The sequence below is a fragment of the Akkermansia muciniphila genome, assembly GCF_002884975.1.
In the GTDB taxonomy this organism is placed as follows: Bacteria; Verrucomicrobiota; Verrucomicrobiia; order Verrucomicrobiales; family Akkermansiaceae; genus Akkermansia; species Akkermansia muciniphila_C.
In genome coordinates this window covers 921028-978698 of record NZ_PJKB01000001.1, presented here as the reverse complement: position 1 = coordinate 978698, position 57671 = coordinate 921028, and the positions used below count along the sequence as shown (strand labels likewise).

Here is a 57671-nt window from a genome sequence, read left to right as displayed (position 1 = left end):
GCCAGCCCTGTTCCGAGACGCACCAGGGGCCGCGCCAGCGTCACCACCTTCGGATAGACGAATACGGTGATGAGGGGGATGAACACCATCACGAAAATGGGATTGGCCGCCTGGATTTGCGCCGGTCCGATAGTCCAGGCGCCGCCGCCTGGGAGCGGGATGGAAAGGGGGATCATCCTGCTGCCCTGGGCCACCCAGGAGGAGGCCGTCTGCTCAAAGATGGACCAGAAGGGGATGATGAAGACAAAGATGGAGAGGATTTTCAGGATGTGCCGCGCGTCCTCCACGGCGGAAGCTCCGCAGCGTTGTTCCGCATTCTTCCAGCCTCCGTGGAACAGGACGATGAAGAGCACTTTCCAGAAGCCGGCGCGGCCGTTGTTGCGTTCAGGCGGCGTTCTGTGGTACTTCTTGCGGCCCAGCCAGAAGACGAAGGTGGCGATGCCCATGAAAATGCCCGGAACGGCAAACGCCCAGCTGTACCCGTAATGCTGTTCCATGGCCGGAATGACCAGGAAGGAGAAGAAGGAGCCCAGGTTGATGGCCCAGTAAAAGGCATTAAAGGCCTTGGTCATCAACTGCGGGGATTTGTTCGGAATCTGGTCCCCCATGAAGGCGGAGACGCAGGGCTTGATGCCTCCCGCGCCCAGCGCGATGATGAACAGGCCCGTCATCAGGATGTAGCGGCGCGCTTCAATGGTATGGAAGAGGTCCGCCGTGGCCAGGACTCCGTGCCCTACGCAGTAAAGGAGGGAAATGTAAAGAATGGTCTTGTACCGGCCCCATACCTTGTCCGCCAGCCATGCGCCCGCCAGGGGAAGCAGGTAGACCATTCCCGCGAAGACGTGGAGGGTGGCGGTAGCCCAGTTTTCACTCATCAGCAGGTGGCCCGTCATGTACAGCATGAGGATGGACTTCATGCCGTAGAAGCTGAAGCGTTCGCAGGCTTCCGTTCCGATGATGTACCTGGACTGGGAGGGGAGGGCGCTCATGGATGATGAAAATGGAGGTGGTCAGGGATGGCGGAACAAGGGCAATAAAAATGATGGCCCCGGGGAGAGGCCATCATAGGAAGGCATTTTGGAGGCATTCCGCCCCTGTGCGGCGGGACACGGGCGGAATGACGGCTGCCATGAAAAGGAATGGGTGTTAGCGTTCCTGGTTCAGGATGGGGGCAATTTCCACCTTGTACTGGGTGATGCATGCTTTCAGCCAGTCCAGCATGATCATGGATTTGGCCTGGGCTGTCAGGGCCGGCGCAATCTGCTGGGTGGCCTTGATCTGGAACTCCGGGGTATCTTCCAGTTCGCGCTTGACGAGCTGGGTCAGCAGGATGCCGTCCCCCGTGTTGATGGGCCGGGCCATCTGGCCGGGGTTGATGACGGAAGCCGCCTGGAATACCTCTTCAGGAACCGGGAGTTCCTTGGGCGGAGCCAGGCGGGAATTCATGGCCCGGTCCAGCAGGGCCTGGAGTTCTTCCTGGCTTCTGGCGTTTTGCAGGTTGGCTGTGCTCAGGAGGGAGTTCGGATTGACAAAGGGACCGTAGGTAGCGGTTTTGGCTCCGGCTTTCCCGGCGATGGCATTGAATTGTTCCACGGGTTTCTCCGCCTTCTGCAGCTCCGTATTGAGATCTGCGGCAGCCTTGTTCATGGATTCCACAGTCATGCTTTCCAGCAGGTCGGCGCGTGCGCTGTTGCGGGCGGTTTCATAAGGAAGGGCCTTTACCGGGGTAATGCCTTCCAGGCGGACCAGGACCACCTGGCCGTTTTCCAGAACCTGCATGGTACTGATCTGTTCGGCTCCAGTCCTGGCGCGCGCTTCTTCAATGTCCTTGGCGCCCGCGTCCGCGTTCAGGGCCGGGGCGTCCGCCAGGGAAAAGGCCACGTCCAGCAGGGTGGCGCTGCGTCCGTCGGAGGCGGACTGGTTGATCGGCTGGTTGATTTCCTGGGGCGCGTTTTTGCGAGTCACGGCCGTGTAGGACTTCTTCTCCATCGAGCAGACGCCGGGAGTCTTGGCCAGGGCCTCACTGATGGCCTGGTCCATGTTCCTGCCGTTGGTGGCGTTCAGCGGTTCCCAGATGTCATTTTCCACCAGGTTCATGGTTTCCATGGTGGCGTTGGAAATGTCTCCGGACTTGGGCGCCTGCGTGTCGCCGGCGGGGGTGAAGGTATAAACGGTGAAGAAGCGGGCTTCCTCATTCTTGTAATTTTCCTTGTGCTTGTCCCAGAAGGTCTTGATTTCCTCTTCTCCCGGGTCCGTCTTGGGACGGAAGGCGCTCTTTTCCAGGAAGGCGGTGTTGACCGTGATCTGCTGGTTGTTGGACTCCGCCACGGCTTCGGAAAAACCGGCTTCCACGGAGATGCCCCCGGTCAGCACGTCCTTGATGCGCACCAGGCTGATGGTGTCTTCCATCAGGCCGCGCAGAAGTTCCTCCTGAATCTTCTTGCCCATATTGCCGCGCATGGAAATGAAATTGTCATACTTCCGGGGGTCAAAGACGCCTTTTTCATCCTGGAATTCCGGGATGTTGCAGATGGCGTCGTCAATTTCCGTAGTGTTGGGCGTCAGGCCCAGGCGGCTCGCCTCCCTGCGGATGATGCCGCGGTAGGCCAGGAAAGCGGCGTTGGGATTATTCGTTTTCAGCAGGTGGCAGAGTTCGCGCAGACTTTCTTCCGAGCTGAAATTGTCCTGAAGCAGCGGGCCGAAGGTGGAAGGGAAGGAAAAAGCCACGGACAGGCCGGTCTTGCCCATGTTGTTGTAATCCTTTTCTCCGTAAGACTTGCCGTCCACGGAAACGAAGGTTTGCTTGAACATGCCGGTCACGGAGCCGCCGCTTACGTCCCCGCCGATGAACATGAGGCCCACAAACACCAGGGCCATGGCTGCCATGATGACGATTGTATGTTTACGTAAGTAATCTAACATGGAATGGTATGTTGAAGATGCGCGTGTAGCCGGTCCCTGACTGACGGCAGCCTGGACAGCCCGGACCTTTTACACCTTTTCCCGCCGCTAGGCAAGAACGAAGCTTTACGCTTCCGGCGGCTTTTCCAAAACATTGCGGCATGCGCTTTCCTGTCATGAAGGGCGTTTCCAGCCGGGGCAGAACAGTTTTTGACCTCGACGGTGATGCAAATACGCCTTATGTTGCTCCTGCGCGGAAGATTCCGGATGCCGGGGGCGTACTGCTCCCCCCCGCTGCCGCTCCTTCCGGCGCGTGTCCGTAGCCAAATGCTCCTTTAATCACAAGGATTTATGCTGAACCAGGTAGTAGAACTCAAAAGAGAAGTGACGGCGGTGCAGATCCCCAGCGGGGATGTGCTCACGCTGCCGGAGGGGGAACGCGTGTACATCACCCAGATACTGGGCGGCTCCTATACCGTGGCTACGGACCATGGCCTGGCCCGCATCTCCAGGGAGAATGCGGATGCCCTGGGTGCGGAGGCGGCGGAAACCTCTCCGGAGACAGCCGAGCTGGATGAAAACGCCACCCTTGAAGAACGCGTCTGGGACACGCTGAAATGCGTGTACGATCCGGAAATTCCCGTGGACATCGTCAACCTGGGCCTGATTTACGACGTGACCGTGATTGAACTGGAAAACGGCCTGCATCACGTGGCGGTCAAAATGACCCTGACGGCTCCCGGCTGCGGCATGGGTCCGCATCTGGTGATGGAGGCCAAGGACCGCATTGAAGCGCTGGAAGGCGTGGAAGCCGCGGATGTGGAAATGGTGTGGGACCCACCCTGGAACCAGGAGATGGTCAGTGAGGAAGGCAGGATGAAACTCGGATTGATCTGATTCCATGCCGCTGACATTGAGATTCTCCGACGACGAGGCGCGCGATCTGGCGGAAATGCTTTCCATGGCCGCCGCCGTGGCCGCCGCCAACCAGCAGGACGGGGCGGAGGCGCGCCTGGCCGCATGGGGGAAGCTCATCTCCCGCCTGATGGAGGAACTTTCCTCCACGCCCAAATTGAAAGGCCGCATTGCCTATGCGGACGATCTGGGGGGCTATGCCTTCACCCGGCAATATGAGGAAAACGCCTTCTACCAGGATTGCCTGGACGAATACCGTGACAACATTTTCTGGGCTGACCTGGTGACGCGCATGGCGGACAAGGCCATCAGCGAACATCTGGGGCCGGAATATTTTGAGAACATGCCGGAGGAAGACCGCCGCCAGACCGCGGAAGCCCTGGAAAAATCCCTGTGGCAGGAATGCGCCAGGTACGGCATTGACCGCCTGGGATTCATCCTTCCTCCGACTGACGGGTAACAGGAAAAAAGCGGGCAGGGAAATTCCGGGCCTTTGGCAGGAATGCTCCGCCTGGGCGGATTGGGCGGTTCCGGAGGACTTCCGGTGACGGGAATTTTATTCTCCCTCCTCTTCCGGCATGGGCGGCGAGGGGCTGCCCAGGTGCTCCGTCTCCCTGGGGGTGGAGAGCACCTTGTAATACGCCCATGCGGCGACGGCCAGGACGCCGCCGATGGAAATGATCATGGTTAGCCAGCCGGTGAGGGACATGATTATTTGGTGTTTTCCTGAACGAGCCGGGTGACCTTTTCATCAGGCTGGACAGGCTTTGCATCCTGGGGCAGGGGGCGGTTCTGGAACAGTTTGAAATCCGTCATTTTCGTATCCCCTCCCGTTTGGAGCAGCACGGAGCCGTTGGGCTGGATGTCCGCCATGACGTTGGTGGAGGGGGTCGGGTCCCCCGTGAATGTGACGCTGGTGTTGGGGAACCATTTGCCGTCCTTGTACGCGAAGCTGGGGCCGAAGAAGGCGCCGCGGGCTTTTTTGGCGGATTCAAAGTTGCGCATGAAGTCTTCCACAAAGCCGACGGAGAAGGAGAGTTCCTTTTCCGAGGAATGGGTTTTCCATTTGGAGATGAGGTCCCAGGCCTTGTCCTTGTTGTTATAGTAAAAGCCGCTGATTTCCTTGAATTTCCCCATCTTTTTGACGCAGACGAGAAAGCGCATGTTCTCTCCGACGGTCCAGGGATAGTCCACGAAGCTCTGGCCTCCCGTTCCCTCTCCGCCAAAGCGGCCTGCGCGTGCGTTTTCACCCAGTTTCACCAGCTTGGTGCGTTCCTCTTCCGGCACGCTGTTGGGGTTGTCCCCATGGGCCACCGGGTCCCAGATGGAAAAGATGATCACTTTTTTGCCGTTGGACTGCTCCTGGAAGCCGATGTAGCCGTCGTCAAAGTTCATGGCGCAGAAGTAGGTGCCGGGAACGGACGTCTTGGCTTTTACTTCATTGTACAGGGCACTTGCCTGCGCGGGGTGGCCCTGCTGCATGACATGGACGGAACGGCACTGCCGTTTCATCAGAAGCTCCGGGTCCTGGGCATGCAGGAAGGAGGTGCCGGAGAACAGGGCGGCGCAGATGACGGCTGTTGCGGAGAAAAGGCGCATGGTTTTTGAATGGTCGTTTAATGGTTGGCCGTGCTCCGTCCGGTGGAAGGGGCAGGCGAATGATTAGTACGGACTAATTACGTCCCGGACGGAGGGAATCTCACATGGGAGCGGCATTTTTTTCAAGATTTTTTGGCAGGAATTCCCCGGGAACGGGATAAGACCAGAGGTGCGCACCGGAGCCCCGGGCTATTAAAATGGTCACGTCCGCAGGACTGCTCTTTTATCTTTTCATTTATTCGCTGCCATTCACTTTCTTTCAGCTGCCGTAAGGGTTTTCGCCGCTCCGGGATACGGAGGGGAAGAAGGAAGGCCGCCCCTGCGGGATGCGGGGACGGCCTTCGGGATGATGAACGGAAAGGAAGTTTTCTTTACCGGATGGGATTCATGAAAAGGGGCATCAGGCCGCCCAGCACGATGAAGATGGAGAAGGCGGCCAGCATGACGCCGGAAATGACGGGAACCTGTACGGGGTCCGCGTCTTCTGCGGGCTTGTCCCAGTACATGGAGCGGATGACCTTGAAGTAGTAATAGAAGCCGGAGGCCGCGCAGATGATCATGACGGGGAGCATCCAGCCCAGGTACAAGCCCGTGTTGATGACGTGCACGAAGGAGATCATTTTGGCGAAGAAGCCGGCCGTCAGCGGCACGCCCGCCAGGGAGGCGAACATGATGGTGATGGCCAGCGCCAGCCGGGGATTGGTCTTGCCCAGGCCACGGAAGGCGGAGATTTCCTCGCTCCCGCGCTGGATGCGGATCATGGCGAGGGCGAAGAAGGCGCCAAAGGTCATGACCAGGTACACGGCCAGGTAGAACGGGGCGTTCGGGGCAAGCCGGCCGTCCACAGTGCCGATGAAGAGGGGAAGGATGAACCCGGCCTGCGCGATGGAGGAATAACCCATCATACGCTTCAGGTTGGTCTGCGGAATGGCGCCCAGGTTGCCCACCAGCAGCGTAGCCGCAGCCATCAGGGCTATGACGAATTCAACGGGAGGCAGGGCGGCGAAGGGGGCCAGGATGATGCTGAGCAGGGCAAAGCCGGCCACCTTGGAGGCTACGGAAAGGAAAGCCGTCACCGGAGTGGGTGCGCCCTGGTATACGTCCGGAATCCACAATTGCATGGGAACCGCGCCGATTTTGAAGGCCGTGCCGAGCAGCAGCATGGCGAGGGCCAGGTACATGGCGGGGGCCGTCTGGCCCGCCAGCGCATGGCTGACGATGGCTTCGTCATAGATGAAGGTTCCCGTGACGCCGAAGTACCAGGCCAGGCCGAAGACGAGAAAGCCCGTGCTGACGGCGCCCAGAATCAGGTACTTGATGCCCGCTTCCGTAGAGCCCAGGTTCCGGCGGAAGTAGCCCACCATGATGAAGGAGCTCAGGGTAAGCACTTCCAGGGAGACGAACAGTTCCACCAGGTTGGAGGCCTTGCACAGGGAGGTGATGCCCACGCAGGCCAGCAGGGGAAGGATGTAGAATTCCCCCGTGCCGTCCTGGGACTTGGAGTCGTTGGAAGAGAGGTTGATGACGGCCCGGAAGTCCACGGACAGCAGCAGGGTGACTGCTGTGGCGACAAGCGCCAGGATGATGTAGACGTTGTCATAGAGCCCCCCCATGTAGAAGGGGAGCATCGCCAGGGCACCCGCCGCGCCAATCAGCCCGAAGACGAATTTGGGCGTCTTTTTGCAGAAGGTCTCGGCCAGGAGCATAAGCATCGCCAGGCCGGCCAGGATGAATTCCGGAATATACGCTTGCATGGGTAAAAGAAGATCGGGTTAAACTTGAATTGTATTCGGAAGGGAAATCAGGAGAAGAACTGGAGCACCAACGTGGGGAAGAAGCCGAAGACCGCCAGGGTGATCGTCAGGAAGTAGTTGGCCGCCCGTTCGGAAGGCAGCAGTTCCGTGGCGTAGTCTGCGGCCTTGGAGAGGTCCCCCTGGAAGATGTTGCGGTAGGCCCTCAGCATGTACACCGCGCCGATGACCAGGCCCCAGAGGCACAGGATGGTGGCGATCTGGACGGGGCCGAAGCCGTTGGTGAAACCGGCGAAGCCGGAGAAGAAGACCATGAATTCCCCCGGGAAGTTGGCAAGGCCGGGGAGGCCGATGGAGGCCATGCCCGCCAGGCCGAAGACGAAGGCCATGCGCGGCAGCCTGGTGCTCAGGCCGCCCAGGGAGTTGATTTCCAGCGTGCCGGTCTGCTTTTCAATTTGTCCGCAGAGCAGGAAGAGCAGGGCGATGGTCAGGCCGTGGGCCAGCATCAGCAGGGCGGCCCCTTTCAGTGCCCAGGGGTTGGCTTCCGCGGAACCGGAGGCCACCAGGGCGGCGAAGGCCAGGAAGATGTAGCCCATGTGCATCACGGAAGAGTTGCCCAGGAGCAGGTCCAGCCTCTTCTGGTTGACGGTTACGTAACCCACCCAGATGACGTTGCAGACGAGCAGGACAAGGAGGATGTTCGTCCAGGGAAGGAAGCCTGTTTCCATCAGCGGCTGGAACATGAAGAGGCCGTACAGGCCGAACTTCTTGAGCACGCCCGCATGCATCATCGCCACCGGAGCGGGGGCGGAGGCATACGCGGGGGCTGCCCAGGAGTGGAAGGGGAAGAGGGAAATCAGCGTGCCGAACCCGGCGATCAGCAGGGCGCCGATGAGCTCCGCGTGGGCGAGTTCACGTCCGCCGGCCATGAAGTCTTTCAATCCGGAGAAGGTGAAGCCCGCCTGCGTGCCGATCATCAGCAGGGCGGCCAGCAGCACCATGGAGGCAAGCCCCAGGTAAAGCGTGGCGCGCCAGGCCGTGGTGCGGCGGTCACCCCGTCCGTACAGGCCGATCATCACGAAGGTGGGGATGAGGGCCAGTTCATGGAAGGCGAAGAAGGAGATGATATTGTCGGACAGGAAGGCCCCGGTGGCGCCCGCGGAAATCAGCAGGGCGGAGTTGTACCAGGAGGCTTCCCCTCCCTTGGGCGGGTTGGTGCCCAGCACGGTGGCGAAGGTTACCAGGATGGTCAGCAGCAGCATCACTTTGGCCAGGGCCGGGGCCAGCGTGAGCTGGAGGTCCATCCCTTCAAAGCGGGACCAGCAGGAGGAGCAGCCGTCAAAGCTAACCAGGGCCCAGATGCCGAGGGCCAGCGTCAGCGTGGCGCTGAGCAGGGCTGTCGGGCGTGCGGGCGCCTTGCACAGACCGATGAGGGCCGTGGCAATCAGAGGAATGAGAACAAGCCAGATAAGCATGGTGTGTGATTGGTTGGTAGGTTAGCAGGAATAGAAGACGGTGAAGTAGATGACCAGGAGCAGGCCGATGCCGAAGAGGGCCGTGTAGGCGGCCATGCTGCCGGACTGAAGGCGGCGCAGCAGGGACCCAACGGCGGCGGTCAGCCGCGCCAGGCCGCCCACGATGAGGCCGGAGATGATGAACTGGTCCATGAAGTCGATGATGGCGGCCAGGGAGCTCTGGATGCCCCTGACCAGCACCTTGTCATAGAACCAGTCAATGTAGAGGCGGTTGGCAAGGGCGCGGGAGACGGCATTGCCGGAGAGCTTGTCGGAGGCCGGGGAGCCCGCATAGAAAACGGCCGCCAGCAGGATGCCGAGCACCAGAGCCCCCATGGAGACGTAGAAGGGCATGCCGATATGGAAGCTTTCGGAAACGAACCCGTTGAAGGGCACCAGCCTGTCAGCGATGAAGCCGTAGCCGGAGATGAGGGCCAGTACGGCCAGGATCAGCAGGGGAACCAGCATGAGGCCGCCCACTTCCGTGGCGTGTTCCGAGCTGTGGCTGCGGCTCTTGCCGAAGAAGACCACGAAGATCACGCGCATCATGTAGAAGGTGGTCAGCAGGGCCACGCCCGCGCCGATCCAGAAGAAGACCGGGTTTTTGTGCAGGGCGGCTTCCAGGATGGCTTCCTTGGAGAAGAAGCCGGACGTGAACGGAATGGCGACCAGCGCCATGGTGGCGATGATGAAGGTGAGGGAGGTCAGCTTCATGCGCTTCATGATGCCGCCCATTTTCCAGATGTCCTGTTCATGGTGGCAGGCGAAGATGATGGCGCCCGCGCCCAGGAAGAGCAGGGCCTTGAACCAGGCGTGGGTGAAGAGGTGGAACATGGCCGCTTCCCCGGCCAGCAGGCCCAGGGCCATGACCATGTAGCCCAGTTGGGAGAGGGTGGAGTAGGCCAGCACGCGCTTGATGTCATTCTGCTGGGTGGCCATGAAGGCGGCGATGACTGCCGTGACGGCGCCGATGACGGCAATGACGTTGCAGGCCAGGGCGGGGAAGGCTTCCACGCCGATGGAGTACTGCACGCGCACCATCATGTACACCCCGGCGGCCACCATGGTGGCGGCATGGATCAGGGCGGAGACGGGAGTGGGGCCTTCCATGGCGTCCGGCAGCCACACGTGCAGCGGGAACTGGGCGGATTTGCCCACCGCCCCGCAGAAGAGGCACAGCACCGTGATGTTCAGCAGGGTTTCACTGAGGCCCGCGGGCATTTCCATCAGGCTGAAGTCCAGCGTGTTGGTCAGCGCCCAGAGGGTCAGGATGCCGATCAGGAAGCCGAAGTCACCCACGCGGTTGCAAATGAAGGCTTTTTTGGCGGCGTTTGCGGCGGCGTCCCTGGTGTACCAGTGGCCGATGAGCAGGTAGGAGGAAAGGCCCACCAGCTCCCAGAAGATGAAGGTCATGGCGATGTTGTTCGCCAGGACGATGCCCGTCATGGAGAACATGAAGAGGCTCAGGCACGCGAAGTAGCGTGTTTTCGCCTTGTCCTCCGCCATGTAGCTCAGGGAGAAGATGTGGACCAGCAGGCCGATGCCCGTGACCACCAGCATCATGCGGGTGGAAAGGGGGTCCAGCACAAAGCCCAGGTCAACGGAAAAGACGTCGGAGATCGGAAGCCAGGAGAAGGAGGCAGAGCCGGTCTGGTCCAGCAGGCCCAGGGAAAGAACGAAGGTCGCCAGGCAGGAGAAGGTGGAGGTGAGCGCCGCGATGTTCGGGCGCCGGGTCAGCAGGAACCAGTCGAAGGCGGCTACGACCAGCGGCAGGAAGAGCAGGAGCCAGGTGTATTGAATATCAATATTAAACATGTTCGTGGAGTGGTATGTTGCTCTTAGTCTTTCAGCGTGTTGAGGTCCTGCGTGCTGGCCGTGCGCCTGGCCCGGTACAGGGAGACGATGAGGGCCAGCCCGATGGCTACTTCCGCCGCGGCGATGGTCAGGATGAAGATGGAGAGGGACTGTCCGTCATAGTTGGGCAGGCCCATGGTGCCCTGGGCGCGTGAAAACGCCACCAGGGACAGGTTGGCCGCGCTGAGCATCATTTCCAGGCACATGAAGATGACGATGATGTCACGCCGGACAATCACCCCCATCAGGCCGATGGCGAACAGGACGCCGGAGAGGATCAGGTAATGCGTAAGAGGTATCATGATGATGGCTGTGGTAAGGGGGTTCAGGTTATTTGCCGGAGGGGCGGCGGCTCAGCACGACGACGCCGATGGAGGCCACCAGCAGGGCCAGCCCGGCGATGACCAGGCTGCGGTTGTATTTGTCAAACAGGGTGCGCCCCAACAGGGCGGTGTCCGGGAATTCCCCGTTGTCTATTTCCGCGCGGATGGTGGTGCCTTCCGGATAGAGGTGTGCGGAACATTGGGGGGAGAGGGGGGGGAGGGTGATGGACGGTGCTATGCCGCAGGTGGAATGGAGCAATTGGTCAAGAGATGCCTTGGTGATGGCATAGTCCGATCCTCCCCTGCATCCGCCGGAAGCAACGCAGAGTTTCTGCGCGCATTCCCCGGAAAGGCCGTTGGTTCCCGTTTTCCCGGAATTGGCGCTGTCCTGGCCGATCTTCAGATCGTTCCACGCCTGTTCCGCGGTGGCCATCGGGCAGCGGTGCGTTTCCTTCGCGCCGGGCAGGGAGTAGATGATGCCGATGAGCTGGCCGAGGAAGAGTCCGGCTATGATGACGCCGATGGCGACGGAAACGGGACGCCGGAAGGGGGAGGTTTCCCGCTTCACGTTCAGCAGCATGATGATGAACGCGAAGAGCACCATGATGGCTCCGGCGTACACCAGAATCTGGAGAATGCCCAGGAAGTGGGCGCCCAGCCCGATCATGACGGCGGCCGTGGCTCCGAAGGAGAGGGCCATCATCATGGCGGAGGAAACGGGGTTGCGCATGAAGACGACCATCAGGGACAGGATCACGGCCAGGGCCCCGAAGATGTAAAAGAGTATGTCACTGGCAAAAATGTTCATAACGTACGGAAATTGGAGTGAGTGTTTCGGGGTAAGTTATTTGTATTGGTTCCACTTGTTGACCAGCCCCTTGCGGGTGCCGCCCATTTCGTAGAGCTTGGCCTTGTTGTGGATGGCCTGGGCCTTGTCCGTGGGGGTGAACAGGTAATCCTGGCTCATGAAAATGGCCTGTTCCGGGCAGGCTTCCTCGCACATGCCGCAGTAGATGCAGCGGAGCATGTCGATCTGGAATTCCCTGGGCGCTTTTTCCACCTTGCCCCAGGGGCCTTCCTTGATGGCGCCGGGGGTGATGGTGATGGCGCGGGCAGGGCAGATGAATTCGCAGAGCTGGCAGGACACGCAGCGTTCGCGGCCGTCTTCCCCCTTCACCAGGACGGGAGCCCCGCGGTAGTATTCCGGCAGGTGCTTGTCCCAGCGGAATTCCGGGTACTGCATCGTGACGCCTATGCCGGAGCCGGCCAGTTCCTTCTTGTTGCGGGATTTGCCCAGCAGAGCCAGAACGAGGTGCTTGATGGTGATCCAGAGACCGCCAAGGATGGATTGCAAGTAGAACCGCTCTCCGAGGGAAATCTTCGGGCGCTTGATCGTTTTGAAGGCCATAATAGTGATGTTGTCGGGATGAAGAAGGTTGATTACTTGACGAAGTACAGGATGGCGGCCGTGATGAAGATGTTGATGACGGCCAGTTCAAAGAAGACCATCCAACCGAGCTTCATCACCTGGTCGTAACGGAAGCGGGGGAGTGTCCAGCGCACCCAGACGAAGAAGAAGACGAAGAAGAGGAGCTTGAGCACGTACGCGATGAGCTGGCAGATGACCGCCACCCAGTTGGCTACGTGTTCATTGAGCCAGCCGTCCAGGCCGAAGCCGATGGACCAGCCTCCCAGGAACAGCGTGATGACCAGGGAGGAGCCCACCACCATGGCGGCGTATTCACCCATGAAGAACTGCGCGAATTTCATGGAGGAGTATTCCGTGTGGTAGCCGCCCACGAGGTCCGTTTCACATTCGGACATGTCAAAGGGCGTGCGGTTGGCTTCCGCGAAGATGGAGGTCAGGAAGATGATGAAGCTGATGGCGATGGGAACCAGCAGGATCCAGCGCTGCCAGCTCAGGCCCTCGCCCCACACGGGGAGCATGAGCCAGCCGTTGGCGGCCTGGTATTCCACGATGTTGGAGAGGTCCAGCGTGCTGTAAATCATCAGCACGGGGATGATGGACAGGCCCATGCTGATTTCATAGGAAATCATCTGGGCGGAGGAGCGCACGCCGCCCAGGAAGGGGAATTTGGAGTTGGAGGACCAGCCGGCCAGCACCAGGCCGTATACGGAGAGGGAGGAGATGGCGAACATCCAGAGGGGGCCAACGCTGAGGTTGGCCACCGCCATGTTTACGTTGCCGTAGGAGGTGTGAAGGTCTCCGGCAAAGGGGACCACGGCCGCCGTCATCAGCGGGGGGGCCAGCACCAGGATGGGGGCGATCCAGAAGTACACGCGGCGCACGAAGGGAGGCGTGAAGTCCTGCTTGAGGAACAGCTTGCCGCCGTCCACCATGGGCTGCACGAGGCCGAAGATCGGAATGTCGCGGTCCAGGCGGAAGAAGCGGCACAGGTTGGCGATTTTGCCGTCGTGGGGAAGGCCGAAGTAGTCCAGCGTCTTTTTGAACGGCAGGTCGGACTTAGCCCCGAAGCGGCGGAAGATGCTCAGCGGGATGCCGGCGCGGTTGGGCCCCACGCGGTCCTGAATCCAGGCGGCCACCCGGCGTTCAATGTACACGCAGACCGGAATGAACAGGATGGTGATGGCGAAGCAGATGACGATTTTGATCAGCAGGGTGATGATGTAGAACCACACAGGGTTGCTGAGCACTTCGTCGCAAAAGGTTAGAATCGAATCAATCATGGCGGATTAACAGGTTGTGTGCGTGTGAAGTGTGATTAGCGGCCCTGGCTTTTTTCGCGTTCCACCACGGGAATGGTGACGCCGGTTTCCAGGATGGGCTGGCCCCCGTCTCCGATGGAGCCCCAGGTGACGCCGTTAAGGGCGCCGTATTCCGTGCTCATGACGGTGAGGACGTCCAGGGCGGAGTTGAAGTCTTTCAGCGCGGGGTTGCCGCCCAGCAGGAGGGTGATGTCGCGGAGAATCTGCCAGTCGTCCCTGGCGTAGCCCACGGGCTGGATGGCGCGGTTCAGGCGCTGGATGCGTCCGGTGATGTTGATCATGGTGCCGAATTTCTCAGCAAAGGTGACGCCCGGCAGAACCAGGTCCGCGTGGCGCGCCGTTTCATTAGCACTGTGGGCGGTCATGAACAGGTAATCCAGCTTTTTCAGGTCTTCCGCGGTGAAGCCGGCTTCCGGAGCGGTGAGGTCTTCCCCCAGCGTGAGGATGCCCTTGATGGAGCCGTTGCGCACGCCCTCGCGGATGGCGGCCAGTTTGGAGCCGGGTTCAATGCCCAGCACCAGTCTGGCGCCGTTCGTGTTCGGGTTGCGGTCCGCGGCAATCAGCATGCCGTCGCTTTCACCCATGCGGGGGACGATGTCCACCTTGTCCGTGCCTATCTGGGCGGCCAGGTGGCGGGCCATGTAAAGTTCTTCGTTGGTCATGCGCCCGGAGGCGATGACGGCGACCTGGTCCGGCGAGATGCGCTTGACGGCTTCCGTGACGGAGGCCAGGGCGGGTTCCCAGGTGGCGGGGCGGTGGGGCGCTCCCGCGTCCGTGCGGATGACGGGCTGGGGAATGCGCGTTTCCGCGTTGATGTATTTGTAGTTCAGGCGGTGGGAGTCCGGCATCCAGCAGGAGTTCACGGCGTCGTTCGGGCGCGGGGTGATGCGGTACACCTTTTCTTCACGCGTCCAGAGGATGATGTTGGTGCCCGTGCCGCAGTCCACGTCAATGGTCTTGGTTTCCTTCAGGAACCAGACGCGCATTTTGAAACGGAAGTCCTTGGAGGTGAGGGCGCCCACCGGGCAGAGGTCCACGGTGTTCAGGGAGTAGTTGCTGTCCAGCTCGCGGCCGGGATAGACCGTGATGGCGTTATGGGTGCCGCGCTGGGCCATCGTGAGCACTTCATCATGCATGATGTCCCGCATGAAGCGCACGCAGCGGCCGCAGAGCACGCAGCGCTCCTGGTCCAGGTTCACGCGCGGGCCGATGCTGAGGTTCTTGCCCTTCTTGGTTTTCTTGCCGTCATAGCGGCCTTCCACCTGGCCGTAGTCATTGGAGAATTCCTGGAGCTTGCATTCCCCTGCCTGGTCGCAGATGGGGCAGTCCAGCGGGTGGCTGGTGAGCAGGAATTCCATCACGCCGCGGCGCGCCTCGCTGGCGAGGGGGCTGTCCGTACGGATGCCCATGTTTTCCGCCACCGTGTTCGCGCAGGAGATGATGGGGCGGGGCATCCACTGGATGTTCTGGTAGCCGCGTTCATCATAGGAAGGCGTCTGGCCGGGAGCCAGCCGGGGGGGCATCCCCTGTTCCACCAGGCACATGCGGCAGGAGCCGACGACGGCCAGCTTGGGGTGGTAGCAGAAGCACGGAATGGGTACGCCCACGGAACGGCAGGCATCAGCAATCCGCGTGCCGCGCGGGAACTGGTGCCACGTTCCGTTGATCTGGACGTTCACCTTGCCTTCCGCGGCGGCAATGTCTTTGGGGAGTTTGGAAGCTTCTTCACTCATGATGACGGATGGGAGGGAAATGGAATTGGAAACTGGTGTTGCGTTCTGCTGTTAGCGGGTGAGGTAGCGGTTCTGCTCCCTGCCTTCCTCGGAATGGGGGAGGCAGGCGTTGAAGGGATCCGTCAGGGCCACGAATTCCTCCTTGAACTTGGAGACCATGGCCTGGGTGGGCCAGGAGGCGGCTTCACCGAAGGCGCAGACCGTCTTTCCTTCAATCTGGTTGGCCACTTCAATCAGCAGGTCCACGTCTGACGGGGAGGCCTTGCCTTCCAGAATGCGGGTGCTGAGCTGGACCATCCACGGGCAGCCTTCCCGGCAGGGGGTGCACTGGCCGCAGGATTCATGGGCGTAAAAGCGGTTGATGTTGTTCATGGCCCAGGGCATGGAGCGGGAATCATCCATGACGATGATGGCGCCGGAGCCGGACATGGAGCCGTACTGGGCGATGCTGTCCAGGTCCAGCGGGATGTCAAAGAAGGAGATTTTGCGCATGGAGCCGTCCGGATTCTTCGTCTTGTATTCCACGTCCGTGCGCATCACCTTGGAGGAGGAGCCGCCGGGAATGACGGCCTTGAATTCACGTCCGTCGCGGGGGCCTCCGCAGACGTCGTAAAGCAGTTCGCCGAAGGTCATGGAACCGGAAATGATTTCATAGAATCCCGGGCGCTTCACGTCGCCGGAGACGCCGAGGATGCGGGTGCCGGGGGAGCGCTTGGCTCCTTCCTGGCTGTAGGCTTCTCCGCCCATGGCGATGACGTGTTTCACCTGGCAGAGGGATTCCACGTTGTTCACGATGGTGGGGCAGCCGTACAGGCCGATGGCGGCCGGGAAGTAGGGGGGCTTGATGCGCGGATAGGGGCGCTGGCCTTCCAGGGAGTTGATCAGGGAGGTTTCTTCACCGCAGATGTAGGCGCCGGCGCCGCGGTGCAGGTGGATTTCCAGGTCATAGCCGGAACCCAGGATGTTTTTACCCAGGAAGTTGTGTTCCCGGGCTTCCTGAAGGGCCTTGAGCATGGTTTCCGCGGCCAGGGGGAATTCCTCGCGCATGTAGATGTAGGCCAGATGGGCCCCCACGGCGTAGCAGGAGATGATCATCCCTTCCAGCAGCTGGTGGGGGTCCTGGTGGACGACGAAGCGGTCCTTGAAGGTGCCGGGTTCGGATTCGTCACAGTTGCAGATCAGGTAAACGGGCTTGGTGTTGTTCGGCGGAATGAAGGTCCACTTCACGCCGGTGGGGAAGCCCGCGCCGCCGCGGCCCCGCAGGCCGGATTTCTTCACCTCGTCAACGATGGCCTTCGGCTCCATGCCGAGCGCCTTTTTCAGTTCTTCATAGCCGCCGTCGGCCAGGTAGCAGTCAATGGAAGTGTTCCAGCCTTCGCGGTTGACGTTTTTCAGGATGCGGCGCGTTTCCCTGGGGTGGGGTTCTTTACCGGGAAGATAGGTGATGCTCATGGAGAAAATCTGGTGCGGGGTGGAAAGGGTTAGGCGTTCTGGTGCTTGGCGATCACTTCCTCCAGCAGTTCCGGAGTGACTTTTTCATACAGGAGGTCGTTGACCATCATGTTGGGGCCGAAGCCGCAGTTGGCCAGGCATTCCACGCCCTCCACGCTCCACAGGCCGTCCGGGCTGACGCCGATGGGGTGGTGGTGGTCAATGCCGCTCTTGTCAATGCCCAGGCGCGTGCAGATGGCGTCAAAGAGGCTGTCCGCTCCCGCCATGGCGCAGGAAAGGGTGCGGCATACGCGGAAATGGGTCCTGCCGGGGCACATCTGGCGCAGGCCGGGATAGAAGGTGACCACGCCCAGCACGTGGGCGGCGGAAATGTTCAGTTTTTCCCCTGTCCAGGTGATGGCGTCTCCGCAGATGAAGCCGAACTTTTTCTGGATTTCATGCAGGATGGGGAGCACGGCGGACTTCTGCTTGCCTTCCGGATAATGCGTGATGTATTCGCTTGCGGCGGCGTCAAGTTCCGGCGTTACTTCAAAAGGAGGGTAAAACCGTTCGCCCGGGCTGGGCTGGTGGGCGATAGTCGCGTCGATGGCGTTTTCAGCGTAATCGGACATGGGGAGGAAATTTGGTGTTTGAGTTGGAAAGGAAAAAGGGAGCGTATGTTTAGCGGTCGCATTCGCCCATCACGAAGTCGAAGGAGCCGAGAATGGCCGGAACGTCGGAAACCAGGTGGCCTTTCAGCAGTTCCGGCAGGATGGACAGGTTGCAGAAGGAGGGGGAGCGCATGCGCAGGCGGTTGGGAAGTCCGCCTCCCTTGGAATCCAGGAAGAAGCCCAGTTCTCCCTTCGGGTTTTCCGCGGCAAAGTAAACCTGCCCGGCGGGAGCGTTCACGCCCATGGTAGTGGCCATGAACTGGCGGATCAGGGATTCCATGTCCGTCATCACCTTCTTCTTTTCAGGCAGGGTGCCCTTGGTGTCCACCATGTTGATGGGGCCGTCCGGCATGGTTTCAATCACCTGGCGGATGATGCGCAGGGACTGGCGCATTTCTTCAATGCGCACGGTAAAGCGGTCGTAGCAGTCGCCGTGTTCGCCCACGGGGACGTCGAACTCGTAATTCTCGTAACCCAGGTAGGGGTTGGTCTTGCGCAGGTCGCGCTTGACGCCGCTGGCGCGCAGGTTGGCCCCGGTAAGGGCCCAGGAAAGCGCCTTTTCACGGCTGATGGTGCCCACGCCCTGGAGACGGTCAATGAAAATCTTGTTCCGGAGCAGCAGGGCTTCCGTTTCATCCAGGGTCTTGGCGGCTTCATCACAGAATACCAGCACTTCCTTCAGCATTTCATTGGGGACGTCGCGCGTCTGGCCGCCGATGCGGGTGTAGGAGGAGGTGAAGCGGGCCCCGGTAAGCTGTTCGTAGAAGTTGTGGATTTTTTCACGTTCCTCATAGCAGTACAGGAAGACGGTCATGGCGCCTACGTCCATGCCGTACACGCCCACGCCCAGGATATGGGAGGAAAAGCGGGAAAGCTCCAGGGCCAGCACGCGCAGGGCCTGTCCGCGGGGCGGCAGTTCCCAGCCCAGCAGTTTTTCCACCGCGCAGGCATAGGCGATGTTGTTGGAGAGGGGGGCCAGGTAGTCAAAGCGGTCGGTGTACGGGACGAACTGGTTGTACTGGATGGTCTCCCCGATCTTTTCCATGCCGCGGTGCAGGTGGCCCAGGACGGGATCACACGTAATGATTTCTTCACCATCAAGTTCCAGCACCAGGCGCAGCACGCCGTGGGTGGCGGGGTGGGAGGGGCCCACGTTCAGGGTCATCGTTTCTCCGAGCGGTTCGGAAGTATTGGTGAGATAGTCTGCGTTAGCGGCTGTATCTGCAATGGCGAAAGTTTTAGTGCTCGTCTTCATGTGGATGTCCGTGCCTGGCTGAACCTGATAATGGTGCCGAATGATTATGCCACTTCACACCATGCGGGCAAGCCAAATGTCAGTTTTTTTGGCATTCCGGGGGAGCTTTCCGTGTTGATGCGGAAGTCTCCTCAACTTATGAATGTTAGTTGATTCTAACAATGAATGCCGCAGAGGATGGTAATGGATATGGTGCGGAGGGAGTTGGAATCCGAAGGCAATTTGCGAGGGCGCGGGAACCATGAGGCGGGGAGGTGCTTCTCCGGTGGAAAGAGCCTGAAAGGCGAGAAATCACCTCCCTTTATTTTACGACATTCTGGGGAATGAAGTGCATTTCCTGCTCCGCGATGCCGAATTGCCAGGTGGCCGTCTGCCAGAGGCTGGTGGAAAGGTTTTTCCACCGTACCTGCACCGTTACGGGGCTGAGGCGCAGGGGACGGGAGGGCGTCCATTTCAGTATTTTCTCCTTGGGGTCAAACTGGGCGTTGACCAGTCCGAAGCCGGAGACGCGCATCTCCACCTGCTTGGGGTCAAAGGCGGATTCACGGGCCAGGGAAATGGAGATGTCCGGGCTCTGGCTCTTTACCACGGTATTGGCCGCCGGATAGACGGGCTGGGCTGGCGCGGGATAGGAATCCAGCGTGTTCCCGCGATTGTTGCCGGGTGTGGCCGCCGGAGTTTCCGGAGCGGTGGGGACATTGAAGTTCACGGCTCTGGTGAAGGTCTTGGGATCCTTGCCGAAGACCATGTAGCGGTGCACGCGCCAGCGGTCCGTGTCCTTGGTCACTTTTTTGGGAATGACGGTGAAGGCTGCCTGGAATCCGGCTTCCTCCGCCTTCGTAATCATGTCCGGCAGGACGAAGCCGCCCGGATAGCAGTAAGCCTCCACGGCGGAGCCGGGAAACCTTTCCTGGAGGATTTTCCGGGAAGCGGCTATCTCCGCCTCCGCCAGGTCCAGCACCCCCTGGGTTCCCTTCCGCTGGGCGGCGCGCCAGGATTTGGGGTACAGGTGGCTGACGGAGTGGCTGCCCAGGGTGGCGCCGTTGTCCAGCATTTCCTGAATCTGGTCATGGCTCATGGCGGAGCCGCGGCCCGTGATGAATTTGGTATAGGGAAAAACGGTGAACGGGAATCCCGTTTCCTTCAGGATGGGGTAGGCGTCCGTGTAAACGCTCTTCCAGCCGTCGTCAATGGTGATCATCACGCATTTGGCGGGGAGCTGCCTGCTGCCGAGTTTCCATTCCAGGAACTCCTTCATGGAAATGACGGGCACGCCGCTGGCCTTCAGCGCCTGCATCTGGGCGCGGAACACGTCCGTATTCATGCGCATTTCCGTGGCGGGCAGGGTGCGGCTGAAGTCATGATAGCCCAGGATGGCGACGCGGGTTTCATGCTGGGGAACCGGAACAGGGGAGAAAGCCGTGGGAGGAATGACCGGGCCCGCAGGCTGCACCGGGGCGCGCAAGTGCGTTTCTCCGGGGATAGGTTCCGCATTCGGGATGGGCTCTGCGGAGGGAATGGAGGCGCCCGTTTCTCCCGGAATGGGTTCCGCCATGGGGATGTTTTCATCCCTCCGGTTGGCTTCAATCAGTTCCCGGACGGGAACGACGCCGGCAGCAGGATCCCCCTTGATGGTGCCTCCGATGACCGGTCCGGGCGCCAGGGGAAGGGGTGCGGCAGGCGGCAGGTCAGGGGGGAGTTCGGCCCATGCGGCACCGGCTGCAATCATGAAAATGGAGAGGAGGCCTGAGGCGGAGCGCATACCTGCAACTACTATTTTTAAGTTTCCTGTTCAACCTTAAACTCAGGCAGGCATGACAGCCTTTCCCTGCCGCATGCGCTCCCTTTCAGTTCCGTACGGATTTTTCCGGACTGAACCCGTTCCCGTTAAAAAGCATACAGACTCATTTTCCGCTCGCCGAAAAATGGGGAGGTGTTTAGTCTGTCCGCAGACATGAGCTGTATTTGTCATTTCTTCAAAGTTCTGGCGCGCCGTGCGGGGCTGCTCACTACCGTGGCCGCCGCCTTTTTTCTGGGTGCATCGGCTGCCGAGGCTTCTGTACAAGTGACGGAACCCGCCTATCCCGCCACGGAAGCGGGGGGGGAGTCCCAGTATAGCCATTTTCCCATTCCCCTGAACCAGTACAAGCCCGCTCCGCCGGATGCCGGCCTGATGCAGGTGCTTACGGAACGCAACGAGCAGTCCGGCGGCTTCAACCTGGCCGTGACGCTCGTCTTTCTGGGTGCCATTATCCATACCTTCCTGGCGGGGCGCTTTGAACGCTATTCCCACAAGCTGGCCCTGCGCTACAAGGAAAAGCTCAAGGAAACCAACTTCCGCGTGATGCACCCGGAGGAGCGCCTTCCGGTCTCCTTCGCGTCCGCCATCTTCCATTTCCTGGGGGAAGTGGAAGCCGTGTTCGGCATCTGGATCATCCCCTTCATGTTCGTGTGCTGGAAGTATTATTCCTTTGAGGACTTCTCGGCCTACTTGAATTATGACTGCTCCTTCACGGAGCCCATGTTCGTGATGATCATCATGATCATCGCCTCTTCCCGCCCCATCTTCAAGCTGGCGGAATCCGTAGTTAACTACGGCGCCAAACTTGGAAAATCTTCGCCCGGGGCCTGGTGGATTTCCGTGATGACCCTCGCCCCCCTGCTCGGCTCCCTGATTACGGAACCTGCCGCCATGACGATCGGCGCCCTGATCCTGAGCAAGAAGTTTTACGACCTCAAGCCGAAGAAGACCCTGATGTACGCAACGCTGGGGCTGCTCTTCGTGAACATCTCCATCGGCGGCACCCTGACGCATTTTGCCGCCCCGCCCGTGGTGATGGTGGCGGAAAAGTGGGACTGGGGTCTTGCGCACATGATCCAGCACTTCGGCTGGAAGGCCATTTCAGCCATCATCATTTCCAACCTGGCCTACTTCTTCCTCTTCCGCAAGGAGTTCGGCCGCCTGGCCGCCCAGCAGCGCGAGTTCAACGAGTTTGACGACGCCGTTCCCCAGTCCTGGGAAGACCGCAATGACAAGATTCCGGTGTGGGTGACGCTGGCGCACGTCTGCTTCCTGACCTGGACGGTCCTCTTTGCCCATGAACCGGTCATGTTCATCGGCAGTTTCCTCTTCTTCATCGGCTTTACGGTGGCTACTCCCCAGTACCAGAACCAGATGTCCCTGCGTGTTCCCATGATGGTGGGCTTCTTCCTGGCGGGCCTGGTCATTCTGGGTGGCGTGCAGGCCTGGTGGCTGGAACCGGTGCTGACGCGCCTGGGGGATTACGCCATGATCGGCGCCACGCTGCTGACGGCATTCAACGACAACGCCGCCGTCACCTTCCTGGCGTCCACGGTGCCCAACCTGCCGGAAGCCGTCAAATACTCCGTGGTGGCCGGCGCCGTGACGGGCGGCGGCCTGACGGTCATCGCCAACGCCCCCAACCCGGCGGGGCAGGCTATTCTGGGCAAGTACTTCAAGGGCATCAATCCCCTGTGGCTGTTTGCCTGGGCAGCCTTCCCCACGGCTGTCGTGTTCATTTTCTTCACCTGCTTCGGCCATTAAGGGCCGGAGCCGGACGTTACTTTTATGTTTACCGGACTCGTTGAAACAACAGGAACCGTAGAGGGGTTTACGCCCATCAACGGCGGAGCCAGGCTGACGCTGGTTATTCCGTTCGGCCATGAACTTTCCCTGGGTGATTCCGTCGCCGTCAACGGCTGCTGCCTGACCGTGGACGCGCTGGACGGGGAGCGGGTCTCCTTTGACCTGCTTTCCCAGACACTCCGCGTCACCAGCCTGGGGAACCTCCAGCCCGGGGGGCTGGTGAACCTGGAACGCGCCATGTCCGCCATGGACCGCTTCGGCGGCCACTTCGTGATGGGTCATGTGGACAATACCGGGACGATTACGGCCCTGGAGCCCGTGGGTCAGGACCACCGCCTGGAAGTGCGCATTCCGGATGAACTGGCCCGCTACTGCATTGACAAGGGGTCCATCACCATTGACGGCATTTCCCTGACGATCGCCAATCTAGACGGCTCCCGGCTGGAATTCTGGATTACGCCCCATACCTTCGGACGCACGAACCTGCAATGCGCCGTTTCCGGCCAGCCGGTGAATCTGGAAGTGGACATGCTGGCCAAGTATGTGGAGAAGCTGTTTACTGCCCGTGAAAAGGCGGAGGGGTGAGGCTTTCCGTCAACGAGGGCGAAGTGTGAAACCCGCAGGGCGGATTGATTTTTGTGGAGGGGGAAGGCGTATTCCGCGGGCTTGTGAAAACATGACCCCTGTTGGAAGGGGCACGCCGGGATAACGGAAAGAAGCCGGCAACGGCAAATACCAGGACCGAAGGTCCTGGAGCCCAGGTGGGTGTTGATTGATATGCCGTGGGGAAGCACTGTTCAGTCCTCCCCCCGTGTAAGAATGCCTTACTTTGCCATTCCGCCTTTGGCTGTGACCCATTTGCCGCGTTTGATGACCCGGTCAAAGGAGAGTCCGTTGCGTTCAGCCGCGGCTTTCGTTTCTTCCCATTGGGAAGCCAGAATCCCGGAGATGACCAGAACGGCATCTTTCTTCATGGCCGCGATGATGTGCGGGAAGGCTTTTTGCAGAATGGTGGAAAACAGGTTGGCGACGACCAGGTTGCCCTTCTGCCGGGCTGCGGGCGTCCATTCAAAGACGTCCCCTACAAATAGATCCAGCTGTTCCGCCGTGACGGCGTTGCGTTCCATGTTGTGACGGGCCACTTCAACCGCCATGGGGTCAAAGTCGAAGGCCGTGGCGTGTTCCGCCCCCAGTTTCAGCGCCGCAATCGCCAGTACGGCGGTTCCGCAGCCGATGTCCGTCATGGTCCAGGCTGTTTCTTTGCGTGATTGGGCGAAGTCGGCAATGAAGCGCAGGCAGGTGGACGTGGTGGCATGGTCTCCGGTGCCGAAGGCCATTTCCGCCGGAACGCTCAGGATCCGGCGTCCGGGGAATTGTTGTTGCAGGGCGGCAAGCTTTTCTGCGGAGCTCTGTTCCGTGATAACCAGGGAATTCCTTATCCTGAGCGGGGCGCGTTCCTCCCGGTTCTGGGCCGCCACCCAGTCACGTGTCTTGATTTCCCGGACAGTGCCGCCAAAATACTGCTTCAGGGTCAGGGCGTCTTCTTCCCGGTCACAGTAAACGGTAATCCTGATGGTCTTGCCTCCCTTGATGATGGTGATGGAGGCATTGGGATTTCCGGCAATGCGTTCACTCCACGCGTCTTCCCATTTGGCGGGGGACAGTTTGTTCCAGCTCCAGGTCATGCGGGGAGTATGGAAGCTTTTCCGGCAGGAGGCAAGGACGGATGCAACGGAAGGAAAAGTTGAAGAAAGCTGCAATGGTTTATCCATTACAGGGGGTTATTCCCATAAAGGCCATGAAGCGGCGCAGGGGCTTGCGGCGCTCCGGAAACTGGCCGGAACTTACAGGGATTTTCCGTTGGGCCACATCAGCATCCGTTTCAGGAAGCGTTCATTGTTGACGGTGACCTTCGGGAAGAGGCGCCTGCTGGATTCCTTGAGCGCCCTGATGGCGTCTTCGCCCTGCAGCGGCGTACGGTCGGAACCGCCGATGACGGCGCGCAGCCATGCGGTCTGGGGCATGTCATAAGCTTCCACGGCCTTGAAGGGCATGCGTTCACGCCAGTTGGCGCCTCCCGTGGTGCCGGGAATGTTCAGGCGCTTGTTGACGTCAAAGAGGGCGGGCCAGAGGATGGCCGCGTAACGGGAGTTGGAACGGAACAGGGCATTGTACATGGCCGTCTTGATTTCCAGGTTCCAGCAGGAGAGCCATGTTTCCGGTTGCATGCCGGCAAAGTCAGCAAACCATTTCAGCAGGCGAGCTCCGTCTTCCGCCTGGTGCACAATGCTTTCCTGCTCCGGGCCGGACGGCGTTTTGGGAGAGGTGCCCTCCCACAGGCCCAGTTTCTGCGCACGCTCAATCTTGGCGTAGCTGTCATTCCAGGTCTGCATGATGGTTTCAAAGTCATGCGTGCCGAACGCCGCAAAGGAGCATTCATGGTATTCCTTTCCGGGGGTGATGGTGCCGTCCGTCCTGATTTCCCAGTGGGGTATCTTGAAGCCGGGAATGTTAAGCTGGCGCATGTTCGGGCGCACGTAATCCGGCACGCAGCCCAGGTCTTCCCCCACCACGCTGACCCCGGGGGCGGCGGAGAGCAGGAGGCGCAGGTACAGGTCTCCGTCCGTCAGGTTCAGGTTGCGGTCCACGGCGTTGTCATCCCCGCGGGGCTTGAAGCCGGGAAGCCTGCCGCCCGTCCTCTGGGCCGCCTGCTCAAGGGTAAGAGGCAGGAAAACCTCGTTTTCCGTGGGTTTCCACGGGAAGGAGTAAATGCGGTAAAAACCCAGGATGTGGTCAATCCTATACATGCTGAAAATCTTGGTGCAGTACTTCACCCGGCGTCTCCACCAGGCAAAGTTGTCCTGGGCCATGACGTCCCATTTGTACAGGGGAATGCCCCAGTTCTGCCCCCATTTTCCCGTGAACGGGTCCTCCGCGTAATTGCCTTCCGCCGGGGCGCCGCCGCACCAGTCCGTATCAAACAGGTAGCGTTCAAAGAAGACGTCCGCGCTGCTCAGGGAAACGCCGATGGGGATGTCCCCCATCAGTTTCACGTTACGTTCGTCCGCGTAAATCCGGATGAATTCCCACTGCTTTTCACAGAGCCATTGAAGCCAGCGGGTGAAGTCCTTTTCCTCCTCGTAATCGGCGGCGATGGCCTTGGCCCGTGCGGGGTCCTGTTCCGGCCAGTGCCACCAGATTTCCGTGCCGAACAGGTCACAGAGGACCTGGAAGCAGGCAAAGTCTTCCAGCCAGCTTCCCTGTTCCCTCACCCATTCCCGGAACTTGGGCATGATGCCTTCATATTCCGGCTTGGTCTTAAAATTGTTCCATGCATCCCGCAGAATCCACATTTTCCAGAACCTGACCTTGGGGTAGTCCACCAGGTTGGGGCCGGAGGGCTGTTCCCACGGCAGCGTATCCCCGGTTTCATTGAAAACGCGTTCTTCCAGGCCGGGAATGGTCCAGGGTTCCAGGGAAAGGTACAGGGGCTCCAGAGCGATGGAGCTGATGGCGGAATAGGGGGAAGGGCATTCGTCCCGCCCCAGGGCATTGACGGGCAGGAGCTGGAGAAATCCCACGTGGGCGTCCGCCGCCCAGTCAATCCACTGGCGCAGGGCCGTCAGGTCCCCGATGCCGTGGTCGTTGTTGCGGCGCAGGGAGAACAATGGCAGAACTACGCCGGCTAATCTCTTTTCATCCATATCAGAACGCATGCTTGAACGGTTTCCCGGATGGACCTGTGCCAGCCGTGGAAACCGTGAGTGGCAGAATAGCATCCCCCGGAGGAATGCGGCAAGCCTAATACGTTGCCTTTGCGCCATGATTCGGGGTTGGCGCAGGAAAAACGCGCGATAGTTTTCCCGCCTGTCCGGCATGAATGGAAGGCGCATGGACACGAAAGACGGGATTTTTCTTTTTGAAATGGCATCCTGCATAAACAGGCGCAAATTCTGCTTCCATCCGCAATCTGTGCCAGTTAAAATCATACGCAAATGAAATTGGCACTTCTCCCTTCCGCCCTGCTGGCGCTTCTGGCTTCCTGCGGTCCCAACAAGCATATGAATGCCTGGGAGCGGCAGAGTTCGGCGCTGGATCCCGTGGGCATCACGTCCAAGAAAATGGCGGCCAAACACAGGGCGGACCAGGCGTCTTACAAGCCGGGGGAATCCGTCACGTTCAAGAAGGAAAAGTTGATGGTGTTCGAGCAGAATCCGGAGAATAATTTTTCCACGAGCGGAACCGTCAAGGGGGGCGTGAAAACAGCCAAGGTGCTGGTTTGCGGAGATTTGTTCGCCAAGGTTGAATTTGAGGACGGCAGCCAGGGATACGTGAGCCTGTCAGAAGTAGTCAATCCGCAGGAAATGATGGGCTTTTATCCCGTCACCGCTCCCGACATGGCAGGGCCGGACGGGGCCCTGCTTCCGCTGCCCGCCAATATGGGCGCCGTCAGCCCGGAAGCCGCTGCGGCTTCCCGTGAGCTGGATATGTCCCGCATGAACACCTCCCTGGTTCCTGTGCCAGACTCCGCTTCCCCGTCATCTTCGGGAGCCGCGCCGCAGGAACCCCCTCCGGTTAGTGCGCCCCTCCCGGAATCAAGCGTGAAACAATAAGCGCCTTTGGCGCAGATGCCGGGGAGCAGGGATGGGACGATATATTTCGGCTTGCGCTGCGGTGGTCTCTCTGAACCCTGTTTCCTCCCTGTCCGACCAATGGCGGCAGCCTATTCCGCCGTCAGCTCATACGCCACGGCGTCCGTTACGGTGACCGTGGCGAATTCACCCACGGGCAGGGTGAGCGGGACGGAAACGGTTCCGTCAATGTCCGGGGCGTCCCACTCCGTTCTGGCTACGCCGGGCGCATCCACCAGCACGCGTATTTTTTTGCCGATCTGGTCCTGGCCCGTTTCCGAGGCAATGCGGGTCAGCAGCAGGGTGGCTTCATTATAGCGGCGCGCCTTGGTCCGGTGGTGCACCTGGCCGGGCATCTTGTAGGCCTTGGTGCCCTCCTCCCGTGAGAAGGTGAAAATACCGGCCCGTTCAAAGCGGAATTCTTCAATGAACTCCATTAGCTCCTGGTGGTCGTCCTCCGTCTCTCCGGGGAATCCGGTGATGAAGGTGGTGCGGATGGCGATTCCCGGAACGGCCTTCCGGATGTCCCGCAGGAGGCTGCGGATGTAGTCCCCGTCCGTCACGCGCTGCATGGCGCTGAGCATGTTGTCGGAAATGTGCTGGAGGGGGATGTCCACGTAGCGGGCCACCTTGGGGCTTTCCGCAATGGCGGCGGTCAGTTCGCCGCCCCAGTGGGCGGGGTGGGTGTAAAGCAGGCGTATCCAGAATTCCCCTTCAATGGCGTTCAGGGCGCGGATCAGGGTGGCCAGGGATTCCCCGCGGGAGGAGTCCACCGCACTGCGGCGGTTCGGGCGCGCGTCCGTCCATTTGTCCATGCCGTAATAGGTGATGTCCTGGGCAATCAGGCAGATTTCCTTTACTCCGGACTGGATGAGAGCTTCCGCTTCACGCACCACGTCCTGCTGGGAGCGGCTGCGGTGGCGTCCCCGGATCATCGGGATAATGCAGTAGGCGCAGCCGTGGTTGCATCCTTCCGCTATCTTGATGTAGGCCGTATGGGGAGGGGTGAGGCGGTAGCGCGGCGTGTCCCAGTCCGGCACGTACTTGCACTTGCCTTCAATAAAATTTTTATCCGGAGCGGTTCGCTCCATCACCTCCGTGATGATTTCCGGGAGTTTGGTGACCTGGTCCGGGCCGATGAAGGCGTCCACCTCCGGCAGCAGGGCGGGAAGTTCCTTCTGGAAGCGCTGGGACAGGCAGCCCGCTACAATCAGCTTCTGGTTTTCCGGATAAGCTCCGTTCTCCCGGGCGCGCACGACGTCCAGAATGGCGTCGATGGCTTCCTGCTTGGCCTGGTCAATAAAGGCGCAGGTGTTGACCACCATCACGTCCGCCAGCTCAGGTTCCGGGGTCATGGTCATGCCGGCCTTCTGCATGTGGCCGATCATGATTTCAGAGTCAATCAGGTTCTTGGGGCAGCCCAGGGAAATAAGTCCAACGGTGAGAGGCATGGCAGTGAGTGAAGAGCGTGGTGAAGTCAGTCCCCGGAGGGGGAGTCGTCCCTGACGACGACGAGGTCGAACGGACGGATGTCCACGACGCGCACAGGGGTACCCTTAATGAGTATGCCTTGTCGAGAGAAAACCTCGCATATTTCGCCATGGATCATGGCCTTGCCATTGGGCTTCAGCTCCGTCACGGCGTTGCCCCGGTCGCCTATCTGCACGCGCGGAATGTTGACGGCCTCTCCGGCGGGGCCGCCGCTGACCGTGGCGTTCGTAACGCGGCGCATCAGGATGGAGTCCGGCAGGTACTTCATCAGCACGGCGATCAGGATGGCGCCTCCGGTCAGGCCCAGGGCCAGTTTCAAGAGGGGGATGCCCAGGACCATCGCCAGCGTGTTGACGTCGTCCCACTGTCCGTCCCGGATGATGTGGTCCCATTCCCAGGAGCTGATCATGCCGCCGAACAGGGCCAGGAAGATGCAGATGCCGCCGGCAATGGCCGCAATGAAGGTGCCGGGGATGACGAAGAATTCTACGCACAGCAGCACCACGCCCAGAATGAGCAGGGCCGCCGTTTCATACCCCGCCAGGTTCCCCGCAATGTTATTGCCGAAGAAGAAGAGGGCGAAGGCCGCAATAGCCACGATGCCGCCGATGCCGAACCCCGGAGTCTTGAATTCCATGTAAATGCCGCCGATGCCCAGCAGGATCAGGACGGGGGAGGCCCACGCAATCCAGAGGCCGATGCGTTCAAAGGCGGTGGGCTCCGCCGTGACTGTGGGGGCGTCCACCTTCTCCTGGGCCAGCAGGTCTGTGACGGAGGAGGCCGTTCCCTGCGCCAGCAGGGGCTTGCCGTCTTCCAGCCGCGTGGCGGCCTCCTTGCCCGTCAGGGTCAGCAGGGCGCCTTTTTCCAGTTTGACGGGGCCGAACTGCTGTTCCTTGTCGGACGGAATCATCATGGCTTTCACCACTTCCGGGCGGTAGCCCTTTTCCGTGACGACGGAGCGGGTGAAGGCCCAGAAGGCGCTTTCCGCCTTCTTGCGCATGACGGGGTCCATTTCCTCCCCGGAGGAGGTGATGATGCCCGCCGCGCCGATGGAGGAGACGGGCGCCATGTAAATCTTGTCGCACGCCGCGGAGATGAGCGCTCCGGCGGACATGGCCTTGGGGTTCACGTAGGCATAGGTGGGAATGGTCAGCGGCTGGATGCTTTTCATCATCATCTCGCTGGTTTCCCAGGCCAGGCCGCCGGGCGTGTTCAGGTCAAACACCACGGCCCGCGCCTGTTCCTCCTGCGCCCGCTTCAGGATGCGGTTCATGAAGCCGAAGCTCTGCTTGCTGGTCAGGGAGTCCTCCCCCACGGGGATGACCACTACCCGGTCGCGGAAGGTTTCCTCCGCGGCCGCCCGGAACGGGGACCCGGCAAACAGGGCTAGCAGAGCCAGCAACAGAAGGTGAATATGCTTCATGCAGGCAGGCTAACACGTTCCGTGCCCGCGCTCAATGGGGAAATGCGTTTCATGCCGCCCGTGCCCGGCGGTATCCCCGGATGGTATCCTGATTCTGTCTTCTTGTGCATGAGCCGGGGCTGTGATAAACTGGCCGCGCCTTATGGGAAGGATTGATGAAGACAGCATCCGGCGCGTTCTGGAAGCCACGAACATTGTAGATGTGGTGGGTTCCTACCTTTCCCTGAAGAGGGCGGGATCACGCTGGAAGGCGTGCTGCCCGTTCCACAATGAGAAAACGCCTTCCTTCATTGTGGACCAGACCCGGCAGAACTTCAAATGCTTCGGCTGCGGGGAAGGGGGTTCCGCCATCACCTTCGTGATGAAGATGGAGAACCTGGGCTTTGCGGATACCGTGCGGCGCCTGGCGGAAAAAGCCGGAATCACCATTGCGGAAGAGGTGTATGACGCCGCGGAGGAAAAGCGGCGCAAGGCGCGCACCGCCCTGCTGGTGGCCCACAAGAAGGCGGCTGAATTTTTCCACAAGCTTCTGCTCCGTTCGCCAAAGGCGGCGGAGGCCAGGGCCTACCTGAATTCCCGCGGCTACGGGGCGGACATGGCCAAGCGCTGGCAGGTGGGCTGGGCGCCGGATTCCTCCCGGGAGTTCCTGGCCTGGGCGCGCACGGAAGGCCTGCCGGACCAGGTTCTGATAGATTCAGGCCTGGCCAACCGCGGGGAGCGCGGGGACCTGTACGCCCGTTTCCGGGACAGGCTGATGTTCCCCATCAACAACGTGTACGGGGAGTGCGTGGCGTTCTCCGGCCGCATCCTGCGGCCACAGGAAAACGTGGGCAAGTACGTCAACTCCCCGGAGACGTCCATTTTCAAAAAGGGGGACGTGGTGTTTGCGCTGGACAGGGCGCGCGGCCCCATGGGGAAGACGGGAAAGGCCCTGTTGTGCGAAGGGCAGATTGACGTCATCGCCTGCCATGAAGCGGGGCTTTCCTTCGCCGTGGCTCCGCTGGGGACGGCGTTCACGCCGGAGCACGCCAGGATTCTTTCACGCTATGCCTCCCGGATTGTGCTGTGCTTTGACGCGGACAAGGCGGGCATTGCGGCGGCGGACCGGGCGTTCCGGGAACTCGCCCCCTTCGGCAAGGATATTTTCCTGGTGAATTTGCCCGCGGGGGATGATCCGGACTCCTTCATGAAGAGGGAAGGGAAGGAAGCTTTCTCGGAAATGGTGGAGCAGGCTCATTCCTTCTTTGAAGTCCGCATTGAACGCGCCCGGGAACGGGGATTGCTGAATGACGCCGGCTCCAGCGCCGTCTTTGTCCGTGAGCTGACATCCCTGCTGGCCTGCATGAGCGATCCCGTGGCGCGTGACCTGGCCACGGCGGACATTGCCACGCGCATGCACATGACGATGGATGACCTGCGCGGCGCGGTGAGAACGGCGGGCAGGCGCCGGGAGAGGGAAAAGACCCAGTCCGCGGGCCGTTTCGCGCCGGAGGAGGATGTTCCGCAGGTGCTGCCGCCCGTGAAGATGAACCGGGCGGTGGCCGTGCTCTGCGAGTTGTCCCTTCAGAACGCGCGGGCGCAAAGCCTCATCGTGGACCGCATTGAGGAATTGCTGGAACCCATGCGGATGCTGCAAGGCGGAGAAATCCTGAAAAAAATCCTGGCCCGGCTGCCTTCTCCGGACAGCCCCGCGGCCATCCAGGCCTTTCTGGCGTCCCTTCCCCAGCCGGAACGGGACGCCCTGTACCTGCTGAATCTGGACCCGGTGCCCATTCCGGATGTGGACAGGAGCGTTCAGGAGGCCTGTTCCGGCATTGCGAAGGCTGCGCTGGAAAGGCACATCGCCTCCCTGAAAGCGGAGATTGCGGACCCCTCCACGGATGCCGCCAGAAAGCTGGAATTATCCAAATTTAGTGTTGACTTGAAGCGTTTGCTGGGTACAATGTAGTGCTTCGATACCTCCGGGTATTGTATAATGGTGAATTGTGCCCTCTTCTTTTCAAGATATGTCCAAATCCGGTGACCCATCCTCCTCTTCTCCCAAGAAGACTCCCGCCAGCAAGAAAGCTTCTGCATCCAAGGAAAAAGTAGCGGCCAAGCCCGCCGCAAAAACTTCCAAAACCACTTCGAAAACTACTTCCAAGGCAGCACCTGCCAAAAAAGCCCCCGCCAAGGCCGCCGCTCCGGCGCCCAAAAAGCCCGCAGCCGCCAAACCCGCTGCGGAAAAGAAGGCTCCGGTGAAAAAGGCAGCTCCAGCCCCTGCGGCCAAGAAGGCCGTGGAACCCGCCAAAAAGGCCCCCGCCGCCGCTCAGGCCAGGAAAACGGCTGCCCCTGCCGCCAAGAAAGCCCCGGCCACGCCTGCGGAAAAGAAACCCGCGGAGAAGAAATCCGCCAAGGCGGAAGCCCCCAAGAAATTGAGCGAAATCCTGGAAGAGGAACGCAAGAGGGCTGCCAGCCGCAAGATCACGAATCCGATTGACGCTCCGGAAATCCAAGAGAAAATCCGTGAACTGATCAAGCTTGCCAAGGAGCAGGGCTACCTGACCTTTGACGACATCAATGACTCCCTTCCCAACGACATTGTTGACCAGCAGGATTACGAGGCCATCATGGACCGCCTGCGCAGCATGGCGTTTGACATCATTGACGCGTCCGACGTGGACAGCTACACGGACCGCACCCGCATCAACACGGAGGAAGAGGACGAAGAGGAAAAGCTGGAAGCCAAGATGGACATTCTGGACGATCCCGTCCGCATGTACCTGAAGCAGATGGGCCAGGTTTCCCTGCTCACCCGTGAAGAGGAAGTGGCCATCTCCAAGAGGATTGAGGATGCGGAACAGAACGTCCAGCGCTGCGTGCACCGCTTCGGCTTCATTGCGAACGCCTATCTGGACGTGGCCTACCGCCTGCTTGACAACGAGGAACGCTTTGACCGCGTCATTCTGGACAAGAAGATCGACTCCCGGGAACGCTACATGAAGGGCCTCGCCCAGCTCTGCGCCCAGATCCAGCAGACCCACCAGGACGCTTCCAGCGCCTTCCGCAAGCTGTACCGCAGCCGGGAAGCCGCCAAGTCCGTGAAGGCGCGCCAGGCAGAGTTTGACAAGATTGCCGGCGTGCTGGTGAAGCTCTTCGGCCGCCTGTACTTCAAGCACAAGGTGATTGAGGATTTCTGCTCCATGATTGACGAGGCCCGGGACCGCGTGCTCCGCATGCAGAAGAAGGTGGCCCAGGACCCGGAAAACAAGGAGCAGAAGGAACACCTTGCGGAACTGGAACTGCGCATGTGGATGACGGCGGATGAAATGACGGAAGCCTACCAGGAGCTCCGCAAATGGCTCCGTGAAGCCCGCAGGGCCAAGGACGAAATGGTGGAAGCCAACCTGCGCCTGGTCATCTCCATTGCCAAGAAGTACACCAACCGCGGCCTTTCCTTCCTGGACCTGATTCAGGAGGGCAACATGGGCCTGATGAAGGCGGTGGAAAAGTTTGAATACCGCCGCGGCTACAAATTCTCCACGTACGCCACCTGGTGGATACGCCAGGCCATTACCCGCTCCATTGCGGACCAGGCCCGCACCATCCGCATTCCCGTGCACATGATTGAAACCATCAACAAACTGATGCGTGTTCAGAAACAGCTGGTGCAGGAATACGGCCGCGAACCCACACCGGAGGAAATCGCGGAGGAAATCCACCTTCCCGTGGAGCGCGTGCGTTCCGTGCTGAAGATGGCCCAGCAGCCCATTTCCCTGCAAGCCCCCGTGGGGGATTCCGATGATACCTCCTTTGGTGACTTCATTGAAGACAAGGCGGCTGAAAACCCCATGGAGGAAGCCTCCTTCTCCTTCCTGAAGGAAAAGATCAAGGACGTGCTGGACACCCTCACGGACCGCGAACGGGAGGTCATTGAACAGCGCTTCGGCCTCAGGGACGGCAGCCCCCGCACCCTGGAGGAAGTGGGCCGCCAGTTCAGCGTTACCCGCGAACGTATCCGCCAGATTGAAGCCAAGGCCCTCCGCAAGCTGCGCCACCCCACGCGCATCAGCAAGATCAAGGGATTCCTGGAAATGACGGAATCCTGACCGGATTTGCGCCGCATGCCGTGCTACGCTCCGTGGTCATGAAGACCTGCGTGGCCGCGGCATGCGGCATTTTTATATTACTGGCTTCCTGTTCCGGCACCGGGGAATTCAAGCCCGCGTTCAACCAGCCTCTCCAGCCCGTGATGCAGCCGGGCTTTGTGTATGTGGACCAGGTGGCCCCGCTGGTGAAAACCAATCTGAAGTATGCCGGGTATGACAATTTTGTGGGGCGTCCGCTGGACGGCTACCACGGCAGGCGCGCCATCCTGCGCACGCAGGCGGCGCATGCCCTGAAAAAAGTCTCGGAAGACCTGTACAGGCAGGGTTATGTGCTGGAAATTTATGATGCCTACCGTCCCCATACTGCCGTGCTGGATATCTGCAAATGGGGAGCGGACGCCGGGGACCAGAAGATGAAGGCCAGGTATTACCCGAACATTGACAAGGCCAAGGTGTTCGGGGACCACTACGTGCGCGATTTCTCGGAACATTCCCGCGGCGTGGCCGTGGACGCCTCCCTGCTGTACGCCAAAACCGGAAAGCCCGTGGACATGGGCGGCCACCATGACCTGCTGGACCCCAGTTCCGCCACGGACACCACGCTGGTGACCCCGGCCCAGCACCGGAACCGGATGATTCTGAAAAAGGCCTTTGAGAAGCAGGGCTTTGCCAACTATTCCCCGGAATGGTGGCATTACCGCCTGCTGAATGAACCTGCGCCCTCCCTTCATTATTATTTCCCGGTTTGGGACGGCATGGCCGCGCGTTAGGCGCTGACACATCCGCTGTCACGGGTGCGCATTTTATCCTTTGATTTTCTTCCTGTGGAAATAGGATAACGAAATACCGTAAAATTTGACCGGATGAAAGAAGAACGCTCCCATGATTCCTCCCTCCAGCCTGAGGCCTACCGCTGGGCTGCGGTGATAGCCCTTCCTCTCCGCCTGGTAGTGGGGTGGACGTACTTTTCCGCGTTCTGGCGCCGCCTGGTGCTGGAAAACAAGCTGGTTCCGGATGATCCGGGGTACATCGGCGTCAAATTCAACCATTTTCTTCCCAATGCGCTGGGCATCAAGCCGGTCATTGAGTATCTGGTGACGCATCCGTCCGAGCTCTGGTGGTCCATGGCGGTGTTTACCATCATTGAATGCCTGGTAGGGCTGATGCTGATGCTGGGCCTGCTGACGCGTCTGGCGGCCGTAGGCGTTTTTTCCCTGGCGCTGGGGATTCTGCTGGGGGCCGGCTGGCTGGGAACCACCTGCCTGGATGAATGGCAGATAGGCATTCTGGGAATGTGCGCCGGGCTTCTCCTCTTCCTGACGGGGGGCGGTTCCTGTTCGCTGGACGGCAGGCTTTCCAAACTTCCGTGCTGCGCGCGCCGTTCCTCCCTGTTTGCCTGGGTGGGTTCCGGTCCTCTGCCGCTAGGGTACGGGAAGCTGGCGAAGGCCTCCATCTGGTGCGCCGTGTTCATGATGTTCGTCACACTGGGAACCAACCAGTTCTTTCATGGCGGCGTTTGGGGGCCGCTCCATAACAAATCCGTGAAGCCCCTGCTGGAAGTGAGCGGGGCTTCACTCACTGGGGATGGTCTGCGCTTCAACATATACCGCACGGAAGGCGTAGATACCTACGGCTCTTTTCTCGTCCGCGTCCGGCTGATGGACGGGCAGGGAAATACGCTGTGGAAGATGGAGGCGGACGAGCTTTCCGCCCTCCCCCTTTCCGCTATTGAAAATAGTTATGTCGCGCGGATCAAGCCGGGAGCTTTCGGCCTGGTGGTTCCACTGGGGGCGAAGGCCGGCGTGACGCTTCCCGCCGCGTTGCCCGTGGTTCCGGAAGGTCCGGTTTCCGTAGTGCTGACGGATGTGAGCGGCAAGGAATGGTCCGCTCCGGTCCGGAAGGCTGGCGGCGTATGACCGCCCCGTAAGGCGGAGAAAGGCAGAATAAAGGGGAAGAATTCCCGGAGGGGGGGGTGTCTCCGGCGGTGGCTGTGGTTGTCCGCGCCGCGTTGTTTTTCTTCTTCCAGAGCTTCTTTGTTTCAAAGCGATAGGTTCCTTTCCATCTTGACAGGGTTAAGGTGGGGAGTAAAAGGGGAATGATGAAAACTACCCTGATCATACTTTGCCTTGCCTGCCTTTCATCCGTTTCTCCGGCGGAAGAAACCTTGAAATCCCTTCTCAAGGAGAGGGAACAGCTTTTGTCCAGCATGGCTGAACTGGCGCAGGAACAGTACAAGTCCGGCCTTGCCCACTGGGATGCCGTAATCCGGGCCAATGTGAATTTGCTGGAATTCCGCCGTGACAATGCCGCCTCTCCGGAAGATGCCATTGCCATCCAGAAGGAACTGGCCAAGTCTCTGGAACAGGCCTTCCGGGTGGCGGAAAAAGCCTGCGCCTCCAATACGGGCGATAAAATGGCGGTTTTCAAGGCCCAGGACGCATGGCTTGCCGCCAGATGCACCCTGCTGTCCATGGAAAGCCGCCTGGACGGTGAGGGTAAATAGCCATTTCCCTATGGCTTGCAGTGGCGTTTGTTCATGCCGGATTGCTCCATGCCGCTGAAAGGCGCGCATGGCTGTTGCGGATGATGGTTCCCCGTATTGGGAAAGCCCCTGTTTTCTTTCCGGACGCAGGAGGCCAGGGTATCCATGCTGCGTTTGCCGTTGGACGCGTCCCTTCCGGGATGCGGCGGCAAACTGCAACCCGTGTTAAAACATCATGTCTGACGAGAAAAATAAAGATTCATCCTTCCATTTTCCGGAATCGGATGAAAAGCAGTTCCTGGAAAAAATGGAACGGTTGGAAGGCAAGCTGGATGATCTGGAGCAGCAAGTGCTCCAGGCTCTGGCTGAAGTGGAAATCCCGAATACCTGGCTGGAGGAGTGGGAAAAGTTTGCGGACTCCGCGTCTGAACCCGATGAGCGGAAAATCCGGGAGTGGGTGGAAACCCAACTGGGCAAGCTGAAGGGGTTTGAAGCCCTGGACCAACTGGAACAGAACCAGATCGCGTCCCTGTATCAGGATGTTCTCCTGTTCTCCCGGGAGATTTTGTCCAGAAAAGAGCAACTGGGCGGCACGTTCACGGATGAAGAACGTGATGTGCTGAATTATGTTCAAAATTCAATTCGATAACTGCCATGACTCCATTACTTCATCTCAGGCACCTGCTTGATTTTATTGCGACCAGGTATTTTTCCCACCGGGATGGGAGACGCAGGCTGGATGCCTTTCTCGTTCAGGAAGGCCATGCGGCGCTTCCTCATTATAATTATATCCTGGAAAGACTTTCGGGGTTGCCTCTGACCCGGCATTCCGCTCTGGTCCAGATATTGGCCGGCATTATGACGGCCAGGATAAGTTGCCGCCTTCATTACAGGGACAATACGCATTATCCTGCCCTCATTCCCACCTGGATCACTTTTTCCCGGTATGCCTACCTTGATCCGGAGAGCGAAGAGGACCTGATGGGAATGGAGCCGCACCCTGACGCAGCCCTTCTGCCAGGCGTTCCATTGGCCTCCCTGGATCATGCCTTCTCTCCCTTTAGAGGTGCTCCCGGCTACGATCCCGACAGCGGACATGTCCATGTGCGCCATGGGTTTAATGCCTACATCAAGCAGGAGGTCGCCGAGAACGGTGATTGCAACGTATATGTGGCGTTTCGCGGAACGGATATGGGGCATTTGCGTGTCTTTGTTCCCAATGTATTGACGGATATTTTCCAGTTGTATTCCTGTGACATTTGCTACATTAGGGCGGCGGGACTGATTCGCCATTTGTTGAATCATGTGCCGGGAATAGTGTCCTTGCAGGCCACCGGGCATTCCCTGGGCGGCGGCATGGCCCAATTCGGAGTGGCGGCCAATGCAGAGTCTTTTCCCTCGGTTAGCGGCGTTGAGGTCAATGAAGAGTTTTTTCCCTCGGTTAGAGGCGTCGCGGTGAATGCTGCGGGATTGTCCGGTAATTCCTTGCAGGCGCTGGGTGCAGTCCATTTGAGGGCAGCCGCCGGCGTGCTGGACCATATAACCACTTACTCCGATCCGGTCAGTACGCATGGCGGAGGATTGGTGGGCGGCCGGTACCGCATCCCCAGGCAGAATGCGCCTCTTTCCAACGGCCACGGCATTGCTGATGTAGCCGCCTGTTATATGGCAGCTACAGGGGGAGGAGGAAACATTCCGGCAGATCCCCGTTAGCAGAGCGCTGGGTGCCGGACCGGAAGGCCCTTTAATGAGTCCCCTCCCGTTCTCATTATTCCCATGAAAAACGCAAGCCGTCCCATTGCTGGCAATGGGACGGCTTGAACGTGAAAGGCAATTCTCTTAATGAGGCAGGCGGAAGTTGCGGTTGAAGGCGGAGACTTCCTCCTTAAGCTGGGCAAAGCCGTCCGGATTCGGGCATACCTGGTCGCCCACGTACAGGGCCAGGGCGCGGGCGATGAATTCAGCCACTTGTTCCACGTCCTTTTCCTTCATCCCGCGGGTGGTCACGGCGGGCGTGCCGATGCGGATGCCGGAGGGTTTCATGGGGGAGCCCGTGTCGAACGGGATGGCGTTCTTGTTCACGGTGATGCCCACGCGGTCCAGGGCTTCCTGGGCGTCCGCGCCGTTGATGCCCTTGTTGCGCAGGTCCACCATGAATACGTGGTTGTCCGTGCCGTTGGAGACGACGCGGAAGCCGAGTTCCGTCATCTTGTCCGCCATGGCCTTGGCGTTTTTCACTACCTGGGCGGCGTAGTCCTTGAATTCGGGCTTGAGCGCTTCGCCGAAGCAGGCCGCCTTGGCGGCAACCACGTGCATGAGCGGGCCGCCCTGCATGCCGGGGAACACGGCCGCGTCCAGCTTCTTGGCGTATTCCTCCTTGCAGATCACGAAGCCGCCGCGCGGGCCGCGCAGGGATTTGTGCGTGGTGGAGGAGACGAAGTCCGCGTAGGGGACCGGGTTCGGGTGCTGGCCTCCGGCCACCAGGCCGGCGATGTGGGCCATGTCCACAAAGAGGTACGCGCCGCAGGCCTTGGCGATCTGGCCCATGCGTTCAAAGTCGATCGTGCGGGAGTAGGCGCTGGCGCCTGCCGTAATCATCTGGGGCTTCACTTCCAGGGCCAGTTTTTCCAGGGCATCGTAGTCAATGGCTTCCGTTTCCTGGGAGACGCCGTAGTGAACCACGTTGTACAGCTTGCCGGAGAAGTTGGCGCGGTGGCCGTGGGTGAGGTGGCCGCCGTGGGAAAGGTCCATCGTCAGGATGGTGTCGCCGGGCTTGAGCACGGAGAAGTAAACGGCCATGTTGGCCTGGGAGCCGGAGTGGGGCTGCACGTTGGCATGGTCCCCGCCGAAGATTTTCAGCACGCGGTCAATGGCCAGCTGTTCCACCTTGTCCACCACTTCACAGCCGCCGTACCAGCGCTTGCCGGGGTAGCCTTCCGCATATTTGTTGGTCAGCAGGGAGCCCTGGGCTTCCCGGACGGAGGGGGAGGCGAAGTTTTCAGAGGCGATCAGCTCAATGTTGTTGCTTTCACGGCGGCCTTCCTCCTGGATGAACGCGGCCAGTTCCGGGTCCGTCCACTGCAGGGGGCTGCCGGAGGATTTGACGACGCGGCGCTCATGGCGGCCGCCTTCAAAGTCTGCGTGCAGCCACGCGTCCAGAACGTCTTCCACGCTTTCATTATCCACATAAGCGGAGGCCAGGCACAGCAGGTTGGAATCATTGTGCTGGCGGGAGAGGGCCGCCGCGGGGGCCGTGCGGCAGAGGGCGGCGCGCACGCCCACCCAGCGGTTGGCGGCGATGCTCATGCCGATGCCGGACCGGCAGATGAGGATGCCGCGGTCGTTGGTACCGTCAGCAATGCTGCTTGCGACTGCATTGGCGTAGTCGGAATAGTCGCAGGAATTCTTGGTCATGGTACCCATGTCGGTCACTTCATGGCCCCATGCCTTGAGGAGTTCTATTACGGTTTCCTTGAGGTCGACTCCGGCGTGGTCTGCGCCGATGGCAATTTTATATGTCGTATTCATGGTGGTGCTCATTGCTGACGGGCAAGGATACTGCCTTATTTCGCCCCGGCTGGCAAGCCCGGGATTCACTCCGGACCGTTTCAGGATGTGCCGGGCCCGGTATTTTTCCCGGAAAAAAAGGCGCCCCGGTTTCTGGAGAGAACCTGGGCGCTTGGAGAGGAGTGGGGAATGGCCGTTATTTTCCGGCGGATTCCAGCTTCAGCATGTCCTGGACGATGTTGATGCCTTCCCGGAGTTCGGGGTCCAGGCCGGACGGATATTCCGGGGAATCATCCAGTTCCGCCGTGGGGTCTTCCGCCAGGTGCATGAACTGTTCATTGTCCTTTTCCGGATCCGCCAGGGGGAGTTCCTTGGCGTTGACGTCGTCCAGCGTCAGGCGGTAAATCTTGTACTTGGTGGCGTCTTCCTTGGCCATTTCCGCAAAGCGGGCCTTGCGTTCCTTGTTGATGGATTTGCGGCGCGCTTCCAGGGTGGCGTTTTCCTGTTCCCTGGCCTTCTTGTTCAGGGAGAGCTTGTTATCCTTGATGCGCTGTTTCATCATGGAGATGTCTTCCTTGGCAAGCTGGAGGTCGCGGTCTTTTTCCACGCGCTTTGCGCTGGCTTCCTTCAGCGCGGGCAGCATGGCCGCGATGGCCGGGTTTTTCCTGTAGTTGGCGCAGGGCGTGATCTGGTCATAGGGCATGGCATAGTCCAGAATGTCTTCCCCCAACTCAAACGCCGCCGTAGCGGTGGGAAGCTGGATGTCGCTTTCCACGCCCTTGAGCTGGGTGGAGCCGCCCGCCACGCGGTAGAATTTCTGCGTGGTGACTTTCAGGAGTCCGGCGCGGTCCCTGGCCGCAAAGAAGGGCAGGTACTGGCCGATGTCCACCGGCTGCTGCACGGACCCTTTCCCGAAGGTGGATTCATCCCCCACGATGACGGCGCGGCCATAGTCCTGGAGGGCCGCAGCCAGAATTTCAGAGGCGGAGGCGCTGAGCTTGTTGATGAGCACCACGATGGGGCCGTTAAAGAGTTTCTGGCGGTTGTGGGCGGATTTGATGTCCACGTTGCCGCGGGTGTCCTTGATCTGCACCACGGGGCCGTTTCCGGTAAAGAAGCCCGTCATCAGGCGCACTTCCTCCAGGGAGCCGCCGCCGTTGCTGCGCAGGTCAATGACCAGGCCGTCCACGTTTTCCTTGTTCATCCGTTCCAGGATTCTCTTGACGTCCTTGGCGCAGCGGCGGTCGCCGCCTTCCATGTCCGCATAGAAGGAGGGGAGGCTCAGCACGCCGATGCGGTTCTGCCCTTCCGGAGCTCCGGAGAGTTCAATGATTTCTCCCTTGGCCAGTTCATCCTTCAATGGCACCTTGGACCGGGTCATCGTGATGATCTTGGCCTGTCCGGGGGCGTCCGCAGGTTCCACCTTCATGCGCATCTGCGTATTTTCAGCCCCGCGGATCATGTCCACCACCTTGTCCAGCTTCAGGAACAGGATGTCCACCATTTCCCCGGAGTTGTTGGAGTCAATGGCCACGATGCGGTCATTCAGCTTGATTTCCCCGGATTTGTCCGCCGGGCCGCCTACGACGATGCCGGTGATTTTGGTTGAGCCGTCGTCCTCGCTGCCCAGCAGGGCGCCAATGCCGGTGAGCTCCGTGCCCATGGAAATCTTAAAGCGGTCCACCTGGCGGGCGCCCATGTAGTCCGTATGGGGGTCATAGGTCATGGCCACCGCGCTGAGCAGGGTTTCCGCCACGTCTTCCAGATCCGTTTCCTGAATGTTGCGCTGGATGCGTTCATAACGCATGAGCAGTTTTTCCTCCGCGGGCTTTTCATTAGCCAGCGGGTCCGGCTTGTTCTGTTCCTTGGCCAGGCGCGCCACGGTTTCACGGCGCAGGATTTCAGACAGGAGCTGTTCCTCCACCATGTCTTTCCAGACCTGCTGCATTTCCGCCTCATCCTTGGGCCAGGCGGCGGTCTTGCGGCGGGAGCGTTCAATACTCCTGTCCTTGTCAAAGGTAAAGCCGCCCTTTTTCAGCAGGTCCCGCGCATAGGCGATGCGCTGCATGGCGCGCTGGCGGTACAGGGCGTGCATGGCCTGGGCCGCATCCATCATCTGGCCGGACATCAGGTAGTCGTCCAGTTCCTTGCCGTATTTCTTCTTGAGGGCGTCCACGTCCTGCTGGGTGAAGAAAATCTTGTTGGGGTCCACCTTGCGGAGGTAGGTTTCCAGGAATTTGCCGGACAGTTCATCGCTGAATTCCTTGCGGGAGAAGTGGAAGTTCTGGAGCAGGAGGGACATTTGCTTGCCCACCTGGTTGAAGTCCGTGGCCGCAGAGGCACAGGAGGTGATGGCTGCCGCGGCCAGGGCCGAGAATGCTGTGAGTCGAATCCAACGGAATGAGTGCATGTTCATAACGGAAAATGGTGCAGTTTTCCCCCCTCAGGAAGAAAAGCTATTGCTGGGATGTAATTTTTACTGATTTGGAGGTGTTTGTCTATCTTATAAAACGTCTACATGACGCTATTTGATACGCCGGGTTTCCGGATGGGGGAAAGGGGAGGCCGGACAGGGGAAGAGGTTCCATCCGTCCGGGAATAACGGGCCGGGCCGCGCCGCGAACCTTCTGGGGGAACGCAGGGAAAGAGAGGGAAAAAGGGGTAAATTCATTGGAGAACCTGTACACCATAAAGTTTGAATTTCTGTGAGGAAGTCCGGCATTTGTCATATTAAGGCTGTCCGGGAGGCGGGGCGGCGTTTTTCCGCGTGCCGGGGAGTTTTTAACAGCGGTTTCCTGATCCCTCCCGCCATGGCGGTGCCGGAGGAGGGGAGAGGAAGGTGTTTTCCCCATGTTTGCGGCGCGGCTGACAGGAAGGGGAGCGGGCGTTTCCTGCCGTGGATGGGGTGGAAAGAAGCATTTCAGTGTTGAGGTCATGGAGGTTTTCTGTACACTTCGCGTGAGATGAGAACACCAAATCAGGACAAGAACCCTTCCGGAAGCAAAATGGGCGTTCTGCTGAAGCGTTCGTTCAGCACCGTGATTCTGCTGGGTTTGCTGGCGGGCGCCCTGTGGTGGGACAGTGAGCTTGGATATTACGGGCTGGTTTGCATTTTCTGCATTTTGTCCGCCTGGGAATGGCGGCATATGCTGCTGCGTTCCAGAAAGGCCTCCCAGCCGAATTTGAGTTTTTTCTTTGGCGCGGCGTATCCCGTGCTCCTGTCACTGGCGTGCTGGATGACCAAGTTCAGGGCGACCGCCACCTTGCAGGAGGGGCCTTTCCTTATTCCTTTCCCCCTGATGCTGGCTCTCGGCGCTCCGGTTCTCCTGGTGGTGATCTCCTTCATCCGTGAGATGAAGAATCCGGTGGTGGGCAGCCGTGCGCTCCGTTCCGTGGCCACTACGCTGCTTTCTTTCATTTATCCCGGCTGGCTGTTCGCTTTTACCATCCTGGCCCTGCATCTGGCTTACATGAGGGTGGGGTATGTTTATCCGGCCATCGTCATGTGCGTGCTGTGGGTCATCCTGGTGACGAAGCTGGCGGACATTTTTGCCTATGTCAGCGGGTTTCTGCTGGGGGGGCGCTTTTTTTCCCGCAGGCTTATTCCCCACATCAGCCCCAAGAAGACTTGGGAGGGCATCCTGGGTTCCTGGGTGCTGACGAATGCGGCAGCCATCGGGCTGGTTTTCCCGATGTTCAGGGTCTCCACCCTGTCCACGGCCCAGGTGCTGGTGCTGGCGGGCTGCACCTCCTTCATTTTCCTGCTGTCCGTTTACGGGGACCTGGCGGGTTCCCTGGTCAAGCGCAGCCTGGCTATCAAGGACTCCGGCTCCCTGCTTCCGGGGATAGGCGGCATGTTTGATCTGATTGACAGCCCTTCCTTCACCGTTCCGTTCTTCTGGCTCCTGCTGGCCTTCATCGGCTGAACCGTCCCGGCGGAATGGATTCCCTTGTAAAAGCCGGTATGGTTCCCCCCTCCCTCCCCATTGAGGAAATCCGCGGAGAATTGCTGGATGCGCTCCAGGCCGCCTCGCCGCGCGTTCTGCTGAAAGCGCCCACGGGCTCCGGTAAATCCACCGGCGTTCCTCCCATGATGGATGACGCCGGGCTTGGGGAGCGCGGCCTCATTGTGGTGGTTCAGCCGCGGCGCATGGCCGCGCGCCTGCTGGCGCGCCATGTGGCCCGTCTGCGCGGAGTGGAGCTGGGGAGGGAAGTGGGGTATGTGGTGCGCTTTGAACGGCACATCTCCTCCCGCACCCGCATTGCCTACGTGACGGACGGCATGCTGGAGCGCTGGCTGACGGAGCGGCCCGGCCTGGAAGGGGTGAGTGCCGTGGTATTTGATGAATTTCATGAACGGAGCCTTTCCGGGGATTTGTCCCTGGGGCGCGTGTTGGATTTGCAGGAAGGGCCGCGCCGAGACCTGGCCGTGGTGGTGATGTCCGCCACGCTGGAAATATCCGGCCTGCGGGAGTATATGGGGGACTCCTGCCGCGTGCTGGAAGCGCACGGCAGGCAGTATCCCGTGGAAACCGTGTACCGCGCCCCGCGCCTGGTCAGCGACGGCAGGGGCAGGGTGGCTCCTCCTCCCGTCTGGGAGCAGGCGGCGGATGCCGTGCGGGAGGCGGTAAAGGCCGGGGACTGCGGGGACGTGCTGGTGTTCATGCCGGGGGTGTATGAAATCCGGAAAACGGCGGAGCTGCTGGCAGGCAGGCCGTGGATGGCGGGCCGGGACGTTTTCCCCCTTTACGGAGCGTTGACTCCGGAGCAGCAGAACCGCGCCGTGGAGCAGGGGGAGAATCCCCGCGTCATTGTCTCCACCAATGTGGCGGAAACCTCCCTGACGATTGAGGGGGTGCGCACCGTGATTGATTCCGGGCTGGTGCGCCGGTCCGGCTGGGACCCGTACCGGGGCATGGATACGCTGCACTTGACAAAGATTTCCAAGGCGTCCGCCGCCCAGCGTACGGGCCGTGCCGGGCGTGTGGCCCCGGGCCGCTGCTTCCGGCTGTGGAGTGAGGCGGAGCAGGCGAGGAAGGCGGATTTTGACCCGCCCGAATGTTTCCGGGTGGATTTGGCGGGGGCCGTGCTGAATCTGGCCGCATGGGGCATAACCGCGCCGGAAGGGTTCCGCTGGCTGGACACGCCGGATGAACTGGTGATGCAGCGGGCCGTGAATTTGCTGGCCGCCCTGGGCGCCACGGAGGATGACGGCAGCCTGACGGACGTGGGAAGGAGGATGACGGCTTTTCCCCTGCCGCCGCGGCTGGCGCGCCTGATTGTGGCCGGGCAGGATGAACAGTGCGTGGTGGAGCTGGCCGCCATTGCGGCCCTGATGCAGGGTGAAGGAGTGGCGATGAAGGGCGGTTTGAATGATAACCTGCGGGATTCCGCGGATTATACGGATTTCCAGGCGGAGTGGCGCGCGGTGGAAAAGGCCGCGGCCGCCGGATTTGATGCGGGGGCGTGCACCCGCTGGGGCGTTTCCGCCCGCGGAGCGCGGGAGGTGTGGATGGCGTACAGGCAGCTTTTGTCCATCGGCAGCCGGGGGAAGTTCCGTGAAGTGCCGGAACCGGATTTCACGGCGGCGCGTCCCGCCGTGGTCCGCGCGATGATGGAAAGTTTTGCAGACCATGTGGGCGTTCGGAACGGCGTGGCCGCCAACACGTGCCGCATCACCGGCGGCGTGGGGGGCAGGCTGGCGGAGGGCAGCGTGGTTTTCCACGGGGAGCATTTTGTAGCTGCGGAGGTGGCGGAATTGTCCGGAAAGGCGGTGGAAACCCGCGTGGGCCGCTGCACGCTCATTGACCCGGAGGAACTGCGCGCCGTCTGGCCGGAACGTTTTTCCGGCGGGGAGGAGGCCGTGTTTGACGCCGTGCTGCGCCGCGTACGCCTGCACCGGAGGCTGATGTATGAGAACCTTGTGCTGGAAGACCGGGACCGCGGGGACGCTCCCCCGGAACTGGCCGCCCCCATCCTGGCGGAAAAGGTGGTGGACGGCACCCTGAAGCTGGTGAAGTGGGATGATTCCGTGGAGCAGTGGATCCGCCGCCTGAATGGTTTGAGCGTGTGGATGCCTGAGCTGGAACTGCCCAGTTTTTCAGAGGAGGACAAGCTGGTGGCCATCTCCCTGGCTTGCGAGGGGGCCGTGGGGTACAAGGATATCAAGGAGAGGGAGATTCTTCCGGTGCTGCGGGACTGGCTTTCCGGCTGGCAGGCGAAGGCGCTGGAGGATTATGCCCCGGTAAGCATTACGCTGCCCAACGGCCAGCACGCCAAAGTCAGGTACGGTGAGGATTCCACGCCGGTGATCGGCCTGACGGTGCAGCGCCTGTTCGGCGTGGCGGAATCCCCGCGCATCGCCAACGGGGCCATGACCGTGAAGGTGCAGGTGCTGGCTCCCAGCCAGAGGCCGTGGCAGGTGACGGGCTCCCTGGAAAGCTTCTGGCGGAACGGCTACGGACAGATGAAAAAAGACCTGGCGGGGCGTTATCCCCGGCACCGCTGGCCTGATCCCGGGGAGCTGGATTTCCTCCCGCGTTCCCGTTAAAAAGCCGAAAGGATTTTTCTGTAACAAAACAGTGGCAAAATCGTCCGTTTCCGTGTAAAGAGGCGGTGGTGCAGCTCGCGGACGCCCTCCGCCCACCGTTCACAAGAGACAGTTATGGACTCAATTTACTGGATTATCATCGTAGCCCTGCTGCTTCTGGCGGCATTTGACTTGATCAACGGCGTAGCAAATGACGCCGTCAACTTCCTCAACTCCGCCATTGGTTCCAAGGCTGCCCCGGTGCGGGTAATCCTGACCGTGGCCTCCATCGGCGTGCTGGTGGGCGCCTGCTTTTCCGGCGGCATGATGGAAGTGGCCCGGAACGGCATCTTCCACCCGAACATGTTCAGTTTTCACGAGGTGATGCTGCTCTTCCTGGGGGTGATGATCAGTGAGGTGATTCTCCTGGATACCTTTAATACCTTCGGCCTCCCCACGTCTACTACCGTTTCCCTGGTATTCGGCATTCTGGGGTCTGCGGTGGCTACCGCCATTTTCAAGATTTCCCAGTTCCACATGACGCAGTCCGTGTGGGACTTCATCAACACGGACAAGGCGTTTGAAATCGTCACCGGCATTCTTCTTTCCGTAGCCATCGCCTTCACGGTGGGCACCATCGTCATGTGGATTTCCCGTCTGGCGTTCACGTTCAAATACCAGTCCCGGTTCAAGTGGTTCGGCTGTTTCTGGTGCGGCATCGCCATGACGGCAGTGGCCTATTTTGCCGTGTTCAAGGGCTTGAAGGAATCCACGCTGATGGAACCTGAATTCATTCAGTATGTGGACCAGAACCTGGGCATGTCCCTGCTGGTTGCCTTCGGCGGTTTTTCCGTGCTCATGTTCCTGCTTCAGCACCTGTTCATGACGAATATCCTGCGGCTGACCGTGCTGGCCGGCACGTTCTCCCTGGCCCTGGCGTTTGCGGGGAATGACCTGGTGAACTTCATCGGCGTATTCATGGGCGGCCTGGATTCCTTCCAGTACGCCAGCGGCGTGGTGGCGGCGGGGGGCTCCACCTCCTCCATCACCGCCATGGATTGCCTGATGCCCGGCCAGGGCGTCCCGGTGAACCATTATATTCTTTTTGCCGCGGGCTGCATGATGATCTTCGCGCTGTGGTTCTCCAAGAAGGCCAAGACGGTGATCGCCACCGGAGTGGAGCTTTCCCGGCAGGGTGAAGGCGGCATAGAACGCTTCGGTTCCGTTCCTCCGGCACGCGCCATCGTGCGCAGCGCCATTGCGCTGGGGCGCGGGGTGAAGAAGCTCATACCCGCCCGCATGCTGGTGCGCATGAACCACCAGTGGGATGCGGCCCCCCAGCCTCTTAATCCCAAGGACCGCGTGGCGTTTGACCTGATCCGCGCCACGGTGAACCTGACGGTGGCCTCCCTGCTGATCGCCTGGGCTACCGGGAAGCAGCTTCCCCTTTCCACCACGTATGTGACGTTCATGGTAGCCATGGGTTCCTCCCTGGCGGACAAGGCGTGGGGCCGGGAAAGCGCGGTTTACCGCGTGACCGGCGTGCTGACGGTAATTTCCGGCTGGTTCATGACCGGCCTGGCCGCCTTTACGCTGGCCGCCGTCATGGCCACCGTCCTGCACTACGGGCAGGTGTACGCCATCTTCGGGCTTCTGGCCCTGGTAGTCGTCATCCTGGTGAAATCCACCATCATGCACCGCAAGCGGGAGAATAAGCTTTCCGTGGAGCGTTTTGACCAGATTACGGAAGAAAATATTCTGGACGTGTGCAGTCACCAGGTGGTGGACAGCACGCTGAAGCTGCGGGAGATTTACAATGATACCATGGAAAACTTCTTCCAGGGTGACCGGAAGGCCCTGAAGGAATTGGCGGACGCCGCGGAACGGCTGGCCCTTTCCAGCAGCGAGCACCACAAGTACGACATTCTCCCCATCCTGTACAAGATGCAGTCCCGTTCCCTGGACATGGGCTACCACTTCGTGCAGGCCCTGGAGCATTTGAACGAAGCCACGCAGAGCCTGGCGCAGTTTTCCGGGTCCATCTTCACTTATGTGGACAACAACCATACGCCGTTCACGATTGACCAGGTGGATGACCTGAAGGAAGTGCATACGGCCCTGATGAAGCTGCTGGATGAGTACTGCAAGATGCTTCAGACGGGAACGTATATCCAGTTTGATTATACGATGGTGGCGCAGGAGCAGCTTCTTCAGCTGGTAGCTAAGGCCACCAAGCGGCAGATCAAGCGCGCCCAGCGCAACCAGACGCGCACCCGTTCCTCCCTGCTTTATCTGAACATGCTTAATGAGATGCGGTTTATGGCCGTGCAGGTGCGGGCCCTGACGAACGATGAACGGAACTTTGTTGCCGCGTAGGGCGGCGGGTATCCGGAATTTTGCGTGAAAAGAAAAGAAAAACCTTGAGCGTGCGCCGGATGCAGGTATGTTTAAGGGACAGGGATATTCGGCAAGGGAGGAACGAGAGCCTTCCGGGCCGCCAGGAATAACCCTGATTTCATAGGTAGTTAGTTGGAGCGGCTGCGGAAGAGATTCCGCAGCCGCTTTTTCATGCCCGGCAGAAGATGGGGCGGCCTTGTGTCATACAAAAAACGGAATGTTTGAACGTATTTGCTTCCCGGCTGTCTCACCCATAACGGTTATAATCCGGGTGCAGTGAAAGAGAGAGCACTTCATCCATTAAAGGATTCAACCGTCTTCATAGGTAGTTAGTTGAACAGCAGCCCCGGCGAAGGGATTCGCCGGGGTTTGTTCGTCTTCAAATAGCGCGTTCCGCGCCGTAAACGGCTGGAAGGAAGAATGTTTGAGGGTTTGCCGCGGGGTTTGATTGACGGGAGGCGCGCGTCAGGGCATAGTGGCCCGGTATGAAAAGAGCGTTTTGCGTGATAGCCGGTGCATGCAGCCTGCTTGGATGGGCACCGGCGGATGAGGCGGGCATGAAGAATGCGCTGGCGGATTGGCAGATGAGGCAGTCCGACTGGGAATCCGCGTTCAAGACGGCTGAAAGCGACGGCAAAAGGGAGGAACTGATGAAAAGCCGCCCGGACGCCGTTCCGGTGGCGCGGGAATTGTGGAGGCAGGTGGGCCGCGACCTGCAAAAGCCGGAGACTCAAAAACCCTACCTGCTCCCGGCCGTGATCTGGTTTCTGGACCATCCGGCCGCCGTGGCGCAGGCGTTCCCCAACGGAGAGACAGCCAGGAAGATTGTGGTGCTCTGCCTGGATGCCCTGGAAAATACCCTGTTCCGGGAAAAAGGGGCGGGGAAGGCGGCTTATGCGCTGAGCAGTTCCCGTGAGTTGCGCTGCCGGGTCATTCTGGAACAGATCAAGGACTACAGCCAGTTCCCGGAGGACCAGGGTCTGGCAGCCCTGGGGCTGGCCATGGTGATGAAGGAAACGACGGGGATGCTCCAGGATGACGTCCGGCTGGTGGCAGCCCGCGGAAAGCTGTTGAAGGACGCCATCATCAAGTGCTATGACTCCAGCTTCGGCCCGGTTCCGGTCCGGAATCTGGTGCAGGAGGAGCTGTATGAAATACGTAATCTCAATATTGGGCAGACCGGGCCTGGAATCAGCCTGCCTTCCTCCGCCACCGGGGCGCAAGTGACGCTGCCCGCCGGAGACAAGCCCGTTCTGGTGGTGTTCTGGGATCCGCGGGATGCGCGTTCCGTCCAGTTTCTGGGGAAGGCCGCTTCCCTCCGGGGAGAATTTCCGGGCCTGATGGTGATGCCGGTGGCTCCGGGGAGCAGTGAGAACGTGAAGAAGGCCCTGTTGAATTTGAATTTGGACATCCCCTCCCTGGTTGATGAGAAAGCAGCGGCATTCAAGGATTACCGCGTGAGGCTCACGCCGCAGGTGTACCTGCTGGATCTCAAGGGGAAAATCCTGATGCGCGGCACGCCGGACATGCTGTTTGACGCCAATCTGTACGCCGCCATGGGCAAGCTTGAAGGGAAGAAGAATGGAAAGGCGGAGGAGAAAAAAGCCGCCGCCGCGCCGCCCGCCGCCAGGCCTGCGCCGCTGCCGGCTAAAATCAATTCTCCGGAGACGCGCGTTCCGGCTGCGCCGCAACCTGCCGCCGCGCCGGCCGCTCCTCTTGCCCCGCCGCCCCTGCGGCCCATGCCCGAATAGCCCGCTTCATGGAGAACCTTCCGTTGAGAAAGGCCGCCGAGGCTGTGGCGCATGTTCTGGCCGGGGCCGGGCATACGGTGTACTTTGTGGGGGGCTGCGTGCGGGACCGGCTACTGGGATATCCGGTAAAGGATATTGACATTGCCACTTCCGCCCGTCCGGAGGAGGTGCTGTGCCTGTTCCCCGGAGCCTGGGAGGTGGGCGCCGCCTTCGGCGTGGTGCTGGTGCGCCGTGACGGCTTTTGCTTTGAAGTGGCTACGTTCCGCAGGGACGGCCGCTACCGTGACGGAAGGCGTCCGGAGTCCGTCTGCTTTACGGACGCGGAGGAAGACGCGCGCCGCCGTGATTTTACCATGAACGGCCTGTTTGAGGATCCGTTTTCCGTTCCTCCGGGCCGCGTGGTGGATTATGTGGGCGGCGTGGCGGACATACGGGCCCGGGTGCTGAGGTGCATCGGTGAGCCGGACCTCCGTTTTGAGGAGGATTCCCTGCGCCTGATGCGCGCCGTCCGTTTTGCCGTTACCAGGGAAGTGCAGGTGGAAGAAGAGACCTATGCCGCCGTTTGCAGGAACGCTCCGCTGCTGGCCCGCATTGCGCCGGAGCGCATCCGGGAGGAACTGGACAGGATTCTTCTGTCTCCCGGAAGGAAGAGGGGCGTGGAAATGCTGGTGGAAACGGGGCTGATGAAGCATGTCATTCCGGAGCTGTACGGCATGGTCGGCTGCACGCAGCCTCCCCAGTGGCATCCGGAGGGGGACGTTTACACCCATACGCTGATGATGCTGGATGAGCTGGGGAAGGACGGCGCCCCGGTTTCCCTGGAACTGGCCCTGGGCGTTCTGCTGCATGATGTCGGAAAGCCTCCCTGCCGCCAGGTGGATGAAACGGGACGCATCCGTTTTTCCGGTCATGATAAGGCGGGAGCTGCCATGGCACGGGAGATTTTAAGAAGGCTGAAGTATTCCAATGCCGTAGTGGATGCGGTGAGCGCCATGGTGGAGCGCCACATGCGCTTCATGAATGTGCAGCAAATGAAGAAATCCACCTTGCGGATGTTCATGAGCTCCCCCCGTTTCCGGGATGAACTGGAGCTTCACCGCCTGGATTGTCTTTCCTCCAACGGATTGATGGACAACTGGCAATTTGTCAGGGACTCCATGGATTCCTACCGGGACGCTCCCCTGGTGCCCCCTCCGCTGGTGACAGGCCGTGACCTGGTGAACCTGGGCCTGTCCCCGGGGCCGGATTTCAAAAACTGGCTGTCCCGGTTGCAGGAACTTCAGCTGGAGGGAACGCTCCGGACGCGGAAGGAGGCTCTTCTGCTTCTGGGGCAAATTGCCCCGGTGGAACAGAATACACTTGCAGAGTACCTGGAAAAGTTAGCATTATAGGCCGCAAGACCTCATCCTTTCAGCTCATGCGCCCGGTCATTTATCAATTGTTTGTCCGCCATTTTTCCAACATGGAAACCCATGGAGTGGACTGGGGGAGCCGGGAAACGAACGGATGCGGCACTTTTAACGGCGTGACGGACAAGGCCCTGAGGGAAATAGCCCGGATGGGTTTTACCCATGTCTGGCTGACCGGTGTGCTGCGGCATGCCACGCAGACGGCCTATCCCAAGCTGGACGCCCAGCCGGAGTCCATCGTGAAGGGGCTTGCCGGCAGTCCCTATGCGGTGCTGGATTACTTTGACGTGGACCCGGACCTGGCCTCCGTGCCGCAGAAGAGGATGGAGGAATTCAAGGCCTTGGTGAAACGCTGCCGCACGGTGGGGCTGGTGCCGCTGATTGACTTTATCCCCAATCATGTTTCCCGCGCGTACCTGGCGGACTGGGACGGGCATGACGATTTTGGGGAAGGGGATGACCACCATACGTTTTTCTCTCCGGAGCAGGGGTATTTTTACCTGACCTCCAACAGTCCCGGGGACGGTCCGCCCCTGCATCTGCCGGACGGCCTGTTCGAGGGGGAAATGACCTTCGGACGGGTGACGGGGAACAATGCCGTGACATGGAACCCCACCAAGTATGACTGGTATGAGACGGTCAAGCTGAACTACGGCTATAACTTCCTGGCCGGATTGCCGGCCCTGCGCCTGCTGCCGGACTGGACCAGTCCCAAGCAGCGCGTCCCCAAGACCTGGCGCATCATGGACGACATCCTTTCCTTCTGGCAGGGACTGGGCATCGGCGGGTTCCGGTGCGACATGGCCCACATGATTCCCATGGCCTTCTGGAAATGGGCTATTTCCCGGTCCCGCGTGCGCCTGCCTGACGTGTTTTTCATGGCGGAGGCGTACAACGACCACATGAAGACCACCCCCGGGGATCCCTGCGCCGCGCTGCTGGAATCCGGCTTTAACGCCGTTTACGATTCCGCCTGCTACCGCCTGGCGCTCCATGTGTACACGGAGAAGAACTGGGCCAACGACTTTGACCGCCTTTTCCGGAGTGATCCCAAGTACATGGACAGCGGCGTGCGCTACGTGGAAAACCATGATGAAACGCGCGTCTGCTCCCCGCTCTCCTGGGGCGGCGTGGGGCGTACCGTCATGCCGGCCATCATGACGCTGGTTTACATGTCGGGCCGCGGCCCCGTGCTGGTGTACAACGGGCAGGAGGTGGGGGAACGGGCGGAAAGCCCCGGCGGTTACGGCGGCCATGACGGGCGCACCAGCATTTTTGACTATACCTGCCTGCCGCAGCTCCAGCCATGGGTGGCGGACGGGCAGTTTGACGCCTCCCTGCTGCCGCAGGATTCCGCGGAACTGAGGGACTTCCATCGTCTCCTGCTTCCCCTGATCCAGCATCCGGCGCTGGACCGGGGTGACTTTTACGGCCTGAACTGGGCCAATATGAAAAATACCACGTTCGGCAGGGAACCTGCGGAGGATACCTCCGGGCACTGGGTGTATGCCATGCTCCGCCATGATGCCCACGCGAAGGCCACCGTCCTGGTCGTGGGGAATCTTTCACCGGACATCAACTTCTACAATCTGCGCATTTCCATTCCCCAGCACGCCTTCGGCTGGTGCGGCATCCAGACGGACCGGGTGCGCGTCAGGAACCTGATGGACGGGCAGGCGCAGGAGAAGGAGTTTGACCGGAAGGAACTGATGGACCGCGGGCTTCCGCATCCCCTGAAACCGGGGCATGTGGGCGTGCTGGAACTGTCTCCCGTTTAAAGGGGCATCCTCATGGAAGAGGCCGTGCGCCTTTTCCGATATTTTTTGCTCTGCTGGGCGTTTTTATAATGACGGGCCGTTTTTAATTCGGTATAGTCCCGGAAATTCCTATGACTAGACGTTTTCCTCACTCCATGTCTGCCATTCAGCAAATTGCTCTGGCTCTTGCCGTGGCCGGTATTGGCGCCGGCCAGGGGCTGGCGCAGGAAGGTGCAGGGGCCTCCCGCCGTGCCGCGGCCCGGATGGAAGAACAGGCCCAGGCTTCCATGCTGCTTCTGGGGCAGGCGCGCCAGCAGTATTCTGAAGGCAAGTATCAGGAAGCTCTGGAAAATTACCGCAGGAGCCTTTCCACGCTGCCCAAGTCCCCCAACATGGAGAAGCGGCGCCGTTTTCTGGAAACCAGCATTGCGGACGCCAGCGTGGCGGTAGCCCAGGAATACATCAAGGTGGGGCGTTATGATGAGGCTGTCAAGCTGTTGCAGGACGCCCTGAAAACCACACCGACGCATGCGCTCGCCAAGCTTACGCTGGAGATGGCCCAGGACCCGGTGCGGACGAATCCGGCCCTTTCCCCGGAACATGTCAAGAAGGTGGAGGAGGTGTACCGCCTGCTCCATCTGGCTTACGGTTATTATGAACTGGGCCAGTATGATGCGGCCTTAAAGGAATTTACCTCCGTCCTCCAGACGGACCCTTACAACACGGCGGCGCGGCGCGGCATGGAGCTGGTGAACCGCGCCAGAACCACCTACTTTGACGCTGCCAGGGATGAAATGCGCAGGAGCGCGCTGGCGGAGGTCTCCCGCCCGTGGGAGTGGCCCGCGCCCCTGACGGAAACGCCGGAGGAACCCTCCTCCTTTTCCGAGCCCTTGGACAATCCCGTGGTGAACGTGGACCAGAAGCTGGGCATGATCCGCCTGCCGCGCGTGCAGCTGGACGGCGCTACGGTGGAAGAAGCCGTGGATTACCTGCGCAGCCAGGCCAGGACGCATGACACCACGGCCATGACCACGGCGGAGCGCGGAGTGAACATCTCCGTGGACCCGGGTCCGGCAGACAGCAGTTGCGCCAGGGAAGTAGCTGAAAAGAAAATTACGCTGAATCTTCAAAACGTGCCGCTCCGCGACGCCCTGGAATATGTGGCGCGCGCTTCCGGCCTGCTGCTGCGCACGAACGCCTTTGGCGCGGAACTGGTATCCAGTGCGGACGGCACCTCCTACATGGTGACCAAGTCCATCACCCTTCCGCCGGGTTTCTTCTCCGGCTTGTCCGAATCCTCCAATACGGAAAATGCGGACCCCTTCGCCTCCGGGGATTCCGGCTCCTCCGGCATGACCCTGAAACGGGTGGACCCGCAGAAGGCCCTGGCCTCCCTGGGGGTGAAATTCCCGGAAGGCAGCTTCATCAAGTATAATTCAGGCAACTCCACCCTCCTTTTCCATGGCACCCCCCGGGACTTGAGCCTGCTGGAGGAACTGGTGGCCTCCAAGAGCGCGGAACAGCCCCTGCAGGTGGTCGTCAGCGCCACGTTCCTGGAAGTAAACCAGACGGACCTGGAAGAATTGGGCTTCAACTGGATTGTGAACCTGAACCTGGACCCGTCCAAATGGTTCATGGGCGGTGCGGGAACCAACAAAAATGACTATAATAATACCGTGCTGGACAGCGCCGCCCGGGTGGCGGGAGCCGCCGTCCCCGGAGGAGTGGTGGGCGGTCTCAGGTCCGGCAACCAGGTTTTCACGGAAGACAGTATTGACGGCATGATTGAGCGCGGTTCTTCCGCCAGAAGCACGGGCGTGGCCTACGTTCCCGGCGGCGCGCCCAGCATCCTCACCATGCGCGGCATGTGGAGCCAGGCGGATGTCACCATGATCATGCGCGGCCTGAGCCAGAAAAAGGGTACGGACATCATGCAGCATCCTTCCGTAATTGTGCGCCCCGGTGAAAAAGCCACGTTCTTCAGCGGCAGGGAACTGATTTATCCCACGGAATATGATCCGCCCGAAGTTCCCAACAGTACGGGCAACAATAATAACAATAACGGCGACGACTGGGGCAACTATGATGACGATAACGGGGACCGCCTCCAGGTCATGCCCATGACCCCCGCGCATCCCTCCGCCTTTGAAACAAGGCAGCTCGGCACGCTGTTTAACGTGGAAGTGACCGGCATCAGCGATGACAAATCCATCGTGGAAATGACGGTTGTGCCTGAAATCGTGGAATTTGACGGCTTCATCAACTATGGCACGCCGCTCTTCATTCCCGTGGCCTCCCGGGAGAAGAACCCGAAGGAAGACATCGTCATGGTGAAGGCTTCCGACAACTTCATCCTGCAGCCCGTATTCTCCACGCGCCGCCTGACCGCTCCCGTGCGCATCGCTACCGGCAGCACGCTCGTCATCGGCTCCTTGAAAAAATCCACATCCATCACGTATGAGGATAAAATCCCCATTCTGGGCGATATCCCCTGGGTGGGACGCCTGTTCCGCTCCAAGGGCGCCAAGGAACAGCGCAAGGCCATCATCATCATGGTGAAGGCGGAAGTGGTGGATCCGGGCGGCAAGCAGCTTTACACGCCGAGCACTTCCGTTCCGGACGGGGATGCCCCGGCAGGTCTGGCGCCCCTTCCCGCCCTGAGCAATGCCCAATAACCTTTAACCGGATTACAATCATTGAAGAACAGCGATTCCGATCCTGAGTCCTCTTCTTCCTCCCAGGGGACCGACAATATCATGCGCCAGCTGCATGCCTCGGACTCCCGGGGCGTGGAGCGGAGAAGGGAAGTGGTGGTGCGCCCGGACGGCACCAAGGTCATCCGGGTGGAAAAGCGCCGCCGCACCTATCATGACGACCGTAATGAGTCCGGGCAGGCCGTACTGAAAAACAAGCGTTTTCTGATCGCCCTCTGCATTGTGGTTCTGCTGGCCGTGGGCGCTCTGGCGGGAACCTACATGTACCGGCTGACGTCATTCAATACGGAGGAATTCACCAGCCGCCTGCAATCGGACCTTTCCGCCGCGTGGGGGGGAAAAGTGGAAATTTCCGGGATGGCGATGGACGGCCTTTCCATGAAGGCCTCCCGCATCAAGGTCTCCTTCCCGGAGGATTCCTGCCTGTCCTTCGCAGTTCTGGAAGGCATATCCGGGGAAATATCCGCCACGTCCCTGTTCATGGGGAAAATCAAGGGGGAGAGCATGAACGTGGCCAAGGCCGTGGTTGCCCTGCGTCCCGGATTCACCAAATTTGCCGTGCCGCAGACGGGCAGGGAGCTGCCCTTCGTCTTCCGGCGTTATACCGCTCCGCGCTTGGAAGTGGGTTATGCCCACCAGAAGGAGGAATTCACCCTGGAACGAAATGACGGGCCCTTTTTCCTGACGGCGGAAGCCTATATCCGCACATCCGGAGCCGGCGCTGAACCGGAATATGTGCTGGACCTGTCACAGCAGAAGCTGAAAATTAAGGGCTGGCCGCTGATGAGCATGGATGCCGGTTCCCTTATTTTAAACGGTAACGGCATCAGGCAGCTTACCTTTTCCGGTTTTCTGGACAAGGGGCGCCTGCTTAACAAGCCTGCGGAGCTGAGTACCTTCATGATTACGGGGAATTTCCTTCTCGGCACTGATTTCCGCCACCCGGCGTGGACCCTTACGGGGAGGAATTTTGAACTCCTTTCCCTGGTGGGGAACGATTTTTCCTCCTTCCTCAAGGTGCAGATGGGGGAACAGGAGGTGGATGAAAAGCATGAATTGAAGGTAGACTTCGGGCTTCCCGTGGCGGCAGAGCAAAAAAGGCCTTCCGTGAAGGGATACAGCGGTTCCGTCGTCAAGGCGACCATGCTCAGGCTGCCCGTCTTCCGCCTGCTGGCGGCCATGACTGCCCA

General features: G+C 60.2%; 42 protein-coding genes (2 of these 42 only partly in view). 20 read left to right on the top strand and 22 right to left on the bottom strand.

From position 1 onward, the window contains the following. Positions 1 to 989: the 5' portion of an MFS transporter gene (locus CXU21_RS03965; protein ID WP_102714232.1), read on the bottom strand. The gene continues 370 nt to the left of window position 1, outside the view; the window shows 989 of its 1359 coding nt (coding positions 1-989); it begins with the start codon at positions 987 to 989; its stop codon lies beyond the left edge, outside the window. A 157-nt stretch (positions 990 to 1146) separates the two neighbouring features. After that, on the bottom strand, positions 1147 to 2922 hold the full coding sequence (locus CXU21_RS03960; RefSeq protein WP_102725129.1) for a SurA N-terminal domain-containing protein: 1776 nt from the start codon (positions 2920 to 2922) through the stop codon (positions 1147 to 1149). Between the two features lie 330 nt (positions 2923 to 3252). Between CXU21_RS03960 and sufT the strand changes: the two genes are divergently transcribed. Together sufT and CXU21_RS03950 are read left to right on the top strand one after the other, a co-directional pair. Next, positions 3253 to 3798: a putative Fe-S cluster assembly protein SufT gene (gene sufT / locus CXU21_RS03955; RefSeq protein WP_102714228.1), complete on the top strand. Its 546-nt coding sequence runs from the start codon at positions 3253 to 3255 to the stop codon at positions 3796 to 3798. A 4-nt stretch (positions 3799 to 3802) separates the two neighbouring features. Continuing rightward, on the top strand, positions 3803 to 4276 hold the full coding sequence (locus CXU21_RS03950; RefSeq protein ID WP_102714226.1) for a hypothetical protein: 474 nt from the start codon (positions 3803 to 3805) through the stop codon (positions 4274 to 4276). Positions 4277 to 4372: 96 nt separating this feature from the next. Here CXU21_RS03950 and CXU21_RS12320 read toward each other — a convergent pair whose 3' ends face one another. From CXU21_RS12320 to CXU21_RS03885, 14 genes are all read right to left on the bottom strand, one after another. Beyond that, positions 4373 to 4525, bottom strand: coding sequence for a hypothetical protein (locus CXU21_RS12320; protein WP_180972457.1), 153 nt, complete (start codon positions 4523 to 4525; stop codon positions 4373 to 4375). Positions 4526 to 4527: 2 nt separating this feature from the next. Beyond that, entirely contained in the window at positions 4528 to 5415 is an 888-nt protein-coding gene (locus CXU21_RS03945) for a DUF3472 domain-containing protein (protein ID WP_102725128.1), read from the bottom strand. A gap of 371 nt (positions 5416 to 5786) precedes the next feature. After that, positions 5787 to 7169, bottom strand: a complete 1383-nt coding sequence (locus tag CXU21_RS03940; RefSeq protein ID WP_102714222.1) for an NADH-quinone oxidoreductase subunit N — start codon at positions 7167 to 7169, stop codon at positions 5787 to 5789. A gap of 47 nt (positions 7170 to 7216) precedes the next feature. Further along, positions 7217 to 8641, bottom strand: a complete 1425-nt coding sequence (locus CXU21_RS03935; protein WP_102725127.1) for a complex I subunit 4 family protein — start codon at positions 8639 to 8641, stop codon at positions 7217 to 7219. 21 nt (positions 8642 to 8662) lie between these two features. Then, on the bottom strand, positions 8663 to 10495 hold the full coding sequence (gene nuoL, locus CXU21_RS03930) for an NADH-quinone oxidoreductase subunit L (RefSeq protein ID WP_102725126.1): 1833 nt from the start codon (positions 10493 to 10495) through the stop codon (positions 8663 to 8665). Positions 10496 to 10518: 23 nt separating this feature from the next. Continuing rightward, positions 10519 to 10836 (bottom strand): NADH-quinone oxidoreductase subunit NuoK, encoded by a 318-nt coding sequence (gene nuoK, locus CXU21_RS03925; protein ID WP_102714216.1) that lies wholly within the window; start codon positions 10834 to 10836, stop codon positions 10519 to 10521. 28 nt (positions 10837 to 10864) lie between these two features. Next, positions 10865 to 11665 carry an NADH-quinone oxidoreductase subunit J family protein gene (locus CXU21_RS03920; RefSeq protein ID WP_102725125.1) on the bottom strand — a complete coding sequence of 267 codons (801 nt, stop codon included), beginning with the start codon at positions 11663 to 11665 and terminating at the stop codon, positions 10865 to 10867. 36 nt (positions 11666 to 11701) lie between these two features. Next, the gene (locus CXU21_RS03915) at positions 11702 to 12265 is read right to left on the bottom strand and encodes a NuoI/complex I 23 kDa subunit family protein (protein WP_022396667.1); all 564 of its coding nucleotides are present in this window, start codon (positions 12263 to 12265) and stop codon (positions 11702 to 11704) included. A 32-nt stretch (positions 12266 to 12297) separates the two neighbouring features. Then, positions 12298 to 13566 (bottom strand): complex I subunit 1/NuoH family protein, encoded by a 1269-nt coding sequence (locus CXU21_RS03910; RefSeq protein WP_102714210.1) that lies wholly within the window; start codon positions 13564 to 13566, stop codon positions 12298 to 12300. Positions 13567 to 13601: 35 nt separating this feature from the next. After that, positions 13602 to 15338 carry a molybdopterin-dependent oxidoreductase gene (locus tag CXU21_RS03905; protein WP_257997352.1) on the bottom strand — a complete coding sequence of 579 codons (1737 nt, stop codon included), beginning with the start codon at positions 15336 to 15338 and terminating at the stop codon, positions 13602 to 13604. Positions 15339 to 15389: 51 nt separating this feature from the next. Then, positions 15390 to 16790: an NADH-quinone oxidoreductase subunit NuoF gene (gene nuoF / locus CXU21_RS03900; RefSeq protein WP_102714208.1), complete on the bottom strand. Its 1401-nt coding sequence runs from the start codon at positions 16788 to 16790 to the stop codon at positions 15390 to 15392. Positions 16791 to 16819: 29 nt separating this feature from the next. Then, on the bottom strand, positions 16820 to 17401 hold the full coding sequence (locus CXU21_RS03895; RefSeq protein ID WP_102714206.1) for a complex I 24 kDa subunit family protein: 582 nt from the start codon (positions 17399 to 17401) through the stop codon (positions 16820 to 16822). 49 nt (positions 17402 to 17450) lie between these two features. After that, positions 17451 to 18695 (bottom strand): NADH dehydrogenase (quinone) subunit D, encoded by a 1245-nt coding sequence (gene nuoD, locus CXU21_RS03890; RefSeq protein ID WP_102714204.1) that lies wholly within the window; start codon positions 18693 to 18695, stop codon positions 17451 to 17453. Between the two features lie 301 nt (positions 18696 to 18996). Then, the gene (locus CXU21_RS03885; protein ID WP_180972623.1) at positions 18997 to 20424 is read right to left on the bottom strand and encodes a polysaccharide deacetylase family protein; all 1428 of its coding nucleotides are present in this window, start codon (positions 20422 to 20424) and stop codon (positions 18997 to 18999) included. Between the two features lie 225 nt (positions 20425 to 20649). Between CXU21_RS03885 and CXU21_RS03880 the strand changes: the two genes are divergently transcribed. Together CXU21_RS03880 and CXU21_RS03875 are read left to right on the top strand one after the other, a co-directional pair. Further along, entirely contained in the window at positions 20650 to 22260 is a 1611-nt protein-coding gene (locus tag CXU21_RS03880; RefSeq protein ID WP_102725123.1) for a putative Na+/H+ antiporter, read from the top strand. 24 nt (positions 22261 to 22284) lie between these two features. Then, positions 22285 to 22887 (top strand): riboflavin synthase, encoded by a 603-nt coding sequence (locus tag CXU21_RS03875; protein ID WP_102725122.1) that lies wholly within the window; start codon positions 22285 to 22287, stop codon positions 22885 to 22887. A gap of 239 nt (positions 22888 to 23126) precedes the next feature. On the opposite strand, the gene CXU21_RS03870 is transcribed toward CXU21_RS03875, so the two are convergent. Beyond that, entirely contained in the window at positions 23127 to 23987 is an 861-nt protein-coding gene (locus CXU21_RS03870) for a 50S ribosomal protein L11 methyltransferase (RefSeq protein WP_102725431.1), read from the bottom strand. A gap of 159 nt (positions 23988 to 24146) precedes the next feature. After that, positions 24147 to 26018: a 4-alpha-glucanotransferase gene (locus CXU21_RS03865; RefSeq protein ID WP_180972622.1), complete on the bottom strand. Its 1872-nt coding sequence runs from the start codon at positions 26016 to 26018 to the stop codon at positions 24147 to 24149. Between the two features lie 279 nt (positions 26019 to 26297). Between CXU21_RS03865 and CXU21_RS03860 the strand changes: the two genes are divergently transcribed. Next, complete coding sequence (locus CXU21_RS03860) at positions 26298 to 26915, top strand: hypothetical protein (RefSeq protein ID WP_146016942.1); 618 nt, start codon at positions 26298 to 26300, stop codon at positions 26913 to 26915. Between the two features lie 110 nt (positions 26916 to 27025). Here the strand turns inward: CXU21_RS03860 and rimO are convergent, their stop codons facing one another. After that, entirely contained in the window at positions 27026 to 28384 is a 1359-nt protein-coding gene (gene rimO / locus CXU21_RS03855; protein WP_102725119.1) for a 30S ribosomal protein S12 methylthiotransferase RimO, read from the bottom strand. A gap of 26 nt (positions 28385 to 28410) precedes the next feature. Further along, a complete protein-coding gene (locus CXU21_RS03850) occupies positions 28411 to 29847 on the bottom strand; it encodes an NfeD family protein (protein ID WP_102714186.1) in 1437 nt (478 codons plus the stop codon). Between the two features lie 142 nt (positions 29848 to 29989). Between CXU21_RS03850 and dnaG the strand changes: the two genes are divergently transcribed. From dnaG to CXU21_RS12100, 7 genes are all read left to right on the top strand, one after another. Then, the gene (gene dnaG, locus CXU21_RS03845) at positions 29990 to 31795 is read left to right on the top strand and encodes a DNA primase (RefSeq protein ID WP_102725118.1); all 1806 of its coding nucleotides are present in this window, start codon (positions 29990 to 29992) and stop codon (positions 31793 to 31795) included. 58 nt (positions 31796 to 31853) lie between these two features. After that, complete coding sequence (gene rpoD / locus CXU21_RS12615) at positions 31854 to 33935, top strand: RNA polymerase sigma factor RpoD (RefSeq protein WP_102725117.1); 2082 nt, start codon at positions 31854 to 31856, stop codon at positions 33933 to 33935. A 38-nt stretch (positions 33936 to 33973) separates the two neighbouring features. After that, complete coding sequence (locus CXU21_RS03835; RefSeq protein WP_180972621.1) at positions 33974 to 34705, top strand: M15 family metallopeptidase; 732 nt, start codon at positions 33974 to 33976, stop codon at positions 34703 to 34705. A 93-nt stretch (positions 34706 to 34798) separates the two neighbouring features. Next, positions 34799 to 35851 (top strand): TQO small subunit DoxD, encoded by a 1053-nt coding sequence (locus CXU21_RS03830; protein ID WP_102725115.1) that lies wholly within the window; start codon positions 34799 to 34801, stop codon positions 35849 to 35851. A gap of 179 nt (positions 35852 to 36030) precedes the next feature. Then, positions 36031 to 36438 (top strand): hypothetical protein, encoded by a 408-nt coding sequence (locus tag CXU21_RS03825; protein WP_102725114.1) that lies wholly within the window; start codon positions 36031 to 36033, stop codon positions 36436 to 36438. A gap of 214 nt (positions 36439 to 36652) precedes the next feature. Continuing rightward, positions 36653 to 37066, top strand: a complete 414-nt coding sequence (locus tag CXU21_RS03815) for a hypothetical protein (RefSeq protein WP_102725112.1) — start codon at positions 36653 to 36655, stop codon at positions 37064 to 37066. Between the two features lie 380 nt (positions 37067 to 37446). Further along, on the top strand, positions 37447 to 38130 hold the full coding sequence (locus CXU21_RS12100) for a hypothetical protein (protein ID WP_180972620.1): 684 nt from the start codon (positions 37447 to 37449) through the stop codon (positions 38128 to 38130). A gap of 126 nt (positions 38131 to 38256) precedes the next feature. On the opposite strand, the gene rpiB is transcribed toward CXU21_RS12100, so the two are convergent. Both rpiB and CXU21_RS03795 read right to left on the bottom strand, forming a co-directional pair. Further along, entirely contained in the window at positions 38257 to 39945 is a 1689-nt protein-coding gene (rpiB, locus tag CXU21_RS03800; protein WP_275539843.1) for a ribose 5-phosphate isomerase B, read from the bottom strand. 175 nt (positions 39946 to 40120) lie between these two features. Beyond that, complete coding sequence (locus tag CXU21_RS03795) at positions 40121 to 42334, bottom strand: carboxy terminal-processing peptidase (RefSeq protein ID WP_257997351.1); 2214 nt, start codon at positions 42332 to 42334, stop codon at positions 40121 to 40123. 553 nt (positions 42335 to 42887) lie between these two features. Here CXU21_RS03795 and CXU21_RS03790 point away from each other — a divergent pair. The 8 genes from CXU21_RS03790 to CXU21_RS03755 form a co-directional block, all read left to right on the top strand. Beyond that, positions 42888 to 43850: a phosphatidate cytidylyltransferase gene (locus tag CXU21_RS03790; RefSeq protein ID WP_102714162.1), complete on the top strand. Its 963-nt coding sequence runs from the start codon at positions 42888 to 42890 to the stop codon at positions 43848 to 43850. A 38-nt stretch (positions 43851 to 43888) separates the two neighbouring features. Next, entirely contained in the window at positions 43889 to 46474 is a 2586-nt protein-coding gene (gene hrpB, locus CXU21_RS03785) for an ATP-dependent helicase HrpB (protein ID WP_180972619.1), read from the top strand. A 114-nt stretch (positions 46475 to 46588) separates the two neighbouring features. Next, the gene (locus tag CXU21_RS03780; protein WP_102725107.1) at positions 46589 to 48829 is read left to right on the top strand and encodes an inorganic phosphate transporter; all 2241 of its coding nucleotides are present in this window, start codon (positions 46589 to 46591) and stop codon (positions 48827 to 48829) included. A 506-nt stretch (positions 48830 to 49335) separates the two neighbouring features. Continuing rightward, complete coding sequence (locus tag CXU21_RS03775; RefSeq protein WP_146016940.1) at positions 49336 to 50601, top strand: TlpA family protein disulfide reductase; 1266 nt, start codon at positions 49336 to 49338, stop codon at positions 50599 to 50601. A gap of 8 nt (positions 50602 to 50609) precedes the next feature. Beyond that, positions 50610 to 51992, top strand: coding sequence for a CCA tRNA nucleotidyltransferase (locus tag CXU21_RS03770; RefSeq protein ID WP_257997350.1), 1383 nt, complete (start codon positions 50610 to 50612; stop codon positions 51990 to 51992). A gap of 26 nt (positions 51993 to 52018) precedes the next feature. Beyond that, positions 52019 to 53788 carry an alpha-amylase family glycosyl hydrolase gene (locus CXU21_RS03765; RefSeq protein ID WP_102725104.1) on the top strand — a complete coding sequence of 590 codons (1770 nt, stop codon included), beginning with the start codon at positions 52019 to 52021 and terminating at the stop codon, positions 53786 to 53788. Positions 53789 to 53922: 134 nt separating this feature from the next. Continuing rightward, complete coding sequence (locus CXU21_RS03760; RefSeq protein ID WP_180972618.1) at positions 53923 to 56442, top strand: Amuc_1098 family type IV pilus outer membrane protein; 2520 nt, start codon at positions 53923 to 53925, stop codon at positions 56440 to 56442. A gap of 21 nt (positions 56443 to 56463) precedes the next feature. Next, a protein-coding gene (locus tag CXU21_RS03755) for a hypothetical protein (RefSeq protein WP_102725102.1) crosses the window boundary here: on the top strand, positions 56464 to 57671 show its 5' portion. It continues 436 nt past the right edge of the window; only the first 1208 of its 1644 coding nucleotides appear in the window; its start codon is at positions 56464 to 56466; the stop codon falls past the right edge of the window.

Excerpts from the sequence above, each read along its gene's own strand:
- nuoK (WP_102714216.1), bottom strand. The coding sequence starts at position 10,836 with ATGATACCTCTTACGCATTACCTGATCCTCTCCGGCGTCCTGTTCGCC.
- rimO (WP_102725119.1), bottom strand. The coding sequence starts at position 28,384 with ATGCCTCTCACCGTTGGACTTATTTCCCTGGGCTGCCCCAAGAACCTG.
- CXU21_RS03870 (WP_102725431.1), bottom strand. The coding sequence starts at position 23,987 with ATGACCTGGAGCTGGAACAAACTGTCCCCCGCCAAATGGGAAGACGCG.
- rpiB (WP_275539843.1), bottom strand. The coding sequence starts at position 39,945 with ATGAATACGACATATAAAATTGCCATCGGCGCAGACCACGCCGGAGTC.
- CXU21_RS03795 (WP_257997351.1), bottom strand. The coding sequence starts at position 42,334 with ATGCACTCATTCCGTTGGATTCGACTCACAGCATTCTCGGCCCTGGCC.
- CXU21_RS03765 (WP_102725104.1), top strand. The coding sequence starts at position 52,019 with ATGCGCCCGGTCATTTATCAATTGTTTGTCCGCCATTTTTCCAACATG.
- CXU21_RS03815 (WP_102725112.1), top strand. The coding sequence starts at position 36,653 with ATGTCTGACGAGAAAAATAAAGATTCATCCTTCCATTTTCCGGAATCG.
- CXU21_RS03945 (WP_102725128.1), bottom strand. The coding sequence starts at position 5,415 with ATGCGCCTTTTCTCCGCAACAGCCGTCATCTGCGCCGCCCTGTTCTCC.
- rpoD (WP_102725117.1), top strand. The coding sequence starts at position 31,854 with ATGTCCAAATCCGGTGACCCATCCTCCTCTTCTCCCAAGAAGACTCCC.
- CXU21_RS03910 (WP_102714210.1), bottom strand. The coding sequence starts at position 13,566 with ATGATTGATTCGATTCTAACCTTTTGCGACGAAGTGCTCAGCAACCCT.
- CXU21_RS03950 (WP_102714226.1), top strand. The coding sequence starts at position 3,803 with ATGCCGCTGACATTGAGATTCTCCGACGACGAGGCGCGCGATCTGGCG.
- CXU21_RS03780 (WP_102725107.1), top strand. The coding sequence starts at position 46,589 with ATGGACTCAATTTACTGGATTATCATCGTAGCCCTGCTGCTTCTGGCG.
- CXU21_RS03850 (WP_102714186.1), bottom strand. The coding sequence starts at position 29,847 with ATGAAGCATATTCACCTTCTGTTGCTGGCTCTGCTAGCCCTGTTTGCC.
- CXU21_RS03875 (WP_102725122.1), top strand. The coding sequence starts at position 22,285 with ATGTTTACCGGACTCGTTGAAACAACAGGAACCGTAGAGGGGTTTACG.
- CXU21_RS03790 (WP_102714162.1), top strand. The coding sequence starts at position 42,888 with ATGAGAACACCAAATCAGGACAAGAACCCTTCCGGAAGCAAAATGGGC.
- CXU21_RS03935 (WP_102725127.1), bottom strand. The coding sequence starts at position 8,641 with ATGCTTATCTGGCTTGTTCTCATTCCTCTGATTGCCACGGCCCTCATC.
- nuoL (WP_102725126.1), bottom strand. The coding sequence starts at position 10,495 with ATGTTTAATATTGATATTCAATACACCTGGCTCCTGCTCTTCCTGCCG.
- nuoF (WP_102714208.1), bottom strand. The coding sequence starts at position 16,790 with ATGAGCATCACCTATCTTCCCGGTAAAGAACCCCACCCCAGGGAAACG.
- CXU21_RS03770 (WP_257997350.1), top strand. The coding sequence starts at position 50,610 with ATGGAGAACCTTCCGTTGAGAAAGGCCGCCGAGGCTGTGGCGCATGTT.
- nuoD (WP_102714204.1), bottom strand. The coding sequence starts at position 18,695 with ATGAAGACGAGCACTAAAACTTTCGCCATTGCAGATACAGCCGCTAAC.
- CXU21_RS03905 (WP_257997352.1), bottom strand. The coding sequence starts at position 15,338 with ATGAGTGAAGAAGCTTCCAAACTCCCCAAAGACATTGCCGCCGCGGAA.
- CXU21_RS03885 (WP_180972623.1), bottom strand. The coding sequence starts at position 20,424 with ATGATTGCAGCCGGTGCCGCATGGGCCGAACTCCCCCCTGACCTGCCG.
- sufT (WP_102714228.1), top strand. The coding sequence starts at position 3,253 with ATGCTGAACCAGGTAGTAGAACTCAAAAGAGAAGTGACGGCGGTGCAG.
- CXU21_RS03760 (WP_180972618.1), top strand. The coding sequence starts at position 53,923 with ATGTCTGCCATTCAGCAAATTGCTCTGGCTCTTGCCGTGGCCGGTATT.
- CXU21_RS03865 (WP_180972622.1), bottom strand. The coding sequence starts at position 26,018 with ATGCGTTCTGATATGGATGAAAAGAGATTAGCCGGCGTAGTTCTGCCA.
- CXU21_RS03895 (WP_102714206.1), bottom strand. The coding sequence starts at position 17,401 with ATGTCCGATTACGCTGAAAACGCCATCGACGCGACTATCGCCCACCAG.
- CXU21_RS03835 (WP_180972621.1), top strand. The coding sequence starts at position 33,974 with ATGAAGACCTGCGTGGCCGCGGCATGCGGCATTTTTATATTACTGGCT.
- CXU21_RS03960 (WP_102725129.1), bottom strand. The coding sequence starts at position 2,922 with ATGTTAGATTACTTACGTAAACATACAATCGTCATCATGGCAGCCATG.
- CXU21_RS03825 (WP_102725114.1), top strand. The coding sequence starts at position 36,031 with ATGATGAAAACTACCCTGATCATACTTTGCCTTGCCTGCCTTTCATCC.
- CXU21_RS03860 (WP_146016942.1), top strand. The coding sequence starts at position 26,298 with ATGAAATTGGCACTTCTCCCTTCCGCCCTGCTGGCGCTTCTGGCTTCC.
- CXU21_RS03940 (WP_102714222.1), bottom strand. The coding sequence starts at position 7,169 with ATGCAAGCGTATATTCCGGAATTCATCCTGGCCGGCCTGGCGATGCTT.
- CXU21_RS12320 (WP_180972457.1), bottom strand. The coding sequence starts at position 4,525 with ATGTCCCTCACCGGCTGGCTAACCATGATCATTTCCATCGGCGGCGTC.
- CXU21_RS03915 (WP_022396667.1), bottom strand. The coding sequence starts at position 12,265 with ATGGCCTTCAAAACGATCAAGCGCCCGAAGATTTCCCTCGGAGAGCGG.
- CXU21_RS03830 (WP_102725115.1), top strand. The coding sequence starts at position 34,799 with ATGAAAGAAGAACGCTCCCATGATTCCTCCCTCCAGCCTGAGGCCTAC.
- hrpB (WP_180972619.1), top strand. The coding sequence starts at position 43,889 with ATGGTTCCCCCCTCCCTCCCCATTGAGGAAATCCGCGGAGAATTGCTG.
- CXU21_RS03775 (WP_146016940.1), top strand. The coding sequence starts at position 49,336 with ATGAAAAGAGCGTTTTGCGTGATAGCCGGTGCATGCAGCCTGCTTGGA.
- dnaG (WP_102725118.1), top strand. The coding sequence starts at position 29,990 with ATGGGAAGGATTGATGAAGACAGCATCCGGCGCGTTCTGGAAGCCACG.
- CXU21_RS03920 (WP_102725125.1), bottom strand. The coding sequence starts at position 11,665 with ATGAACATTTTTGCCAGTGACATACTCTTTTACATCTTCGGGGCCCTG.
- CXU21_RS03880 (WP_102725123.1), top strand. The coding sequence starts at position 20,650 with ATGAGCTGTATTTGTCATTTCTTCAAAGTTCTGGCGCGCCGTGCGGGG.